Here is a 57,671-nt window from a genome sequence, read left to right as displayed (position 1 = left end):
CCTGTATCCGCAACTTGTCCACCACTGACTGCATAAAATGGTGTTTCCGTTAACATGAAGTATACTGTTTCACCCGCTTCAACTTGTGAAACTTCTTCACCATTATATATCAAGTGTGTTAGTGTTGTTTGAGCTGTCGCAGTATCATAACCAACAAAAGTACTTGCAGATGTAATATTTTTCAATACTTCACTTTGAACTTGCATTGATTGAGAATTTTGACGTGCTTGACGTGCACGATCACGTTGTTGTTGCATTTCTGACTCGAATGTTGTCATATCAACTTTCAATCCTGCTTGCACTGCTATTTCTTCAGTTAATTCAATTGGGAACCCGTACGTATCATACAATTTAAATGCATCTTTCCCATTAATTTCATTTGTTGTCGCTTTAGCTTTTTTAATTAATTCATTTAAAATCGCTAAACCATCTTCTAATGTTTCATGGAATCGTTCTTCTTCAGACTTTATAACACGCTTAATGAAATCTGCTTTTTCCTTAACATTTGGATAATATGGTTCCATAATGTCTGCAACAATATCAACAAGTTTGTACATAAATGGCTCATTGATTCCTAACGTTTGACTAAAACGAACGGCACGACGTAACAATCGACGTAATACATATCCTCTACCTTCATTGGCAGGTAATGCACCATCAGAAATTGCAAATGCAATCGTACGAATGTGGTCAGCAATTACTTTAAATGCCACATCTTGTTCGTTGTTTACTAAATATTGTTTACCTGATACTTTTTCGATTTCATTCATTATAGGCATAAATAAATCTGTTTCATAGTTAGTACGTACATTTTGAGAAACTGAGGCCATACGCTCAAGCCCCATGCCAGTATCAATGTTTTTATTAGGTAATGGTGTGTAACTATGATCTTTATTATGATTGAATTCACTAAATACTAAGTTCCATACTTCAAGATAGCGTTCATTTTCTCCACCTGGATACATTTCTTCTGCCGGATCGTCTTGTCCATATGCTTCTCCGCGATCATAGAAAATCTCAGTGTTTGGTCCTGAAGGCCCTTCACCAATATCCCAGAAGTTACCTTCAATGCGAATAATACGACTTTCTTCAAGCCCAATATCTTTATGCCAAATGTTGTATGCTTCCATATCTTCCGGATGAATCGTAACGTACAATTTATCTGGCTCCATCCCCATCCATTTATCACTCGTTAAAAATTCCCAAGCAAATTCAATCGCTTCTTGTTTAAAATAATCACCAATTGAGAAGTTACCTAACATTTCAAAGAATGTATGGTGACGCGCTGTGAAACCAACATTTTCAATATCATTTGTACGAATAGCTTTTTGAGAGTTTACAATTCTTGGCTTTTTAGGTGTTTCACGTCCATCAAAATATTTCTTTAATGTTGCTACACCTGAATTAATCCATAATAATGTATCATCATCAATTGGCACTAATGGTGCAGAAGGTTCAACCATATGTCCTTTTTCAACAAAGAAATCTAGATATTTTTGTCTAATTTCACTCGCTTTTAACTTTTTCATCTTTTACACATCCTATTTACTGTTTTTAAATTACCATTCCATAAAAATTGATGACACAGATAGTCGATTTGAAAAACTAGTATAAATCAATATCATTTTTTATTATTAAAAAATAAAAAACGCCCATCCTCAAAAGGGACGAACGTTATCGCGGTACCACCCTAGTTATAAATGCAATTCAACACATTTATCACTTTAAATCGACTATACAGTTGTGCATAAAGTAGCGTTCACTAATGTTTGTTGTACTTTTCACCAACCAGTACATCTCTGATAAACAAATCATTAACTACTCATCTTTATACGAATTTAATTCTATTTTAGTTACATTTACTCTTGTTGTCAACGTTCTATAAAGTCATACGGCGTGATTTCTCCCATATTAATCATTGGGTCAATTTTAAACATTGTAGCTTCCGTTAATACATTTATATCTGTTTTTGTTGAATCAGACGTAACTTCTCCACTATCATTCGATGACATTGGCGCTTCTACTTGATCATCTATTGTCGTTTGTGAAGCTCCTGTATCATTAGTTGCTGTGTTTTCCAGCATTTCTTCATCTTCTGAATTAAAATAATTTTTCAACAATGTACATAATTGTGTTAAACGCGCTTGACCATTTGTTTTTAATCCAATATCAAATGCTTCTGGATCACCAAGTAGAACTAAACTCGTTTTCGCTCTAGTTAAACCAGTATATAATATCGGTCTTTGTAACATTCTAAAATACTGTTTAACAATAGGCATGATAACAATAGGAAATTCTGAACCTTGTGATTTATGGATTGATGTACAATAAGCATGTGTTAATTCCATCATATCTTGTTTCGTAAATGTAATTTCATTACCTTCAAAATCCACAACAAGTACATCTTTATTAAGGGCATTTTCTTTCGCCCAAAAAATACCAACAATAACTCCTATGTCACCATTGAATATGTTATCATTTGGCCTATTAACAAGTTGTAATACTTTGTCACCTTTTCTAAAGACTACATCACCAAACTCAATTTCTCGTGTGTCTTTCTTTTTAGGGTTTAAAATATCTTGTAAAACTTGATTTAAACGTTTAATACCGGCATTTCCTTTATACATTGGTGCAAGCACTTGAATATCAGCCATAGTATACCCTTTATTAACAGCACTAGTAACTACCTTCTCTACAACTGTTGGTATTTGGTTTGCCTGACAGTTAATAAAACTTCTATCATGAAAACGCTGTGTAATATCAATTTTCTGACCCAACTTCATTCGATGTGCTAATTCTATAATGCTTGAACCATCTTGTTGACGATATACTTCAGTCAGATTAACTCGTGGTATAGCTTTCGATTCAATTAAATCTTTAAATACTTGACCAGGACCTACAGAAGGCAATTGGTCCTCATCACCTACAAATATCAATTGTGCATCTAAAGGAACTGCACTTAAAAATTGGTGGAACAACCAAGTATCTACCATAGACATCTCATCAATGATTATGAGTCGTGCGTTTATTTCATTTTCTAATATATCCTCTGGCTTTGTGTCTTGATTCCAACCTATTAAACGATGAATCGTCATAGCTTCTAATCCAGTTGACTCTTGTAGTCTCTTGGACGCTCTTCCTGTTGGCGCTGCTAATACAACTGGATAATCATCATTGACATAATCATCATAATCTAATGATAAGCCATGAATCTCAGCATATAATTCAACAATACCTTTAATTACTGTCGTTTTTCCTGTTCCCGGTCCACCGGTTAATAGCATCACCTTAGAATTGATAGCCGTTTGCAAAGCTTCTTTTTGTGAAGCTGCATAGTTCACTTGATTCGCATCTTCTATTTCACCAATATGCATTTGTAAATCTGACTGTTCAATTTCTGTAAGTTTATTTGTATGCGTCTTTATTCTGAATAAGTTTTGAACACTTTTGATTTCAGAATAATACAAACTTGGAATTGCAACTTGTTCATTGTCAATAATTAGTCGTTTTTCCTCATTTAAGTATTGCAACATTTCGTCTAATTTTTCAGGTTCGATGACCTCTTCATCTTGATAATTTAATACATCAACCGTTAAATCTATAACAACATTGATAGGCAAATATGTATGTCCCTGTTTAATACATTCTTCTTCTAACGTATAGAGCAACGCAGCTTTTAATCGTTCATTATCGTTATAAGCGATACCAATATTTCTAGCAAGTTGATCTGCTTTATTAAAACCAATACCTTTAATATCATAAATCAATTGATATGGATTTCGATCTAAAATAGTCAGTGTATCGCCGAGATAAAACTGATAAATTGCCATTGAAAGTTTAGGACCAAACCCTAAATCATGTAAACGAATCATTATTTTTTCAGATTCTTGATTTGCTGAAATTTGTTCTGCAATTTGTTTCTGTTTCTTTTTAGATAATCCCGAAACTTTTTCTAGCACTGAATGGTCATCTAATATATCATTTATCGCATTGTCACCTAATGTATTAACAATATTTTGAGCTGTCTTTTTACCTACACCTTTAAACAAATCACTAGATAAATAACTTATAATTGCTTCTTTCGTTTGTGGCATTTCTTTTTCAAAAGTCTCTGCTTTTAATTGTTTACCATAACGTGGATGATCAACAACTTGCCCTTTAAATGTGTAGACATCGCCTTCAACAATATTCGGAAGAAACCCTACAACAGTTGGCATTGTATCAAAGTCTTCATTTGTTTCAATAGTATCTACTTTAAGCACTGTATAAAAATTATCACTGTTTTGAAACAATATCGCTTCAACAGTACCTTTGATCATTGAATAATCAAATAGTGTAGGGTCTGACATGTTACTCCTCCTCTTTCATTTTAGTGAATGTTTTCAGCGCATGCTGACTTAATAAGTGTTTAGAGTCGATAGTCACAGCTTCTTTAAAATGAGTTATTGCTTCATCAATATCTTCATTTTTCATAAATAACGCTAAGCCCAAATTGTATCTTGCATCAACATGATTTTTATCAATCGTTAATACATGTTTAAGTTGAGTTATGGCTTCATTAAACATTTCTAATTGACATAATACAAGACCATATTGAAATTGAACTTCTGCATCTTTGTCTTTATCTAGTTCCGCAGCAGTCATTAAATACGGCAATGCCAGCTTAAATGATTCTAACTGATTAAACGCCATACCGATCATATAATTACAATCAACTTGTTCAATCTCTGTTTGTAATGCTTGTTGATATAATTTAATAGCTTCTTGATAACGTTGCTGATTATAATATACATTTGCTAGATTATAAAATACGACGCCATTCTTCGGATCTATTGTTAAAGCTTTTTGGAAAAAGCGCTCTGCCTTTTCAATCTCATTCGCATCAGCAAGTACGATACCAGCATTAATATAATTTTCAATAATTGTAGGATTTTCTTCGATATTTCCGAACAATGCTTGTAACGCTTCTTCTATTTTTCCATTTTGTATGTATTGATAAATTGTTTGTTGATCTATCATTTACGAACCTCATTTCTCATCAATTATAACATCTTGATAAATTGTATGTCTCGAATCACTTAACAACGAATAAAATATAATCTAATATCATCTTCATTCATGAAAAAGCGGGAATGGAATAGAAATGATTAAGAACCATTAACGGTTTATTATGTAATGGTTCTTCCACATTAGCCACTACTATTATGTACTTAAAAATAGGAATACATAATTAGACTCATGCATAGGGAGTGGGACAGAAATGATATTTTAACAAAATTAAATTCGTTTATCCCCAACTCGCATTGCCTGTAGAATTTCTTTACGAAATTCTCTGTGTTGGGGCCCCATCCCCAACTTGCACATTATTGAAATCTGACTTTTGGTCAGCTTCTGTGTTGGGGCCCCGTCCCCAACTTCCATTGCCTGTTGAAATTGGGGTCCCAATTTCTCTGTGTTGGGGCCCCGCCAATATAACATTGTAGAGCCTAGGACATTGTGATGTCCCAGACTCTATCATCATGAATTATTCTCATCAAAAACTGTCTTTCGTCATTTTCGACGTTGAAACTTCAAATAAGTAATTTATTGTTGCCATTGTTTATACAACATAATTTAATTGACCTTCATTTTTGAACACATCGTCAATTGTTGCTCCACCAAGACACACATCACCTTGATAAAAAACAACTGCTTGTCCAGGTGTGATTGCTCTTACTGGCTCAGCAAAAGTAACACGTAGTGCATGGTCGTTTTCACGTTTCACAAAAACTTTCGTATCTTTTTGGCGATATCTAAATTTAGCTGTACATTCAAAACCTTGATCTAAGTCATTATCTTCTGGATTTACAAATGAATAGTCTGAAGCAATTAAGTAATCACTGTATAATGCATCGTGATGGAATCCTTGTTCTACATATAAAACATTATCTTTTAGATTTTTACCGACAACAAACCAAGGATCGCCATCTCCACCTATACCTAAACCATGTCTTTGTCCTATTGTGTAATACATCAACCCACTATGTTTACCCATTTTCTTACCATCAAGTGTTATCATATCACCCGGTTGCGCAGGTAGATATTGAGATAAAAATGTTTTAAAGTTTTTTTCGCCGATAAAACAAATACCTGTAGAATCTTTTTTCTTAGCAGTAACTAGTCCTTGTTCTTCAGCAATTCGACGCACTTCAATCTTTTCGATGTCGCCAATTGGGAACATCACTTTTGAAAGTTGTTGTTGGGATAATTGATTCAAGAAGTATGTTTGATCTTTATTATTATCTACACCACGTAACATTTCAACATGACCATCTTCATGACGATGTATGCGTGCGTAATGCCCTGTTGCTACATAATCTGCACCTAAATTCATCGCATGATCTAAAAAGGCTTTAAACTTAATTTCTTTATTACACATAACGTCTGGGTTTGGAGTACGACCTTTTTTATATTCATCTAAGAAATACGTAAAGACTTTATCCCAATATTCTTTTTCAAAATTAACAGCGTAATATGGAATGCCAATTTGATTACACACTTCAATAACATCGTTGTAATCTTCAGTTGCAGTACATACGCCATTTTCGTCAGTGTCATCCCAGTTTTTCATAAATATGCCAATGACATCATAACCTTGTTCTTTTAAGACGTGGGCTGTTACAGAACTATCTACACCGCCTGACATACCAACGACAACACGTATATCTTTATTTGACAATTATGACTCCTCCTTAAATTTAAAATATATTTTATGAATTTCAGCTACAATTGCATTAATTTCATTTTCAGTAGTCAATTCGTTAAAACTAAATCGAATCGAATGATTTGATCGCTCTTCATCTTCGAACATTGCATCTAAAACATGCGACGGTTGTGTAGAGCCTGCTGTACATGCAGATCCAGACGACACATAGATTTGTGCCATATCCAACAATGTTAACATCGTTTCAACTTCAACAAACGGAAAATATAGATTTACAATATGGCCTGTAGCATCCGTCATTGAACCATTTAATTCAAATGGAATCGCTCTTTCTTGTAATTTAACTAAAAATTGTTCTTTTAAATTCATTAAATGAATATTGTTATCGTCTCGATTCTTTTCTGCTAATTGTAATGCTTTAGCCATCCCGACAATTTGTGCAAGATTTTCAGTACCTGCACGGCGTTTCAATTCTTGTTCACCGCCAAGTTGAGGATAATCTAATGTGACATGGTCTTTAACTAATAATGCACCGACACCTTTTGGTCCTCCAAACTTATGAGCAGTAATACTCATTGCGTCGATCTCAAATTCGTCAAACTTAACATCAAGATGTCCAATTGCTTGAACCGCATCAACATGGAAATATGCATTTGTCTCAGCAATAATATCTTGAATATCATAAATTTGTTGCACTGTGCCAACTTCATTATTTACAAACATAATAGATACTAAAATCGTCTTATCTGTAATTGTTTCTTCAAGTTGGTCTAAATCAATAGCACCTGTATCATCAACATCTAGATATGTTACATCAAAACCTTCTCGCTCTAATTGTTCAAAAACATGTAACACAGAATGATGTTCAATCTTCGATGTGATAATGTGATTACCCAATTGTTCATTTGCTTTTACTATGCCTTTAATTGCCGTATTATTCGATTCTGTTGCACCACTCGTAAATATAATTTCATGTGTATCTGCACCAAGTAATTGTGCAATTTGACGTCTTGACTCATCTAAATATTTACGCGCATCTCTTCCCTTAGCATGTATTGATGATGGATTACCATAATGCGAATTGTAAATCATCATCATCGCATCTACTACTTCAGGTTTTACTGGTGTGGTCGCAGCATAATCTGCATAAATTTCCATGTTTGGACACTCCTCACAATTTTATCAATGTTCCAATAATAGCACCTTACATACTATTTTTCTACTTTTCTGTTTAACTTTATTTATAATGTTTTTAATTATATTTTACCATTTTCTACACATGCTTTTCGATAGGCTTTTTTAAGTTTATCGCTTTATTCTTGTCTTTTTTATAAATTTTAGTATTTGCAGATATTTTTTCATTCGTAAAATGTAACGTACTATTATTTTGGTTATGAGCAATTTAATATTTATCTGGTTATTCGATTGGTATACTTCTTATATCATACAAAAGGAAGGACGATACAAAAATGGCGATTAAATATTCAGCATTAAACCTTGTCCCTATTCGAGAAGGTGAAGATGAACGAACAGCAATTAATGATATGGTTAAGCTCGCACAACATTTAGACGAATTATCATATGAAAGATATTGGATTGCTGAACACCATAACGCTCCCAACCTAGTAAGTTCAGCGACTGCTTTATTGATTCAACATACGTTAGAACATACGAAACACATACGTGTAGGTTCTGGAGGAATCATGTTACCTAACCATGCTCCATTAATCGTTGCGGAACAATTTGGCACGATGGCAACATTATTTCCAAATCGTGTCGATTTAGGATTAGGACGTGCACCTGGAACAGATATGATGACCGCAAGTGCATTAAGACGAGATCAACATGATGGTGTTTATAAATTTCCGGAAGAAGTTTCATTATTACAACAATATTTCGGTCCCGCTCACCAACAAGCATATGTTCGTGCTTATCCAGCAGTAGGTAAAAATGTGCCTTTATATATTCTTGGTTCTTCAACAGATTCTGCACATTTAGCTGCTCGTAAAGGGCTTCCATATGTGTTCGCTGGACATTTTGCACCTCAACAAATGAAAGAAGCTATCGAAATTTACAAAACGTTATTTGAACCTTCTGATGTATTAGACGAACCTTATGTTATTGTATGTTTAAATACAATCGTTGCTGAAAATGATGACGAAGCACAATATTTAGCTTCATCTATGGCACAAGTAATGGTTAGTATCACTCGTGGCAGAATGCAGCCCGTTCAACCGCCAACACATGAACTACAAAATATATTAACGCCGAGAGAATATGCGATGGCTATGGAAAGACAGAAAATATCATTAATAGGTTCAGAAAATACTGTTCAACAAAAAATTCAAGATTTTATGGAAACTTATGGTGAAGTCAACGAAATTATGGCAATAAGTTATATTTATGATAAAGATATGCAATTAGACTCTTATCGTCGGTTCAAGAATGTTATAAATCAGATAAATGAAAAAAACACTTTATAATGTGATAAATAAACTAAGTGAAAGTATGTATCCATAATATTAATAAAAATAAACAGTAACAGCATTTTGAATAAAAGATGTCTTTATTGTTCAATCATTTATTTTAGTAATGATTCAAATTCACTTAAAATTCTAAAGCAAATATGAAAGCGCCCCTTCAACTTTACACTGTGTTAGTGTTTATTTGATGGGGCGCTTTCAAAATATTGAAAAGCATATCCAAAATTTAAAGAAATTTATTTCTCTTTATCTTCATTTTCTTTTTTCTCTTCGTTATTCGATCCTGTATATTCATTTATCTTATCTTTTACATTTTTAACTTGTTCATTATCGCTATTTTTAAATTTTTCTACTGCGTCTTTAGCTTTATCCATAAAACTCATATTAATCGCTCCTCTTATATTTAATTAGTTTAATTGAACTTATTTTTTAAGTTTATCAATTGCATCAGTTATTTTGTTTTTAGCATTTTCAACAACTTCTTTTGCTTTACCAGTCGCTTTATCTTGCTGACCTTCTTTTTCTAATTCTTTGTTATCAGTAACGTTACCTACTGTTTCTTTAACATTTCCTTTAAATTGATCGAACTTACTTTCGTCTGCCATAGTGAAACCTCCTTGGATGTATATATTTATATACCACTAAGGAGGTTCGCTAAACATTATAATATGAAGTTTTTATGTTATAGTATAGTATTTATACGATTAAATATAAAACATGTATCCGTCTAAATCTTCGCTTGTATCTACATATTCCGCTAAATATTTCAATGTTGTATTATCTAAAACATCTCTCACTGCATCTCTCATGCGAATCCATAGTTGTTTTTGCGCAGGTGGTTCTGATTCAATACTTTCAACAAATGTAATTGGACCTTCCAACAGTCTTATAATATCCCCTGCTGAGATTTCTTCCGCTGGCACTCTTAATTGGTATCCACCTTTAGCACCGCGTACACTTCGAATTAACCCCGCATTTCTTAAAGGACCTACAAGCTGTTCTAAATATAAATCACTCAAATTATTTTCTTCAGCAATTGACTTTAATGATATACATCCTTGCCCCTCTTTTTTAGCAAGAGAAATCATCAATGTAAGTCCATATCTCCCTTTAGTAGAAATTTTCATTGTATAACCTCACTTAATTCGAATATTGATATTCCCATTTTAGCATTTTTTGAGTTAAGATAGTATAAGAAAGGTGTGACAAATGTGAGTACAGAACCATTAGCATCGAGAATGCGCCCAAAAAATATAGATGAAATCATTTCCCAACAACATTTAGTTGGACCAAGAGGCATTATCAGAAGAATGGTTGATACAAAAAAATTAACTTCAATGATTTTTTATGGTCCACCTGGTATAGGCAAAACAAGTATTGCCAAAGCAATTTCGGGCAGTACGCAATATAAATTCAGACAATTGAATGCTGTAACTAACACTAAAAAAGATATGCAACTTGTTGTTGAAGAAGCTAAAATGTCTGGTCAAGTTATCTTGTTATTAGATGAAATACATCGACTAGATAAAGCTAAACAAGACTTTTTATTACCTCATTTAGAAAATGGCAAAATCGTCTTGATCGGTGCTACAACTTCAAATCCTTATCATGCTATCAATCCAGCGATTCGTTCAAGAGCGCAAATTTTTGAGTTATATCCTTTAAATGATGAAGATGTGCGCCAAGCGTTAACTCGTGCAATAGAAGATGAAGAGAATGGTTTGAAAACATATCAACCCAAAATTGATGAAGATGCCATGACCTACTTTTCTACACAAAGTCAAGGTGATGTTCGTAGTGCGTTAAATGCATTGGAATTAGCTGTATTAAGCGCAGATAATGACAAAGACGGTTATCGACATGTTACATTGCAAGATGCTAAAGACTGTTTACAAAAAGGTGCATTTGTAAGTGATAAGGATGGGGACATGCATTACGATGTTATGAGCGCTTTCCAAAAATCTATCCGTGGTAGCGACGTCAATGCCGCTTTACATTATTTAGCACGATTAATTGAAGCTGGAGATTTACCTACAATAGTTCGACGATTACTTGTAATTAGCTATGAGGATATAGGCTTAGCCTCACCTAATGCTGGTCAGAGAACACTTGCTGCTATTGAATCAGCAGAACGTCTAGGTTTACCAGAAGCTAGAATTCCACTAAGCCAAGCAGTAATCGAACTATGCTTATCACCTAAGTCAAATTCAGCAATGAGTGCCATTGATAGTGCATTGTCCGATATTAGAAACGGTCATGTGGGCCAAATTCCAAACCATTTAAAAGATGGACATTATCAAGGTGCTAAAGATCTAGGCCGATCTATTGGTTACAAATATCCACACCAATATGTTAATGGCTATGTTTCACAGCAATATTTACCTGATAAACTTAAAAACAAAATTTATTATGAACCAAAAACGACATCTAAAAGTGAACAACAACTCAAAGAAATATATAACAACTTACTTAAACAAAGGCCGTAAAAATAAGATTAAATCGATTACCTTTGATATTTTAGCTATAATCAAATCAAAACTGACTAGTATACGAGGCATATTCTACTATGCTTGCGAACTAGTCAGTTTTAGTTTTATGGTGTGGTTACACTTGCCTTACGTTGAAAATTATGACTTTCAAAATGAATTATTGCCCTTTGTCTTTAATGCGACGAACTGGAATATCTTTTAATACGTCATTCACCACATAACTAGCACAAATTAATCCAACAACACTTGGCACAAAGGCATTTGAAGAAGGTGGCATTTGTCCTTTTCGATTGATAGCATTTTTATCTCCAACTATATCTTTTACATCTTCTCTTATGACAATTGGACTTTCATCTGAAAATACAACTGGAATCCCTTTACGAATTCCTAGTTTTTTCAATTTTTGACGAATAATTTTGGCCATTGGATCGGTATGTGTTTTAGAGATATCTGAAATTGTAAAACGTGTTGGATCTGTTTTATTTGCAGCACCCATACTGGAAATCACTTTAATCCCTCGGTCAAGACACTCTTTCATTAAGTGTACTTTGTACATTATTGTATCACTTGCATCTACAAAATAATCTATATCGTAGTTATCGAAAATTTCTTCATATGTCTCTTCTGTATAAAACATATGTAAGGGCGTGACTTTACAATCTGGATTAATTAATTTAATACGTTCTTCCATCAAAGAAACTTTACTTTGTCCTACCGTTGTAGTTAAAGCGTGTAATTGTCTGTTTACATTTGTAATATCAACATCATCTTTGTCTATTAATATAATATGACCAATATTCGTTCTTGCTAATGCTTCAGCAGCAAATGAACCAACACCTCCAACGCCAAGTATGACAACAGTTTGTTGCTTCAATAAATCTAAACCTTGTTGTCCAATCGCTAGTTCATTTCTTGAAAATTGATGTTTCATTATTTTACCTCTTTCACTGATTTATACATAAGTACATAGTAACTTAAAATTTTATATTTAGCATTATCGCTTTGATTATTTTCCCAAAATTCAACGAGGAAACATTTATTAAACGCTATAAAACCCAACTAATTCTTTATTAAAAACTTAAAGAAACGCATAAAAATACGCAAGACAAAGTCTTGCGTATCGATAGAGTCCGTATTGCCGTAGTTATAATAGCTTGATCATTCGGCCTGTTATATACAGGTGGGTGCCCTGTTTCTTGTTTTGTACGTCCTTCATATAAGGCGTGTACGCTGCAAGAAAACCCATTGGGCTCCCTTGATCAAAGAGTGTTAGGCCCAAATTAAAAAGCAAACTTACGAACAACTCAGATGACTATCTTATGATGTTATATTACCACATAATTAAAATTAATGAAATTATAACAAACCAAAGTTTATTGATTTTTTAAAATTTAGTGACGAATTCGCAAAGAAAGTTCTTCTAATTGTTTATCAGAAACTTCACCAGGCGCATTCGTTAATAAACATGTAGCAGATGCTGTTTTAGGGAATGCGATTGTATCTCTCAAGTTTGTTCTATTAGTCAATAACATGACTAATCGGTCTAATCCTAATGCAATACCGCCATGTGGTGGTGCACCATATTTAAATGCATCTAGTAAGAAGCCGAACTGTTCTTGTGCTTGTTCTTTAGTAAATCCAAGAACTTCGAACATTTTTTCTTGTAACTCACCATCATGAATTCTGATTGAACCGCCACCTAATTCATAACCATTTAATACTATGTCATAAGCATTTGCCTCAGCTTCTTCTGGCGCAGTGCCAAGCTTAGCAATATCAGCTTCTTTTGGAGATGTAAATGGATGATGTGCTGCAACGTAACGTTTCGCATCTTCATCATATTCCAATAATGGCCAATCTGTCACCCATAAGAAGTTTAATTTTGTTTCATCGATTAAACCTAATTCTTTAGCTAATTTGACACGTAATGCACCTAAACTTTGTGCAACGACATTTGGTTTGTCTGCAACAAACATTACTAAGTCACCAGCTTCAGCACCAGTTAATGTAAGTAATGTTTCAACATTTTCTGTTTCAAAGAAACGTCCAATTGGACCTGTCAAACCATCTTCCACAACTTTAACCCACGCTAATCCTTTAGCACCATAGATGTTTACAAATTCTGTTAAAGCATCCATATCTTTACGAGTATATTGTTCAGCTGCACCTTTAGCGACAATTGCTTTAATTTCACCATCATTTTCAACAGTATCTTTAAATACTTTAAAGTCCATATCACGTCCTAATTGAGAAACGTCAATTAATTCCATTTCAAAACGCGTATCTGGTTTATCAGAACCATAGCGACGCATCGCTTCTTTATATGTCATGCGTGGGAAAGCGCCATTAATTTCAACGCCTTTAACTTCTTTAACAACTTTTTTAAGCATTTCTTCACCCATTTGCATCACATCTTCTTGGTCTACAAAACTCATTTCAATATCGACTTGTGTAAATTCAGGTTGACGATCTGCACGTAAATCTTCGTCACGGAAGCATTTTACGATTTGGTAGTATTTGTCAAATCCACTAATCATCAATAATTGCTTAAATAATTGTGGTGATTGTGGTAATGCATAAAATTCACCATCATGAACACGAGATGGTACTAAATAGTCACGTGCACCCTCAGGTGTTGACTTCGTTAGTACTGGTGTTTCGATGTCAAAGAACCCTTCATCATCCAAATATTGACGAATAGAACGTGTAATTTGATGTCTCATTTTAAATGTTTGCGCTAACTCTTGACGACGTAAATCTAAATAACGGTATTTTAATCGAATATTTTCATCAACGTTAACATTTTCTTCATTTATAGAAAATGGTGGTGTCTCAGATTTATTAATCACTTTAATATTTGTAACTTGTACTTCAACTTGGCCAGTTTTAATTTTAGGATTAACTGTTTCAGGGTCACGCTTCGTAACTGTACCTTGAACTTCTACAACATATTCAGAACGTACTGTTTCAGCAATTTTCAATGCCTCTTCTGAAAATGCAGGATTAAACACGACTTGTACAATTCCTTCTCTATCTCTTAAATCAACGAAAATCAATCCACCTAGGTCACGACGATTGTTAACCCATCCTTTTAATGTAATTTCTTGTCCTAAAAATGCTTCAGTAACTAATCCACAATAAGTTGTTCTCTTACTCATATTTTAACGCCCTCTCTACTTCTTAAAATATTCGACTAATGCGTCTAATTCAATTGTTTCAGATTCACCAGTTGTCATATTTTTAACATCGATTTTATTATTTTCTAATTCTTGATCACCAATAACGATTGTAAACTTGGCACCTAAACGGTCTGCTTGTTTCATTTGTCCTTTAATTTTACGCTGTAAGTAGTCTTTATCTGCTTTAATACCATTATGTCTCAAATGATTTAATAACTTCACAGCATATCGATCTGCTTGATCACCCATTGTAACAATGAATAAATCTAAGTTTTCTTCAATATCTAATTCGATACCTTCTTCTTCAAGTGCAAGCAATAATCGTTCTATACTTAGCGCAAAACCAATACCTGTTTCACTTGGACCATCTAGCAATTCTAATAAACCATTATAACGGCCACCACCACAAAGCGTTGTAATGGCACCATCATAGTTAGGGTTATCCATCATTAATTCAAATGCTGTATGTGTATAATAATCCAATCCACGAACTAAGTTAGGATCTTCAATATATGGAATACCTAAATCATCTAAATAAGCTTTTACTTGTTCATAATATGCCTTAGATTCCTCATTTAAGAAATCAGTGATTCTAGGTGCAGTCTTAATCGCTTCTTTATCACGGTCAACTTTACAATCCAAAATTCGCATCGGATTTGTATGCAAACGTGATTGACAATCTGAACAAAATTCATGAATTACTGGTTCAAAGTGTTTCACTAACGCTTCGTTATATTCTTTTCGAGACGCCATATCCCCTACACTATTAATAACAAGCTTTAAATGTTTTAATCCAAATGATTGATAAATATGCATAACCATAGCTAATACTTCTGCATCTACGCTAGGATTTTCAGCACCAATAGCTTCTACACCAAATTGATTAAATTGACGATAGCGCCCTTTTTGCTTACGTTCATATCTAAACATCGGTCCATTGTAATAAAGTTTAATTGGTTGGTTTGGATTACCTTGCATTTTATGTTCAATATATGAACGCACAACTGCAGCTGTTCCCTCAGGTCTTAATGTAATACTTCTATCGCCTTTATCTTTAAATGTATACATTTCTTTTTGTACGACATCGGTTGAATCACCAACACCTCTTGCAAAAAGATCTGTACTTTCAAAAATTGGTGTTCTTATTTCTTTATAATTATAAAATGTCATTAATTCATCTAATTGATTTTCAATGTAACGCCATTTCTTTGAATCTTCAGGTAAAATATCCTGCGTCCCTCTAGGTATTTTAATCATTTTGACATCTCCCTCGGCAAACTATTTTATTTAATTACCTTTTTAAAACTAAAACTATATACGATCACTTAACTTTGCATGATAAATCATAATTTTAAAAGCAAAAGAAAAAGCCCTTGCACAGCCTGAAACTGCACAAGGGACGAATATCCGTGTTGCCACCCTCATTGGTTTAAAAAACATGCCTAATTGTAATCATCATTACTTTTTATAAGCGTGCATTAAATAAACCCACTCAAAACGTTTAACGTACGTTTAACGGCTTTACTTTTCATAAAGCACCTCTTCTTGTGTTCAATGTATATAAACTACTCAGCATAATCTTTCAGTCTATGGATTATATTCCTACACAATCTTAGTTAGATTGCTACCTATTTCATTTACCATTTCAAGAATACTAACGGTTTTAGTTATAAAATTCAATATCAATGATAACTACTTTCACATATTTTTGCAAGCCCTACGCAGAAAAATAAATTTTAAGGCCATCAACAATTGCTTGTTCTAAAATTTGTCTATGTAATTGATCTTTAATCATCGTTTCATCAGTTGGGTTACTAATATAACCTAATTCTAATAAAACAGCAGGAACTTTTGTTTGTCTTAACACTTGATAATTTTCTTGTCTTGAACCGCGATTAGAAAGTAGACCTTTCTTCTGAATCGTAGCGTCTAACGTATCTGCTAAAGCTCTTTGATTATCATGATACCAATAAACTGTCATTCCATTTGCATTAGATGATTCTAATGCATCATTATGTATACTCAAATAGGCATCGCCTTTGATATCACGATTTTCTAGTGAAACATATGTATCGTCTGTTCTTGTCATCTTAACAGTTGCGCCTTCTTTTTCTAAAGTACGCTGCAATTCTTTTGCTGTTTTCAACGTATAGTCTTTTTCTAAACTTTTATATTTAGTATTGCTTGAAGCACCCTGGTCACTACCTCCATGACCAGGATCAAGCACTATTGTTTTACCTTGCAAAGGATTTTTCTCCTTCGTATTATCCGCGACAATATCTAAATTTGTGTGCCATCCAGCTATCCAACCTTTTTCATTACTGGATGTATCTTCAACTTCAATCCATTTACCTACTTTACCAATCTTTTTAAAATGGTCACCTTTCTCAACTTTATATATGACTGGATACGCAGCGTTTGGACCTGTACGTAATTCAGCATTTTCAGTTATCGTGATGTTCCCACTATCTTCACTATTGCTATTCAGCAATAAAAATAAAAAGATGATAAATAAGACAAAGGCAATCACTACTATTAGAGTACGTTTATTTTTAAGACCCTTTTTAGATAACCATGCCTCTATTTTTTTCATTGAATTTTGCCGTCCTGACTTTCATAAATAATAGTGACTGGACCATCATTATTTATGCTAACATTCATGTGTGTTCCAAATTCACCTGTTTTCACAGTAAGACCATACGCTCGTAGCGCATCATTAAAATACTCATAAATTTTTACCGCTTGATCAGGATTTTTAGAATTTGAGAAACCTGGACGGTTACCTTTTTTTACATCTGCATAGAGAGTAAATTGTGAAACTGATAGTATTTCACCATTCATTTGTTGGATATTAAAGTTTAATTTATTATTGTCATCTTCAAATAATCTTGCATTAGCAATTTTCTTTGCAATTACATCTGCATCTTGCTCTGTAGAGTTCTGACCGATACCGACTAATAAACAATATCCTTTTTTGATTTGATTATTTAATGTATCATTCGTCACCGATGCTTCTTTAACTCTTTGTACAACTACTTTCATATTTTGCACCTCTAGTTCCAAACTCTTGTTACTGTATAAACATCACCAAGTTGTTTGATCTTTTCTACCACACGATAAACATCATTCACGTTTTTCACCATGACACTAATATTTATTATTGCATTTTTATCAATATCTGAACGTCCTGAAACTTTAATTAAATTGCCGGCTGTCGAGCTAACAGCTTGTAGTACTTCATTCAACAAGCCATTTCGGTCATACGCAGTTACCTCTAAATCAACCTGATATTTTTGAGTTGCGTCTTTTGATTTTACCCATTCAACATTAATTAGTCGTTCAGTTTCGTTCTTAATATTTGGGCAATCAGTGCGATGTACTTTAATACCGTGACCTTTGGTGATATAACCTACAATATCATCACCTGGTATAGGATTACAACATTTTGACAACTTGATAAGTACATTTTCTAAACCTTCTACATAGACACCACTATCAGTAATGATGTTGTCTTTAATAGGCAATGATTTCGTAACTTCTTGTGCTTCATTTAAAGCACGTTGTTTATCTAAAATACGTTGTCTTTCAGTTAATTTATTAACAATCTGTAAGGATGTCACGCCGCCAAATCCTACAGCTGCGAATAAATCATCTTCATTTGCAAAGTTATATTTTTCATTAACAACCTGAATATTTTTCTCTGTCAAAATATCTTCGACTCTAAATCCTTGCTCTTTTATTTCAACTTCAACCATCATTCGGCCTTTTTCAATATTAGATGAACGATCTTGTTTTTTGAAGAAACTTTTAATTTTACCTTTGGCACTAGACGATTTAACAATTTTCAACCAATCACGACTTGGTCCATATGAATGTTTACTAGTACGTATTTCAACAATATCGCCTGTTTGTAAAATATAGTCAATTGGTACAATTTTGCCATTCACCTTGGCACCAATCATCTTATTACCTACTTCACTGTGAATCGCATAAGCAAAATCAATCGGCACAGCACCATATGGCAACTCAATAACATCACTCGCTGGGGTAAATGCGTATACTTTGTCACTCTGTAAGTCATATTTTAAGGTTTCCATAAATTCTTGAGCGTCAGACGATGTATGATCCGCTTCAGCTAATTCTTTTAACCAATTTAACTTATTTTGATAAGTTTGATCTTTTTCACTTACTTTTTTACCTTCTTTGTAAGCCCAGTGTGCTGCAACACCATGCTCAGCAATTTCGTGCATATCAAACGTTCGTATTTGGATTTCGAGCGGGTCTCCATTTGGACCTACTACTGTAGTATGCAATGACTGATACAAATTTTGTTTAGGCATTGCAATATAATCTTTAAAACGTCCTGGCATCGGTTTCCATAACGTATGCACCAACCCAAGTATCGCATAACAATCATTAATAGAATTGACAATAACACGTATCGCCAACAAATCAAAAATTTGATCAAATTGTTTTTTCTGCTTCATCATTTTCCGATAAATACTGTAAATATGTTTAGGTCTACCATTTATATCGCCTTCGATATTCATTCGGTCCATTTCAGTACGTATTCTATCAATAGCCGTTTCGATATACGCTTCACGTTCACTACGTTTCTTCTTCATTAAATTGACTATTCTAAAATATTGCACATTATCAATATAACGAAGAGCCGTATCTTCTAGTTCCCATTTAATTGTATTAATACCAAGACGATGTGCTAAAGGTGCATAAATTTCTAATGTTTCTCGAGAAATTCTAATTTGTTTTTCACGCGGCATGGCTTTCAAGGTACGCATATTATGTAATCTGTCTGCTAATTTCACCAAAATTACGCGTACATCTTTGGCAATCGCAATAAATAACTTGCGATGATTTTCAGCTTGTTGTTCTTCTTTTGAGCGGTATTTTACTTTTTTAAGCTTCGTCACACCATCAACAATTCGAGCAACTTCTTCATTGAACATTTCTTTTACATCTTCAAATGTATACGGTGTATCTTCAATTACATCATGCAAAAAACCTGCGACAATCGTCGGTCCGTCTAATCGCATTTCTGTTAAAATACCTGCAACTTGTATAGGATGCATAATGTATGGTAATCCGTTTTTTCGGAACTGACCTTTATGTGCTTCATAAGCAATATGATAGCTTTTTAAAACATACTCATATTCATCTGCTGACAAATATGATTTTGCTTTGTGAAGAACTTCATCTGCACTATATGGATATTCGTTGTTCATTATATGATACACCCCATTCATATTTATTACTTCGCCTTAAACAATGATTTAGGTACTCTTGTTGAATAGTATTTGTCCCACACCAATCATACGTCCGTCGACGATAAATATTTATCCTGTCGTCATTAATCGTAATATTAATTTTACTTGAGCGAGTTTAATTTGTATACTATTCCTACTTTTAAAACTTTTACAAAAATTCGACCTAAATCTACTGTTTCATTTTTTAAATATTAGTTCTATGATACTACAATTTATGAAATAAATAAACGATGTTATTAAGGTATAATGCTCAATCATCTAACATTTTCAGTAAATAAAAAATCCTAACATCTCATGTTAAGAAAACTTAAACAACTTTTTTAATTAAGTCATTGGTTCTTATACATTTGATGAAGGATTTCATTTGATAAAATTATATTATTTATTATTCGTCGTATGAGATTAAACTCATAACATCGTAATCTTTAATTTTTTCAATACCATTTAAATATTTCAATTCAATTATAAATGCAATACCTACTACGATACCGCCTAATTTTTCAACTAATTTTATTGCTGCTTCAATCGTACCACCAGTAGCTAATAAATCATCTGTAATTAACACACGTTGACCTGGTTTAATTGCATCTTTGTGCATTGTTAAAACATTTGTACCATATTCTAGGTCATACTCATAACGAATGACTTCACGAGGTAATTTCCCTTCTTTTCTAACAGGTGCAAAGCCAATCCCCATTGAATAAGCTACAGGACAGCCAATGATAAAGCCACGCGCTTCAGGTCCTACAACGATATCAACATCTCTGTCTTTTGCGTATTCTACAATTTTATCTGTTGCATAGCCATATGCTTCACCATTATCCATAATTGTAGTAATATCCTTGAAACTAACACCTGGTTTCGGCCAATCTTGAACTTCTGATACGTATTGCTTTAAATCCATTAATATTTCCTCCTAAATTGCTCACGACAATTGTGACTTTATCCAATTTTTTATTTCTGAAAAATCTTGATATAATAATTGCTTTTCAACATCCATACGTTGTTGTCTTAATTGATATACTTTGCTGGAATCAATCGATCTTTTATCAGGTTGTTGATTGATTCGAATTAAACCATCTTCTTGTGTTACAAATTTTAAGTCTAAGAAAACTTTCAACATGAATTTAAGTGTATCTGGTTTCACACTTAAATGTTGACACAATAACATACCCTCTTTCTGGATATTTGTTTCTTGTTTAGTTATTAATGCTTTATAACACTTTTTAAAAATATCCATATTAGGTATACCATCGAAGTAAATCGAATGATTATGTTGCAAAACTATATAAAGTTGAGAAAATTGCAGTTGTTGCAAGGAATTAGACAAGTCTTCCATTGACGTTGGTAAATCTCTTAATACTACTTTATCAGTTTGTTGTTTAATTTCTTCACCATAATAATATTCATTCGCATTTACTTTATCACTTTTAGGATGAATAAGCACGACAATATTTTCATCATTTTCTGTAAAAGGTAAACTTTTTCGCTTACTTCTATAATCTAATATTTGCTGTTCATTCATCGCAATATCTTGAATAATTATTTGCGGTGATTGATTACCATTCCATTCGTTGATTTGAACAGATCCTAATATATTAATTGGCTGTTCATCTTGTAACTCAGGTTCTAAGTGTCCATTTTGCCAAAATAGCGCGGCGATATTACTTTCACCAAGTGTCAATTTTAGATGATTTTTTTGTTGACCTATCGCCTTAACTGAAGAAACTGATAAATCATCCATTTCAAAAATAGGTCTAGAAAAATCTGTTCCGAAGGGTCTTAAACGATTCATATCACGAATATTTTTAATCGTTATATCATTTTCTGTTAATAATACATCTACTTGCTTTACGGGATCTAACGAAGTTGTTTTAGATAATTCTTTCATCCATTTATTTAAACCTTCAGCTAACGATTCTATATTTTCAATATCCATCGTCATACCTGCAGCCATATGATGGCCGCCAAATTTAGCGATTAACTCTTGATGTGCTGATAGTATTTCAAACATCGACACTTGATCAATTGATCTGGCGGAACCTTTTGCATGATTTTGCTCCCTATCAATATTTAAAATTAATGTTGGCAAAGCAAATGTTTCGACAATTTTCGAAGCAACAATACCTAAGACACCTTCATGCCAATTTTCTTTTGCTAAAAGTAAAAATAAATCTCCCTTTTTAACTTTCGTTTCTGCCATAGCCATTGCTTCTTCTGTGATAGTTGCTACAATATCTTTTCTTTCACGGTTAAAATGTTCAACTTGTTCTGCTAAAAATGCAGCTTCTTCTTCGTCGTCAGTCATCAACAATTCGCAAGCTAATGATGCGTCATCTAAACGACCTACAGCATTAAGTCTAGGTCCAATAATAAAACCAATTGTTTCTTCATCAATATTGTCATTGTATCCCGCTTCTTTTAGCAATGCTTTAACAGAGGTCGGACATTGATCATTTAAGACTTTTAATCCTTGTTTCACTAATGATCGATTTTCATCAGTTAAGGATACTAAATCCGCAATGGTACCTATCGCAACTATTGCTTTAAAATAATCAGGTACATTTTCAATCAATGCTTGTGCTAATTTGTATGCAACACCTGCACCACACAATTGTTGGAACGGATAATTAAACGATGGATGCATTGGATGTACGATTGCATATGCTTCTGGTAATGTACTACCAATTTCATGATGATCAGTTACAATGACATCAACTCCTAAATCTTGAACCATTTTAATTTCATTATGACCTTGTATGCCATTATCAACAGTTATGATTAATGTTATGCCTTCATCATGAGCATTTCTAAATGCTAGTTCGTTTGGTCCATATCCTTCGGTAAAGCGGTTAGGAATATGCCATCCTACTTGTGCACCTAAAAGTTGTAATGTTGTCACTAAAATTGTAGTTGAGGTAACACCGTCAGCATCGTAATCACCATAAACTAGGATTTTCTCATCATTCGCTATCGCTCTTTTAATTCTTTCAATAGTCTTAGTCATATCGCTCAATTGCAATGCATCATGATTGATATCTGTATCTGAAATGATGGATTCTATTGCTTGTTCATCAATAATCGATTTACTTTCTAATATTTTTTTTACGATTGGCGTTAACTTTAATTTTGATGTTAATTCATCACTTATGTATTCAGCTGGTTTAGTTAATTTCCACTTATACTTCGGTTTAATCATATATATTTACGCCTCATTTCCAAAAGACATTATATCTAAAATTACTTTAAATAAAAAGCACTTATCTAAATAATCAAGACTTTAATTATACCATTTTTTAAAAATGAATGCGGGAACTTATTTATATATATTTTGTTAAATTTAAATAAAGTAAAAAGCGGTATGTGAACTCTTTATTGTTTCACATACCGCTTAATTCATTTTAAACTAAAATCTTTTCATCGTTCGATTTCTTTTCTTTATATACAACTAATTTGTGTTTCGGCGATTTTTTCAGCTGACGTTTTTTCATTATTCCCCATAGCGGAACGGCAATGAAGATTGAAGAGAATACACCAGAAATCAATCCGATAAATAATGCTAAAGTAAAGTTGAATATCGTAGGAGCACCGAAGAATAGTATAGCAACTACTACTACAATAACTGTTAATACTGTATTAATTGAACGTGTCATTGTCTGTCTAATTGATCTATTAACGATATCATCAATTTGTTCTGTTGTCGTAATCACTTTAACCTTTTGTAAGTTTTCACGTACACGGTCAAACGTTACGATTGTATCATTAATTGAATAACCGACAATTGTTAATACAGCGGCGATAAATGTTAAATCTACTTCAATTCTAAATAAACTGAAAATCGCTACTATAATGAATACATCATGTAATAATGCCAATACAGATGAAAGACCCATTCGCCATTCAAATCGTAATGATACATAGATGATGATACCTATCGATGCATAGATTAATGCAAGCATTGCATTTTTTGCTAATTCCTGTCCAATAATTGGTGATACAGTATTAATTTGAGGTGTGTCACCGAATTTCGATTTAATATTATCACTCAATTTATTATCTTGAGCACGCGTTAAATCGTCTTTAAATTGAACAGTTGCTACTTTATTGTCTTTACCATTGATCTGAATTTGATCCGCTTTAAGTCCACTATCTTTTACAACTTGCTCTACCTTTTGTTGAGTAATTGCTTGTTTAGATTGGAAATCTACGCGTGTACCACTTGAGAAATCAATTCCTAAGTTTAACTTGAAGATATAAAGAATAACTAAACCGACAACTACAATTAAAATACTTACTCCAATTAATGGCTTAGCTAATTTAACAAAATTCCATTTCTCGAATGAAGTTTTAAGGTCATGAACATCTACACCTTCATTAATATCATGTCGTTTATTCTTTTTAACACCAAATAACCAAAATTGATTTTTGAATATATTTGATGAAACAAGTAATGATAATAAGAATCTTGATAAGAACACGGCTGTAACAAAGATCATTAGAATACCTAATAATAACATTGTCGCGAAACCTTTAACTGAACTTTCACCGAAGAAGAATAATACTGCTGCGGCGATAACTGTTGTTAAGTTAGAATCAAAAATTGTTAGGAATGAACTTTTGTTTGCTTTAGAAAAGGCTTGCTTTATCGTTCTACCTATTCGAAGTTCATCCTTAATACGCTCATACATGATAATATTGGCATCTACAGCCATACCTACACCTAATACCAACGCCGCTAATCCTGGTAAAGTTAGAACCCCGGAAATGAAATTAAATGCTACTAACGTTAGATAGATATAAGTTGTCAATGCAATAATCGCTACTAAACCAGGTAATCGGTAGAATCCAAGCATGAATAAATAAATTAATGCTACACCAATAAACGATGCAAACACAGTTTTATCTAATGCATCTTGACCAAATTGGGCACCTACTGAGTTTGAATAAATTTCTTTCAAGTCAACTGGTAAAGAACCTGCATTTAACAATTCGGCGATTTGTTTTGCTTTTTTAACGCCTTCTTGTCCTTTAAATCCACCCGAGATTTCTACGCTATCAGAATTGATTGGTTGATCAACACTTGCTGCAGAAATAAATTTAGGGTTTTTCTTTTGTGCTTCTTTTTTATAGCTGTCACCTTTTTTGAAATCTAACCAAACAACCATGACATTATCACGTTTCTTAGAGATTTCTTCCGTTACTTTTTTAAATTTGTTTTTGTCTTTTACTTTAAAAGTAACTGTAGGCTGGTTTGTTTCCTGTTTAAATTCTTGTTTGGCAGATCCCTGTTTAATATCAGAACCGCTTAATTTTACTTTATCTTCTGCATCGCGAATTGTTAAATTAGCTTGAGAAGATAAAATTTTACGTGCTTCATTCTGGTCTGTTACACCAGCAAGTTGTACTCTAATTCTATTAGGTTCTTCAACTTGAATTTTAGGTTCCGAAACACCTAAAACGTTAACACGATTTTCTAATGTTTGCGCTGTTGATTGTAAGGCTTTTTTATCTATTTTGTCGCCTTTATTTAAAGGATCGACTTGATAAAGCACCTCAAATCCACCTTGCAAATCAAGTCCTAAATTGACATTCTTTATAACACTTTTATAAGTTGCAGCCATTCCGGCAAACAACAATACGACTAAAAGCAAGAACGCAATTATTCTACTACTTTTCTTCACATGAACACCTCATTATTTACGTATGTATTTAGAATACTTGAATACTATTTTATAACGCAAGTTAAATCTTTCTTACAAAATTTATTAGCCTTATACATATTAACATACTAGAGCAGGGAGTAAAAATAGTCATAGATATATTTAATTTAAATTTAACAATTATTATGTATCACAATTTCTTTTTTTGGAATAAAAACAAGCTATTCTACATACTACTTATAACTTAAAAAGGATGAAACGCTATTCGTTTCATCCTTTTTAATACCACTTCTCATTATGAAGGGTCAACTTGTTTAATAGCAGGTTTTTCGAAAGTTAATTCAGTACCATGACCATTAACTGTAATAACAACAGTTGTTTCATCTACTGCTTTAACAGTACCTTTAATACCACCAATAGTTGTAATTCTTTGACCAAATTGAATGTTATTAATCAACTCACGATGCTGTTTCGCACGTTTTTGTTGTGGTCTGATCATCAAGAAATACATAACCGCAAAAATTACGACTATATATATTAGTAATGAAAATTGCATTTTATACGCTCCTCTTGCTTAAAAGTTTTTTGGGTTCTCAACATTTAATCCATATTGCTCGAAGAATTCTTCTTTGAAATCTAAAAGACGATCTTCTCGAATGGCTTGTCTTATATCTTCCATTAATTTTAGCAGAAAATGTAAATTATGAATAGTAGTAAGACGAATACCAAAAGTTTCCTCTGCCTTGATTAAATGACGTATATACGCTCTTGAATAGTTTTGACATGTATAACAGTCACAATTCTCATCTAACGGTCTTAAATCATCTGCAAATTTTGCATTTTTAATAACTAAACGACCTTGCGATGTCATACAAGTACCATTTCTGGCAATACGTGTCGGTAAGACACAATCAAACATATCCATGCCGCGAATACTACATTCGATTAACGCATCTGGAGATCCTACACCCATTAAATATCTTGGTTTATCTTTAGGCATAAACTGCTCTGTATGTTCAACCATTTTATACATAACCGGTTTAGGTTCACCAACTGACAAACCGCCGATTGCATAACCAGGAAAATCTAATTCTACTAAATCCTTTGCACTTTGTTCTCTTAAATCTTCATATTCGCCACCTTGTATAATGCCGAACAATGCTTGATCTTCAGGTCTTTGGTGTGCATCTAGACATCTTTTCGCCCAACGTGTTGTACGTTCAATAGATTTTTTTACATAATCATATTCAGCAGGCATCGGTGGACATTCATCAAATGCCATCATAATATCAGATCCTAAATCATTTTGAATTTGCATTGATTTCTCAGGACTCAAAAATAATTTAGACCCATTAGTATGATGTCTAAATTCCACGCCTTCTTCTGTAATTTTACGTAAATTACTTAAACTAAACACTTGGAAACCGCCTGAATCTGTAAGAATCGGACCATCCCAATTCATGAATTTATGTAATCCCCCAGCGTGTTTGATAATATCATTTCCGGGTTGTAACCACAAATGATATGTGTTGCCCAAAATGATTTTTGCTTCAATTTGTCTTAACTCTTCTGGACTCATTGTTTTAACGGTTGCTTTAGTACCAACTGGCATAAACATAGGTGTTTCAAATGAACCGTGTGGTGTGTGCACGATACCTAAACGCGCACCTGATTGTTTACAAGTTTTAATGTGTTCGTATGTTACTGCAGGCATATTCAAAATCCTCACATTCTTTTTATATAATTAACATTGCATCGCCAAAACTAAAGAATCTATATTCTAAATTTACTGCTGTTTTATAAGCATTCAGAACATTTTCACGAGTACTAAACGCTGATACTAGCATAACTAATGTTGATTTTGGTAAATGAAAATTAGTAATCTGGCCATCAATTGCTTTAAAATCAAATCCTGGATAAATAAATATATTAGTCCAGCCACTCGTTTCAACAAATTTATCATGATCGCGTCGAATTGTTTCAAGTGTACGTGTTGAAGTTGTACCAACTGATATAATGCGATGTCCTTTGGACTTAGTATCATTTAATAAATCAGCTGTTTCTTGTGTCATTTGATAATATTCACTATGCATTTCGTGGTCATTCACATCATCGACGCTCACCGGTCTAAACGTACCTAACCCAACATGTAATGTAACAAATGCGATATTAACGCCTTTATTTTTAATTTCAGTTAATAACTCATCAGTAAAATGTAATCCTGCTGTTGGTGCTGCCGCTGAACCACTTTCTTTAGCGTAAACTGTTTGATAACGATCTGGATCATCTAAACGTTCTTTGATGTATGGTGGCAGTGGCATTTCCCCTAATTCATCTAATCTTTCTTGTAAAATACCTTCATAATGTAAACGCATGATGCGTCCACCTTGATCCATTTCTTTTATGCACTCAGCTATAATTTTGCCATTACCAAAATTCAATTTATTACCAACTTTAATACGCTTAGCTGGTTTCAGTAAGACTTCCCAATCATTACCTTCAATTTGAGTTAACATTAACATTTCAACTTTTGCACCAGTTTCTTCTTTTAAACCAAAAAGTCTAGCTGGCATTACTCGCGTATCGTTAAGCACTAATGTATCACCAGGTCTAAAATACTCAATGATATCTTTGAAATGTAAATGTTTCATTTCACCAGTTTCTCTATCCATGACTAATAAACGACTATGATCACGATCTTTTAAAGGCGTTTGAGCAATTAATGATTCTGGTAAGTCATAGTCAAATTCTTCAATATTCACGTTATCCTCTCTCCTCATTCGACTTTGCAAAATGTTCATAAGCTAATGGTGTTGCTTTTCTGCCACGTGGCGTACGTTCTAAAAAGCCTTTCTGAATAAGAAATGGCTCATAAACGTCCTCAATTGTAATACGTTCTTCACCAATTGTTACGGCAATCGTATCTAAACCAACAGGTCCACCATTATACTGCTTAATAATACAGTTCATCATTTTATGATCAATGTAATCTAGTCCGTGTTGATCAACTTGAAGTAAACCTAATGCGTGCTTCGTTGTTTCAATGTATATTTGTTCATCTTCATTCACTTGCTGGAAGTCTCTTACCCGCTTCAATAGTCGATTTGCTACTCTTGGAGTCCCTCTAGAACGTTTAGCAAGTTCAATGGCACTTTCTTCATCAATACCTGTGCCTAAAACCTCAGCTGTTCTAATAATGATTTCTTTTAAATCTGATTCATTATAATATTCTAATCTTAAGTGCACACCAAATCGATCCCTTAGTGGACCTGTTAAGCTGCCAGCTCGCGTTGTTGCACCTACCAAAGTGAATGGAGGTAAGTCGATACGGATACTTCTAGCCTCATCGCCTTTACCAATGATAATTTCTAAAAAGAAATCTTCCATTGCAGGGTATAACACTTCTTCAACAACACTACTCAGTCTGTGTATTTCATCAATAAACAATACATCTCCAGGTTGAAGTCCTGATAAAATTGCAGCCAAATCACCAGGTCTTTCTAATGAAGGCCCTGATACTGTACGTATATTAACTTCCATTTCATTGGCAATGATATTAGATAATGTTGTCTTACCTAATCCAGGGGGGCCAAAAAGCAATACATGATCTAATGGTTCATGACGAAGTTTAGCCGCTTTAATAAATACTTCTAAATTACTTTTTATTGAATTTTGACCAATATATTGTCGTAATCTCGTAGGTCTAAGCGACAATTCGAAATCAGTTTCTTCACTATGCATTGATTGATCAACCATACGCTCATTCATGACAACACTTCCCCTATTAATCTATTTAAAATTAAGATACAACTAATTGAAGACCTGCCTTAACAGCTTCATCAACTGAGTCATATTTATTTTTATTTAACGTTTTCTCAACTTTTGCAAGCTCTCGTTTAGAATAACCTAATGCTTCTAACGCTAACATTGCTTCTTGCACGAATTGATCTTGCACCGTCGAAGTAGCGTCTACTTGTAATAATGAATCGCTATCTTCTTCAGTGATTTTCACTTTACCTTTTAAATCTAAGACAATCTGTCTTGCCGTTTTCTTACCAATTCCTGGGAATTTAGTTAAATACGTATCATTTTCATTTTCAATGGCACGTTTTACTTCATTAGGCGTACTTGTCGCTAAAATAGCTAAAGCTGATTTCGGACCAATACCAGTAACTTTAATTAAACTCAAGAACATATCTTTCTCTTCTTCACTACTAAATCCATACAATAATTGTGCATCTTCACGAACAATTAAAGATGTACGAATTAAAACTTCATGATCTAGATGCTTTTGAAAACGATAAGAATTTGGTGTTTGAATTTCATAACCAACACCAGCAGTTTCAACAACTACGTGTGTAGGATATAAATGTGTTAACTTACCTTTGACATACGCGTACATTATAGGCACATCCTTACATACTCATACTAATTAATTCTACTTTTGATACATAATCTAAATTTCTCAAAGCACCAATAACATCTTCTACTGAAGTTTCTTTAGATTTAGCATTCAGTGATAATGTTATTGTTGCTTTTTCTTCCATTGGAATACTTTGATGAATCGTTAATACAGATAGTTCTAACTTTGATATAACATCTAGTACACGTGCCAACATACCCACAATATCAGTTACATATAAAATTAATGTAAATTCTCGATGGTCAAGCATTTTATCGTCTACTGGAAATATCGTTTCTCTATATTTATAAAAAGCACTTCTAGATAGATCAAACTGTTTAACGGCATCATAAATGGACAATGTCGGATCACTTTTTAAGGCATCTTTAATCTTCAATGTTTTAACCACGGATTCAGGCAAGACATCTTCTCTAATTAAATAAAACTTTTTATAATCTTTATTGTCCATCATGTTACGCTCCTATTCAACGAATTCAAATTCTCCGCCAAGAATTCTAACGATATCACCATTTTTACAACCACGTTCTCTAAGTGCATCATCAATACCCATCGAACGCATTTGACGAGCAAATCGACGTACTGCTGGATCACTGTTAAAGTCAGTCATTTTAAACATTCTTTCAATAGCATTACCACTTACCACATAAGCACCATCATCATCTCTTGAAATTGTAAATTTATCTTGTGACGGTGTATGTTTATATAATACTCGGTTAATGCCAACTGACTCCTCTTCTTCAACTGTGAAGTCAACATCTTTATATTCTTCTAATTTATCTGCTATTGCATATAATAATTGATCAATATTATCACGCGTTATTGTTGAAACTGGAATAACTGGCACATCTTCGCCAATTTCTTCTTTAAACAAGTTTAAATTATCTTGTGATTCAGGTAAATCCATCTTGTTAGCTACTACGATTTGAGGTCTATCTTCTAAACGTTGCTCGTACGCAGCTAATTCTTGATTAATGACTTTATAATCTTCAATAGGTTCTCTACCTTCAGAACCGCTCATATCAATCATGTGAACAATAACTTTTGTTCTCTCTACATGTCTTAAAAATTGATGTCCTAATCCAACGCCATCAGATGCACCTTCAATTAAACCTGGTAAATCTGCCATAACAAAACTACGTTGATCAGGCGTTGAAACAACACCTAGATTTGGTTTAATCGTTGTAAAATGATATGCCCCAATTTTAGGCTTAGCTTTTGAAACGATAGATAATAAAGTCGATTTACCCACACTAGGGAAACCTACTAATCCTACATCAGCTAATAATTTCAATTCTAAAGATACATCTAATTCCTCACCTGGTTCACCTTTTTCACTGAAGTCAGGTGCAGGGTTTCTAGGTGTTGCAAAACGTGAATTACCTCGGCCACCTCGACCGCCCTTCGCTACTACAGCTCTTTGACCATCTTCAACAAGATCTGCTAACACTTCGTCTGTTTCAACATTTTTAATAATTGTACCAGGTGGAACTTTTAATACTAAATCTTCCGCATTTTTACCATGCATATTACTACTTTGGCCATTTTCACCTTTGCTTGCTTTAAAATGACGTTGATATCTAAAATCTAATAACGTTCTTAAACCTTCATCCACTTCAAATACGACTGAAGCACCTTTACCACCGTCACCGCCAGCTGGTCCACCAAATGGTACATATTTTTCTCTTCTATATGCGGTAATACCATTACCACCATCACCGGCTTTAAGAGATATTTTGACTTGATCGACAAACATATATCTCACCTCTTTTACATATAATTTTCATTTTCCCAATAATTATAGCATATTAGAGCCCCTTATATATTGTAAATAATTAGGGGCTCTTATGCAGTTGCTTTTAAATTTACTTTACTCAAATTGCTGATATTTCCGAGTACCAAATATGATACTTTTTTTGCTTTTTATACTGCAACTGTATTCTTTTGTCCCCTTATAGTTTAGCGATTAGGGGCTCTTATGCAGTTGCTTTTAAATTTACTTTACTCAAATTGCTGATATTTCCGAATACCAAATATGATACTTTTTTTGCTTTTTATACTGCAACTGTATTCTTTTGTCCCCTTATGGTTTAGCGATTAGGGGCTCTTATGCAGTTGTACATTTAGTATAACGTCTAAAATTCCCATTTTTTAATAACATAATTAAAATAATAATGAAAAACCTTTTATAAAAAGTAAAAAACACCAGAAGATTCACTTCTGGTGTTAACTAGACAAAATTATTCAGCTACTGCATATACAGAAACTTGTTTTTTGTCGCGACCTTTACGTTCGAATTTAACAACGCCGTCGATTTTAGCGAATAATGTATCATCGCCACCACGACCTACATTTTCACCAGGGTAAATTTTAGTACCACGTTGGCGATATAAAATTGAACCACCTGTTACGAATTGACCGTCAGCACGTTTAGCACCTAAGCGTTTTGATTCAGAGTCACGTCCGTTTTTTGTAGAACTTACCCCTTTTTTAGATGCGAAGAATTGTAAGTTTAATTTTAACATCGGAATGCACCTCACTTATAATTTAATCTAATATTCTCATTATATTCTTCTTCAATAGTTTGTAAAGACACAAGCATTGTTTGAAGAATTAGTTGCGCTTCATCGTTATTTGTATCAACGCTTCTTATATGAAAATGACCACCATTGTCGTCATAATTGATATCTGGTCTCTCAGATGTCAATCCTATAATCGCATTAACACTACCAAACAATACAGCTGAAGCTCCAGCACAAACGATATCATGACCATATTCACCATGGTCAGCATGGCCATCCATAATAACGTCTGTTACTTTGCCTTCATCATTAACTGTAATATCAACAGTAATCATAATAATTACGCGTTGATTTTATCGATTGTTAATTTAGTGTATGGTTGACGATGGCCTTTTTTACGTTTTGAATTTTTACGACGTTTGTATGTGAATACAGTGATTTTTTTACCGCGACCTTGTTTATTAACAGTAGCAGTAACTGTTGCACCTTCAACTGTTGGCGCTCCAACTTTAACTGAATCTCCACCTACAAATAATACTTTATCAAATGTAAAAGTATCTCCTTCGTTTACGTCTAATTTTTCAACGAAGATTTCTTGACCTTCTTCTACTTTGATTTGTTTTCCACCTGTTTCAATAATAGCAAACATACTTTGCACCTCCTGTATAATAAGTCACGCCATACATAGGTGACATTTCGTTATTGAGTCAAGCGTTTGCACTCTACGTTGTTTCGGTCGCAACTCGAGTCATTTATAAACATAAACTCTTCTCGTTTCTTCCTTCAACGCCTTGATTGACAATCGCTTTCTTTCAATAACTTCTGCAAATGAGTCAAGCGTTTGCACTCTACGTTGTTTCGGTCGCAACTCGAGTCATTTATAAACATAAACTCTTCTCATTTCTTCCTTCAACGCCTTGATTGACAATCGCTTTCTTCATTAAAAATGTTCTTGAACCTATATTTGAGCGGTTGTATGTAGCTACTTATAACTACTCAACTATTGCATCTTACCATTGACGACGTTTCATGTCAATGTCATTGTTTGTTTTTTTAAGGAACTTTATAATCAACGGATAAAGCATAATCAACAGTACAAAATTCATAATTAATGTTGGCAATAATCTAAAGACTACAAAATGAATAATATCAAATTGAATGAATCCTAACATACCGTATATTAATGCCACATAGACTTCTAATAATAAGGTGCTGGCTAATATAATAATGAATAACATCGAATGATCTTTGTAAAAAATTTTAAAGAATCGATCTATAAGTGCTAAAAACAATATATAGCCAAATAAGTACACTCCATAAATACTACCAAAGTATACATCAGTCATTACGCCTAAAAATATGCTGAGCAATAATGATACGCCAAAGCCACGATACACTACCATCATTAAAATATACATAAATGTAAGGTGTGGTACAAATACAAGTTCAAACTTACCTATATGCATTGGAATAAGAAGCCCAATTGCAGTATCTATATAAAATAGTAAAATACCTATCAAAAAATAATACAGTGTACGCATTATTTATCCCTGCTTTCATCATCAGGAATTGTTTTAGGATCTCTTTTTGCAACATAAACATGACTCAAATCTGTTAAGTCTGCACCAGTCTTAACCCTAACTTCTTTAGCTAAGCCGTATTGATCATTTTGAACCTTAGTCACTTCTCCTATATATAAATTACTTGGTAGTTGATCAGCTAATCCACTTGTAACGACTTTATCACCTTTTGAGATATTATCTCTATTATTAATGTCACTAATTACAAGTTCTGAGTTCTTTTCATCATAACGATCAATTAAACCAAATATATTTTTAGAACCGTGTTGTATATTTACAGATAATTTACCCGCACGTGTATTAGTTGAGATTAAATCAACTTGTGAAGAAAATTTATTAACTTTAGTAACTCTTCCAACAAAACCTTGTGATGTCATCACAGCCATATTTGAAGTTATACCTGATTTAGATCCCTTATCAATTACAATTGTATTCATCCACTGATCCGGATTTCTTGCTAAAACCGTAGTAGAAATAGGATCAAATTTTGAAATATCTTTTAAATCAAGCTCTTTTTTTAATTTTTCATTTTCCGCTTCTAATTGTTGGTTCTTAGATTCTAACTGGCTAATCTTATTTTTAGATTCTTTAGAATCTCCTTTTTTAAAAAAGTCCCCAATCGTACCAGCAACAAAATTAACTGGATAACTCACAACTCGTTGTCCAAAAGACACAGAATCACCTATATATTGTTCAGGAGGTGATTGAGATTGTGAACGTATGGACAGCCCAATTAATGCAATAAAAACGATAATTGCACATAAAACAACAATTAATTTGTTATTTTTAAAAAACTTAAGCACCCAGAACACCTCTATTATGTCAAAATATTGTATATCCTTTTCTATTTTATATTACTCCCATTATGAAATAAAGCACTAACTACGAATTACTTTGAAAATGAACAACTCCGTAAAAAATTTGTGGCATTTTAAAAACAAAAAACTACTAGCAAACATTCCAGTCACTAGTAGTTTAAATAATCGATTTAAATTTTAAAATTATTTGTTTGTATCGTTCGAGGATTCACTGTTCGAATTCTGAAGTTGTCTCCAACGTGCGAATAAGTTCTGGGCCTTTTGTTGTTCATTAGCTTGTTTCTGTTTTGATTGTTCTGCCATTTGAACTACACCAACCTTTTAAATTTATTCTAGTGACAGGATAACTAAAATATATTTCTTATGCAATAATTTCCTATTGATAAGCATTTTCGGGTTTTAGTTGTAAATTTTGCCCTAATTCATTTAAGTCTTGTTGCATTTCAAATTCAGTATTGTAAACACGCATTGACTCATCTCCAAATTTATAAAGAATAAATTCGTCTCCTCTTTGACCTATAATATATTGATCATTATAAGCCATGCGATTCATTCCAGACACAGCCATAAACTCTTGTTTATCTATCATTTTAAATACATTTTTAATTTGGCTTAATGGTACATTCTTTATTAAATCATTTTCTTTTAATGAATATTTCTCACCACTTACATAAACATGTTGGGCATCATTAGTGGGTTGCGTAACTTGATTCATTTGATCATTATCGTGATTTACAGGATTCCAATCTTGTTCTTTTAAAAAAGGTGCGTATTTCAAGGCGATATAAACAATTATCACAATTGCTATTACTGCTATAATGTTTTTAATCATACTAAATATCAATCTCATAGTTCGCCTCCAATGTCTTCATCTAATTATATATTTTATTATGTATATTTTCCTCAGTCTTCAGCCTTAATCATGATATATCTTAGGACTGATGCACGTTCATTTAAAATAGCTTATAATTTTGTTATGATTTAAAAGCGTATGAGGAGGTTTGTAGCATTGAGTATACTAACAATTATTTTAATAGCACTATTAGTCATCCTCCTTTTTAGAGTTGGACTTTCTATTTTGCGATTTTTAATTTATGTCGGACTTGTTTTATTATGTATTTACTTAGGATATCAAGGTTTAATTTGGTTGCTCGATTTTTTTCAAATAAATAGTGGGTTTTTACCGCACTTTCAATTTAACAATTAAATTTATTCTGCATAACAAAACTCCTAATGTACTAGTTTAGAATTTTTTAACTAGTTCCACATTAGGAGTTTTAATTTGGTTTCAAGCACGGATACTACTTGATGAACAGATTACTATTACTTACGCCCAAATGCGTTAGATAAAAATCGTATCAGCGCGTAGCTACCACTTAGTAAAAGGCCCCAAACGATTCCAGTAAAAATTGAGCCGATTGCTACACTTAATAAAGGAAAAGCTTGTTTCGTAACGATCACACCTGCTAACGCCGTTACTAAAATACCTAACGTAGATAAAGCTAATGTTATTAATAGATTGCGCTTTGTTACAGGTTCATTTTTAATATTTAACTGCATGGTATAAACCATTGGCACGAGAACCCCGATAATAATAAATAGAGTCACTATTTTTCCTCCAATGAAAGTACTTCGTAGGTATTATACACAAGATACGTCATTAATTCTATCAACTTCAATCATTTTCATCAAAGTAACCCGCTTCTACAAGACTGGTAAATCTATTATCACCGATTATAATATGATCCAATAAATCTATCCCTAAAATCAAACCACACTCCTTCAACCTCATTGTTGTTATGATATCTTCTTGTGAGGGCGTTACATCACCGGATGGATGATTATGAACTGCGATGATTGCATTGGCATTTTCTCTCACCGCAATACTAAAAATTTCACGTGGATGTACAATCGAACTATTTAATGTACCTTTAAAAACACAGGTTTCTTTAATCACTACATTTTTTGAATTTAACAATAAAATGACAAAATGTTCTTGTGTTAAATCTTTCATTGTTGGAATCATATAATCAGCAACATCACTTGGTTGCGTTATTTTTATACGATTATTTTCAGCTCTTCTCCCCATCCTTTCCCCTAACTCAAATGCTACTTTTAAAGTAATTGCTTTTTGTAATCCAATCCCTTTAACTTTTATCAAATCGTTAATTGAAGATTTTTTCAATTCATTCAGATTCGAAGCAGATTTAAGCAGTTCATTACTAATGTCTATGCTCGAGAATCCTTTTCTTCCGGTGTTAATTAATATAGCTAATAATTCTGTATTCGAAAGACTTTTTGCACCATGGCTTAACAAACGTTCTCTTGGCATTTCTGAAGTTACCATTTCTTTAATTTTCAAAAATATACGCCTCCTAAAAATTGATGGATATCATTATAAAAAAGTGAATTGATAAAAAAGGAAATAAATATAAATGGAACAAGGGGTAATAGTTTAATCGGCTTAAATATCATGGTAATTAAAGCAACTAAACCAGCAATGACAAATGTAAATAAAATGACATAAATAGTGAATTGGAGAGGGAAAAACAAAGAAAGTGCAGATATTAGTAAAACGTCACCATAACCAATATATGCCCGAAATAAAAAGTAGAATATATGCGTGGTCATACTAATAATGATAAAAGCTACTGGATAAATCATACTTAACGAGAGAGAAACGATACAATAAATTATAATTAAGCGACAATCTAACATTAAAGAAGTGATATCGGTCATAGTAAAAATAAGCAGAAAAACATATGTAGTTATAAATAGCGTAGCATTTACGTATGTGAAATCATACTTAATAAAGACGATAGGTATTAAAGCAAAGGTTTCCCCTAAGAAATGTGTTAGGGAAATACGCTTTCGACAGTTTCGACATCGCCCTTTTAATAATAAAAAACTAATAATCGGCATTAATTCATACCATTTGAGTGACGAATTACAATAATCACATTTCGATCTTCTATGTAAATAATCAAATGACGTTTCTTCTATAGATATAAATTGATATAGAAAACTAAAAATACAACTGCAACTATAAGATAACAATACTACCAAATGACAACCTCCTTATGTAAATTATAGTTAGTTATTACCAAAATGTAAATATACACTATTTTTCAAGAATTGAACCGCTTTTTCATTTAAATTTTTCAATATTGCTAAGCATAATTGATGGATACTTTAACAACCCATTACTGCTCGGCAAAATTAATAATGGCAAGAAATTGAACCTTATAAACACATACGATTTAGAGCATAAAAAATAACCATGAAGCTCTACCTATTGATTAAATAGATTCTTCATGGCTATTTTAGTTTTAGTTTTATAATGCTTCAAAGTCTAATTTTGATTTAACTTCACTTATGAAATACAGACTACCGGTAATTACTAATGTATCACCTTGATAATTTTTTATAAATTCAACGTAGTCATCTACTAATTGTATTTCATCATTTTCAATACTACCTACAATTTCTTCTTTGCGTAACGCTTTCGGAAAATCAAATTCAGTTGCATAAAACGTATGCGCAATTAAACTTAAATGTTTGACCATCTCGTTAATCGGTTTTCCGTTTATTGCTGAGAACAAAATATCTACTTTTTCTTTATCATGGTACTGTTTAATTGTATCAATTAGAGCATCTATACTCTCTGAATTATGTGCGCCATCCAAAATGATTAAAGGTTTGTCATGCACCTGCTCAATACGTCCAGTCCAACGAACTGATTCAATACCGTCTATCATCTTATTGAAATCTAATTCAATTAATCCTTGTTCATTTAATTCAATAAGAGCTGTTATGGCTAATGCAGCATTTTGTTTCTGATGTTCACCTAACATGCTTAAAATGATTGTTTCTAATTCATAATCTTTATAACGGTAAGTAAATTCATCATTTTGCGATACAACAACAATTTCTCTATCTAATTCAATTGGCTTTGCATGTTGTTCAATTGCGCGTTCACGAACATATTTTAATGCATCTTCATTTTTAACAGCATATATCACTGGAACGTTAGGCTTTATAATCGCGCCTTTATCCCTAGCAATATCTAGATAAGTACCACCTAAAATATCTGTATGGTCTAGACCGATACTAGTTAAGATTGATAAAACCGGTGTAAAGACATTTGTCGAATCGTTCTTTATACCCAATCCAGCCTCAACAATGACAAAATCAACAGGATGTATTTCACCAAAATATAAAAACATCATCGCTGTGATTATTTCGAATTCAGTTGCAACACCTAAATCTGTTTCACGTTCCATCATTTCACTTACTGGTTTAATACGTGATACTAATTCTACAATAGCGTCATTTGATATTGGCACACCATTTAGACTAATTCGTTCATTAAATGTTTCAATAAACGGCGACGTAAATGTACCTACTTCATAACCATTTTCAACTAAAGCTGTTCTAAGGTAAGCAACTGTAGAGCCTTTACCATTTGTGCCACCTACATGAATACCCTTAATGTTATTTTGAGGATTATTAAATTGTGCTAGCATCCATTCCATACGTTTAACACCTGGTTTGATGCCAAATTTAGTTCTTTCGTGTATCCAATACAAGCTCTCTAGGTAATTCATTGTTACTAACTCCTATGCTTTTAATTGTTCAATTCTTGCCTTCACACCATCATATTTTTCTTGATAATCTTGTTTTTTACGTTTTTCTTCATTTATAACCTTTTCAGGTGCTTTACTTACAAAGTTTTCATTAGAGAGCTTTTTATCTACTCTATCTAATTCGCTTTGAAGTTTAGCTAATTCTTTTTCCAAACGGCTGATTTCCTTATCCATATCAATTAGCCCTTCTAATGGTAATACCACTTTACCTGCAATTACAACTGATGTCATTGCTTTCTCAGGAATTTCCACGTCAGTGCTAATATTTAAGGTACTAGGATTACAGAATTTGATTAAATAATCTTTGTTTTGTGATAAAGTTGTTTCAATTTCTTTATCTTTAGCTTGAATTAAAATAGGTATTTCTTTAGACAATGGCGTATTTACTTCTACACGTGATTGTCTTACAGATTTAATGATTTCAACAAGTTGTTGCATTGTTTGTTTACTTTCTTCAAAAATCAATGATTCACGCACTTCTGGCCATGAAGCTTTAACAATTGTGTCACCTTCATGTGGTAAACTTTGCCATATTTTCTCTGTTACAAATGGCATGAATGGATGTAGCATTCTCATAATATTGTCTAAAGTATAACTCAATACTGAACGTGTAACTTGTTTTTGTTCTTCATCATTACTATTCATTGGAATTTTACTCATTTCAATGTACCAATCACAGAAATCATCCCAAATGAAATTATATAATGCACGTCCAACTTCGCCGAATTCATATTTGTCACTTAAATCAGTAACTGTTGCAATCGTTTCATTTAAACGTGTTAGAATCCATTTATCTGCTAATGATAAGTTACCACTTAAATCGATATCTTCAACTTTAAAGTCTTCACCGATATTCATTAAACTGAAACGTGCCCCATTCCAGATTTTATTGATAAAGTTCCACACTGACTCAACTTTTTCAGTTGAGTATCTTAAATCATGTCCTGGAGATGAACCTGTTGCTAAGAAGTAACGCAAGCTATCAGCACCGTATTCGTCAATAACATCCATTGGATCCACACCATTACCTAATGATTTACTCATCTTACGCCCGTCTTCAGCACGAACTAAACCGTGTAATAATACATCATTAAATGGACGACGATCTGTAAATTCTAAGCCTTGGAATATCATGCGTGCTACCCAGAAAAAGATAATATCGTAACCTGTAACTAAGGCATTTGTTGGGTAGTATCGTTTAAAGTCTTCACTTTCTAAATCAGGCCAACCTAACGTAGAGAAAGGCCATAAAGCACTTGAGAACCACGTATCTAATACATCTTCATCTTGTTGCCAATTTTCAATATCAGTTGGCGCTTCTTCTCCAACATATATTTCGCCTGTTTCTTTATGATACCAAGCCGGAATTTGATGACCCCACCATAATTGTCTTGAAATCGTCCAATCTCTAATATTTTCCATCCATTGGTTAAATGTATGTTCGAAACGTTGCGGATAAAAATCAATACGATCATCTGTTTTTTGGTTATCTAATGAACGTTTCGCTAAGTCTTCCATGCGCACAAACCATTGTGTTGATAAATATGGTTCAACAACAGCGCCAGATCGTTCTGAATGACCTACAGAATGAACATGATCTTCAATCTTGATAACTAAATCTTGTTCTTTTAAATCTTTAACTAGCTGTTTACGACAATCAAAACGGTCCATACCTTCATATTTACCCGCTTTGTCGTTCATTTTACCATTTTCATCCATAACGATAATATTTTCTAATTGATGTCTTTGACCAATTTCAAAATCATTAGGGTCATGTGCTGGTGTCACTTTCATAGCACCAGAACCGAAGTCTATATCAACATACTCATCTGCTAAAATAGGCAGTTCGCGTCCTACGATTGGTAATATAACAGTTTTACCGATTACATCTTTGTATCGTTCGTCATTAGGGTTAACAACAATCGCTGTATCACCTAACATCGTTTCTGGTCTTGTTGTTGCAATTTCAATAAAACCTTCACCATCAGCGTAAGGATATTTAAAATGATAAAACGCACCTTGAACATCTTCATGTATTACTTCAATATCAGATAAAGCTGTACGTGCTTTAGGATCCCAATTTATAATACGTTCGCCACGATAAATAATTCCTTTATTGTATAAATCAACAAAAACTTTTTTAACTGCTTTACTTAAACCTTCATCTAAAGTAAAACGTTCTCTACTATAATCTAAACCTAGACCTAATTTAGCCCATTGCGCACGAATAAATGACGCATACTCTTCTTTCCAATCCCATGCCTGTTCTAAAAACTTTTCACGACCAAGATCATATCTAGTTATTCCTTGTTCATTTAATTTAGCTTCTACCTTTGCCTGTGTCGCAATACCAGCATGATCCATACCTGGTAAGTATAACGTATCGTATCCTTGCATACGTTTCATACGTGTAATGATATCTTGTAAAGTCGTATCCCATGCATGTCCTAAATGTAATTTACCAGTTACATTTGGTGGCGGGATAACAATTGTATATGTTTCTTTTGATTTATCTTCTGACGGTTTAAAATAACCATTCTTTACCCATTCTTCATAACGTCCCGCTTCAACTTCACGAGGATCATATTTTGGTTTCATTTCCATTTGCTATACCTCCTAAAAAAATAAAAATATCCATCCTATATACAAATAGGACGGATATTCCGTGGTACCACCTATATTCAAGAAGGATGTTTAATATCAAATTCACTCTTTTAACATAATTGGAATAATCATACCAATACTATCATCGTGAAATTTGAAATGCTTCATCTCTTCAAGCACTCTAGATTATGATTAACGCTCAAACACGTCTTAGCCTACTATTAATCACGTTCAGCTAAGATACTCTGTGGGCTACCTTCAGTAAAAATCATTTACATACTCACACCAAATCATATGCTCTCTTTAAAATAATTTGAACTTACTCTTCCCAAATCCTATATTAAACTCTTAACTTATAGTATAATGATTGACAAAATAAGTCAATGTATAGGTGGGAATAAAATGAATGAATGCGCATTTGGTACTAAAGATCCAGTCTACTTAAACTATCATGATCATGTATGGGGACAACCGCTCTATGATAGCAAGGCATTGTTTAAACTTTTAGCATTAGAATCACAACATGCTGGGCTATCTTGGTTAACTATTTTAAAAAAGAAAGAAGCCTATGAAGAAGCATTTTATGATTTCGAACCAGAAAAGGTAGCACAAATGACCGCTCAAGATATCGACCGCTTAATGACTTTTCCAAATATCGTTCATCATCGTAAAAAATTAGAAGCAATTGTTAATCAAGCTCAAGGGTATTTAAAAATTGAACAAGCATATGGTAGTTTTAGTAAATTTTTATGGTCTTATGTAAATGGTAAGCCTAAAGATTTGCAGTATGAACATGCTTCTGATCGTATCACAGTTGATGATACTGCAACACAACTATCTAAAGATTTAAAACAATACGGGTTTAAATTTTTAGGTCCAGTAACAGTATTTTCGTTTTTAGAAGCAGCTGGTTTATATGATGCACATTTAAAAGATTGTCCATCAAAGCCTAAACACAATTAATTTGCTATAGCATCATAAAGTAAACGAGACATCATCTATTTTTAACTAATAGACTGTCTCGTTTTTTGATGTGAAAATTTATTCAAATCATAAGTTAAAGTTCCAAGTTAATGCACTGCTAATATTAGATATCTTAATCTAAAAATAGATGTACAACCTTTGCTTAAACCTTAATAATGAATTCTATCCTAAGCATAAATCAACTTAAATGGATGATAGTTTCTAATCTTCACGCTTATTCGAACGATATTTTAAAAAGTAATTAATTCCTGGTGCAATAATAAATAGGATGAAAAAGATTCGGAAAATATGATAACTCGTAATCATAGCAACATCGGCACCAGTAGCTAATGCAACTAAAACTATCTGATTAACCCCTCCTGGTGCTGCACCAAGAAACAATTCATTAATAGGATTATTATCAAAGAAATGTATGACATAAACCATGATTAGCGCACCAATTATCAACATAATATTTTGAATTGTAATTGCGATTGCTAGTCTACCTTTTAAATCTGACAATAAATGCGCAATTTGAACTCCAATTCTAATCATATATATTAGTTGTGCCATGTTCAACAACCAATGATCTAGTGTAAATGTTAAACCTGTAGAAAAATTCCAAACAATTAATACAATGAGTGGTGCTAATAATTGAAATGTTGGAAACTTTATTTTAGACATAATTAGATAAACTATAAAGATAGCTATCGCTAAAATAACTATTTGCCCTATGTTTAATACTTGTGATAAAGGCAAGACTTTTGTTAACTTTCCATTCGCATGCATGTTACCATCATGAAAAAAATATGAAATGAACGGTACTAAAACAACAACAAATATAATTCGTGATGTTTGCGTTAAGCTAACAACTAACAAATTAGCACGTTTGTCTTGTTCAGCCATGACCAGCATTTGTGTTAGTGCTCCTGGTATAACACTTAAAATAGCTGTTTCTGTATTAATACGTGCAATTTTTTTAAAAATAAATGCCATTACTATTGCAATTAATAATATCGAAATAGATACAACAATAATCGAAAGCCAATTGTCTTTAATATCCATAACGACATTTTTCGTAAACGTTGATCCGATTTGCACACCTAATAGTACAATACCTAATTCACTAAGTAAGAATGGCCATTTAATATCAAGTTTGAAAACTTTTACACAAATGATTGATGCGATAATAGGACCAAACATAAATGGGAGTAATACGTGCGATGAATACAGTAGAATACTAATAAAAAATGATAAAACGAACACAATGAAATTATTTCTATATATCATTGTCATGTTTTCCACTTCTTTCAATAAAAAATAAAATGACTAAATTGCTGCTTGAGCTTCACGTTTGTTAAGATAACAATATCCGCTAGCAGTTTTGACTACAAAGCATATATGGACTTTCACTATCAAGTCGCCGCCCATGCCTGATATACATTTAAAAAGAGCCTGAACAAAGTTCAGGCTCTCAATTTGTCCGTATATTTATTTTACAATACGACTTAAAGCCGTATCAAATGCTTGAATCGTTTTTTCAATATCTTCTTTCGTGTGTGCCGTAGATAGGAATGTACCTTCAAATTGAGATGGTGGTAAAAACACACCTTCTTTTGCCATTTCTCGATACATTTCTGCAAATAATTTCAAATCACTTTTATTCGCTTGTTCAAAATTAGTTACAGGTCCTTCATTTAAGAAATAACCAATCATTGAACCTGCTCTATTTACAGTTATTGGTACATTGTGTTTAGCAAATACACGCTTTAAACCGTCTTCAAGTATATCGCCTAACATATTAAAATACTCATATGTCTCTGGCGTTAATTGGCTTAACGTTTCATAACCACTTGTCATTGCAAGAGGATTTCCTGATAACGTACCCGCTTGATAAATATTTCCTAATGGTGCTATATGATCCATGATTTCTTTTTTACCACCAAAAGCACCTACAGGTAGTCCTCCACCGATAACTTTTCCTAAGCAAGTTAAATCTGGTGTCACACCAAAGTAACCTTGTGCACAATGATAACCGACTCTGAAACCAGTCATTACTTCATCGAAAATTAGCAATGCGCCGTATTCAGTCGTAATATTTCTTAATCCCTGTAAAAAACCTTCAATCGGCGGTACGACACCCATATTACCAGCAACAGGTTCTACGATTACACCAGCAATATCGTCTCCAAATTTTTCGAAAGCGATTTTAAGTGCATCTAAATCATTGTATGGAACTGTAATTGTATTTTTAGCAATACCTTCAGGCACACCAGGAGAATCCGGCAATCCTAATGTTGCCACCCCAGAACCAGCTTTGATTAATAACGAATCACTATGACCATGATAGCAACCTTCAAATTTCACAATTTTATTTCTTCCAGTATAACCACGTGCTAATCTTAAAGTATCCAATGTAGCTTCTGTACCAGATGACACCATACGCACTTTTTCTATTGAAGGTACTCGGTCAATAACGAGCTGCGCCAATTTATTTTCAAGTAATGTTGATGCACCAAAACTTGTACCTTTATCAATTGCTTCATGTAAATGACTAATAACTTGAGGGTCTCTATGTCCTAAAATAAGTGGCCCCCAACTTAGTACATAGTCGATATACTCGTTACCATCGATATCATAAATTTTTGAACCTTTACCGTGATCCATAAAAATTGCTGGTGTATCTACTGATTTAAATGCGCGTACTGGACTATTTACACCACCAGGCATTAAAGTTTCAGCAACCTTCATTGCTTCTTCTGATTTCGTATATCTCATAAAGTAAATTCCTCCTATAGTTTATGGAAAATCATACATATAAAACCTTATTTATCTAAATAGCGACAAATGTCCTTTGCAAAATACGTAATAATCATATCAGCACCTGCACGTTTCATTGAAACCATTTGTTCCATAACGACACGTTCTTCATCTATCCAACCATTTTGTGCCGCTGCTTTAGTCATACTATATTCTCCACTCACATTATATGCAACAACTGGAACATTCGTATGATTTTTAACATCTCGAACTATGTCTAAATAACTTAGAGCAGGTTTAACAATCATCATGTCGCACCCTTCTTTAAGATCACTTTCTAATTCACGAAGTGCTTCCAAACGGTTAGCAGGGTCCATCTGATACGTTTTTCTATCCCCAAATGATGGCGCTGAATCTGCTGCATCTCTAAAAGGTCCAAAGAAACTTGATGCATACTTGACACCATAACTCATTATAGGAATATTGTAATAGCCGGCTTCATCTAATCCACGACGAATTTCAGCAACAAAACCATCCATCATATTACTTGGCGCAATAATATCAGCACCAGCTTCCACTTGAGAAATTGCTGTTTTAACAAGCAGTGGCAATGATTTATCATTGTCAACGTCATGTGTATGGTCATCAATCACGCCACAATGACCATGATCAGTATATTCACATAAACAAGTGTCTGCAACAATTAATAAGTCATCATACATTTTTTTAGCAATACGTGTTGCCTGTTGAATAACACCATCGTGAATGTATGCACCAGTACCTATATCATCTTTTGAGTTTGGAACACCGAAAAACATAATGGCACGTATGCCTAAGTCATAAGCTTCTTTTAATTCACTTTCAAGTAAATTCAAACTGATTTGGTATACACCTGGCAATGACTTAATTTCTTTTTTCACATCGTCTTTTTCAACTACAAAAATTGGATATATTAAATCTTCTTTTCTTACATGATTCTCTCTAACCATATCTCTCATTGTCGCTGATGATCTCAATCTTCTATGTCTATCAAATTTCATTTTTAGCCCCTACTTTCTAAAATCTTTTCAATTAGTGATTCGAGTGTTTGAATTTCTGCAATTGTTACTGGTTGTTGATATGATTTAATGGTCCGTGCTGTTTGTTCTCCAATAGCAAAATACGACTTGAATTTTGGTACAAATCCTTCATTAAAATAATAACGTACTGCCGACGAACTTGAAAATGTTAATGCATCGATTTGTTGATGTTCTATCATTTCTTTAACATCTTGTATATTTTGTTTGTTAGGCACTGAAGTATATAAATCTATTTTAACAACTTCATTATCTTTAGATAACGCTGCTAATAACAATGGTCTCGCCAATTCACTCGAAGGCAAAAGTATTTTTTGGTTAGTTTGATTAAATGATTTTAAAAATCCTTCTTGAGAAAAGTCGTTTGGCATAAAATCAACTCGAATGCCAAGTGATTCACAATATTGCGCTGTCTTACTTCCTATCACAGCAATGTTATCAACATTAATTCCTTTTAGATATTTATAAAAGAATTTCACAGCATTTTTAGATGAAAAAATAAGCCAGTCATAGCGTTGATTTAACAAATGAATATCAAAATTTAGTGGCTTTATATCAATAAAGGGTTTGTGAATAATTGATACTAAATCACTTTGCATGTCATTTGTTTGTGTCATAACTACAACTGGCTTCATATTTAAACGTCACTCCATTATTTAATGTTGTTCATTTAAGCGTTTTATAATTTCATAAGCACCTTGCTCTTTTAATTTGTTACTCACTGTTTTGCCTAACTCAACCGGATCTGTTCCGTTCATTGTATATTCAAATCGTTCTTTACCATCTGGGGTCATAATTAAACCTGTAAATTCGATTTCTTTTTGATCTGAGATTGTAGCATATCCTGCGATTGGCACCTGACAACTACCATCCATTTCTGCTAAAAACGTTCGTTCAGCAGTCACACATTTTGCAACCTCATCATTATGTACTTTGCTTAATAATGTTAATAGTTCTTCATCGTCACTACGACATTCTATCCCTAAAGCACCTTGTCCGATTGCAGGTAACAATGTATCTCTATCAAGATAAGATGTTACAATATCATCTGACCAGCCCATTCTTCTTAAACCAGCTGCAGCTAAAATAATCGCATCATAATCTTCAGTTTGTAACTTTTCTAATCGTGTATCTATATTACCTCTAATCCATTTAATCTCTAAATTAGGATACTTAGATAATATTTGTGCACCACGACGTAATGAACTAGTACCAATAATACTGCCTTCTGGCAATTGGGATAGTGGTGTATGTGTTTTAGAAATATACGCATCAAAAGGTAATTCTCTATCAGGGATACAACCTAATGTTAAACCTTCCGGAATTACACTTGGTACATCTTTAAGCGAGTGTATTGCCATATCGATATTTTTTTCAAAAAGTTCATGTTGTATTTCTTTAACAAATAAGCCTTTGCCTCCGACTTTAGACAATTGCTTATCTACTATACGATCGCCTTTCGTGACAATTTCTTTAATTTCAATTTCTAGATTTGGCTCGACAGCTTTTAATTTATCAATAAATTGCTGGCTTTGTGTTAAAGCTAATTTACTTCTTCTGGAGCCAACGACTAATTTACGCATGTTCAATTCCTCCTAGGAACGGATTGCTCTAGATTATTTTCTCAATTCACAAAATGTGTTGCAAAAAATAAATTAATCATATTTAAGCAAAATAAAATAATGTTATAGTATATTAAATACCTTGAATTCAACCATTTGTTGATTCTAAGCAAAATATAACTTCCATATAATACTGTAATAATTGAAGAGAGTATTACCTTCGGGTCAATGAATATACGTTCACCAACTGAAATTACACCCCACTGTGTACCTAAAATAATACTAAATATGAGAATTATCCACCCACTTAACGTTGAGTAAAACACAATTGATTCAAGTGTAGCAACGCTACCTATTCTAAAGTATTTTTGATCAAAACGTTTTTCCTTCAAATTACGGTATTGCATGATATACAGTAATGCATTGACAAAAGCTAAGGCAAAGAAGACATAACTTAACACAGCTAGACCGATATGGACTAACAGTAACTCGTCTACAACAGCAATTTTCTGAACCTTATTAGTATAATGTGTCGGTTGAAATGTATTCATCCCTAAAAGTGTTAGCCCTATTAAATTCAAGAAAAACACAGAGAAATTCAAAACTTTGATAAGGTTAAGAATTAAAGAGATTGAAATAATCAGCCAACTTAAAGTATAGAATACATCTGAAATAGACCCTAATGGAATATGTCTAGTTTGTATAATAAAAATAGATAAAGAGATTGTTTGTAAAACCCAAACAATCCCCAATAAATATATGCCTAAACTTCTAATCTTATGACTTTTTTGGACAAAATCATAAAAATAGCAAATGATACTGATTAAGTATATTAATAATATAATTTCATTGAATCGAATAAACAGGTTTTCTTGCATATTATCACCATATTAATATGCTTATTCAAAACTAAAGATACGTCGCGCTGAAATTTCCTTGACCTTGCTTTCTTTTTGTTGCTTCGCTTGCTCATGAGGACATTCAGCTTCGATATCAAATATATTTTGAAATAGCTCTAATTTTTCATTACTTTTCTTATCACTACTTAATTCTTTGGCCTGTTTAATAGGATCTTTCAACATTTGATTGATGATACTTTTTGTATGTTTAGATATAATTTTACGCTCTCTTTCGCTTAACCCTGGCAATTTACGATCAATACTGTCCATCGTTTCTGCTTGAATTGCCATAGCTTTTTCACGTAAAGCTCTAATCACTGGAACAACACCCAACATACTAATCCACTCATTGTGTGCATGTATTTCTGCAGGAATTTGTTCCGAAATTGTTGCAGCCGCTAATTGTCGCTCACGTAAGTTTGCATCAACTAAACCTTTTAAGTCATCAACATCATAATTAAAGATGTTTGTGATGGCACTAATACCAGGTTCAATATCTCGAGGAACTGCAATATCAATCAATACTAGTGAATCTTGCTTTCTATTTTCTGCAATTCTTTCTATCATTTCATTTGTAATGATATAAGATTGTGCACTCGTTGAACTAATCACAATATCTGCACTTTCAAGTAAATTTGGTAATGATGATAGTTCATCATATTTCACTTGATGCTTTGCTGCTAATTTCATAGCATTTTCAATTGTTCTATTTACTACTGTAATATCAGTAATTCCAGAACCAAGAAGATTTAATAGTGATAATTCACTCATTTCCCCTGCACCAATAATGATAGCTTGCTTACTTTTCAATTTGCCAAATACTTTTTTCGCCAACTCGACCGCAGCATAAGACACACTTACAGCATTATCAGCTATATCTGTTTCATTATGTGCTCTTTTTGCAAAAGTAATTGCCTGTTTAAATAGATGATTAAAAATTGTTCCTGTCGTACCTGTGCTTTGCGCTAAGAAAAATGCATCTCTTATTTGACCTAAAATTTGAGTTTCTCCAAGTACGATTGAATCTAAACCAGAAGTGACACGCAATAAATGTTCTACTGCTTCGTCCCCCACTTTTACTTCTGACATTGCTTTAATATCATCTACTTCAAATCCAAATGCACGAGCTAGAAATCGTTGAATATAGTAACGACCTGTGTGAATTTGATCAACAACAGCATATACTTCAGTTCGATTACATGTTGATAATATGACATTTTCTAAAATAGATTTAGTTTCATATAAATCTTCATGGGCAATTCGTAAGGCATCATCTCTAAAAGCAACTTGCTCTCTTAGTGCAACATCAGCTGTGCGATGATTTATACTAATTGCAATAAAATGCATTTGAAACGCCCCCATATATACTAACAATACAAATATTATAACATAATTTAAAATCCAATTAAGTACGATGCTTAAATAAATTATAATCTTTCTAATTTACTTTTGAGTTTTTGACAAAATGATGAACGTTGAAAAATGTTATCAATTGTGTACTAATTAAAAGTTTCGTGCTTACATTATTTTTAAAATTTTTGTATAAGTTTTGTCGTACAAAAACTATGAAATATACGGTTCAATTAAATTCCATATTTGTTGTTGTTTATTATTTTGAATTGATGAATAACTTACAATTGTATCGTCTGGGTCCATATCTAATTGTGTCTTAATATTTTTAATATGCTTTTGAACTTTACCTTTTGGAATTTTGTCTTCTTTAGTGCATATAACTAAAGTAGGAATATCAAAATGTTTCAAATAATTGTACATTAAGATATCATCTTGTGTTGGATCATGTCTTAAATCAACTAATTGAATAACTAATTGCAAATTCTCTCTCTTAGTTATATATTCCTCAATCATTTTCCCAAATTTTTCACGTTGTGTTTTACTTACTTTAGCATATCCATACCCTGGAACATCCACAAAAATAAGTTGTTCATCTATATTATAAAAATTTAACGTTTGCGTTTTGCCGGGTTGCTGTGATGTACGTGCCATATTTTTTCTGCCAATCATACTATTGATAAATGTAGACTTACCTACATTAGATCGACCGCTCAGTGCAACTTCAGACAATTCTGTTTCTGGATATTGTTCTTCTTTTACTGCACTAATGATTAATTCTATATTATTAGGATTAACTTTCATTTTATATCCTCACTTTTTTATATTCTCTTTCAACTCTACCATTATATAATATTTGAACCTTTCGGTATACATTATAAAAAAGCTCCGATCAAAGTTAAACTATTTGAGCGTCAACTTTGATTGGAGCTTTTCACTTTTATAACACATCAATGATTAAGCTGATGTTTTACTATTATTAATTAAATTGCCTTCTGCGTCGTATAGTTCTGGTTCAGTTTCTTCATTAATTGTTTGTGCTGTAATAACTACCTTCGTTACATTTTCGTTAGAAGGCACATCAAACATAATATCGATTAACGATTCTTCTATGATTGAACGTAAACCACGCGCACCTGTTTTTCTTTCAATTGCTTTTTCACTAATTGCTGATAAAGCTTCTTCAGTGAACTCTAAATCCACATTATCTAATTCCAGCATTTTAGTATATTGTTTCACAAGTGCATTTTTAGGTTGCGTTAAGATGTTTTTCAACGCAGTTACATCTAATGTTTCTAAATTAGCTACAATTGGCACACGTCCGATAAATTCAGGAATCAAACCATAGGCTTGCAAATCTTCTGGGCGAATTTGTGCTAATAATGCTTGTTCGTCATATTTATCAGCTTCATTGCTTGAGAAACCAATAACTTTTTCACCAAGACGGCGCTTAATCACTTCTTCAATACCATCAAAGGCACCACCAAGAATAAATAAGATATTTGTTGTATCAATTTGAATCATTTCTTGGTTTGGATGTTTGCGTCCACCTTGTGGCGGAACACTTGCAGTCGTACCTTCTAAGATTTTAAGCAATGCTTGTTGAACACCTTCACCTGAAACGTCACGTGTTATAGATGTGTTTTCAGATTTACGTGCAATTTTATCAATTTCATCTACATAAATAATACCTTTTTCGGCTTTATCAATGTCAAAGTCAGCTGCTTGAATTAATCTCAACAAGATATTTTCAACATCATCGCCTACATAACCAGCTTCAGTTAAACTTGTCGCATCTGCAATTGCAAATGGTACATTCAACGTCTTGGCTAATGTTTGAGCTAATAATGTTTTACCACTACCTGTTGGCCCAATTAATGCAATGTTACTTTTTTGTAATTCAACATCATCTTCTTTTGGTCCTAATTGTTGAATACGCTTATAGTGGTTATAAACAGCTACAGCTAAAGATTTTTTAGCTTTTTCTTGACCAATAACATATTCGTTTAAATGATCCATAATTTCTTTAGGAGTAGGTAATTCTGTCATCGCTTCAGAAGTGTTTTGAGCTAATTCTTCTTCGACGATTTCTGAGCATAATTCAATACACTCATTACAAATATATACACCACTTCCTGCTACAAGTTTTTTTACTTGATCTTGGTCTTTTCCGCAGAAAGAGCATTTCAAATTTTCTTCATCTTCATTGAATTTAAACATTCTTTTTACACCCCTATTCGTTAAAGACTATACTAGATTGGATATTACAATGCAACATATTAACATACAAACTTTTTGCTTAAAGAATAGTAGCAGATACATAAGCTATGCATCTGCTACTCATTTTTGTAATTTAATATTTAATGAGGATTAATCTTCTTTAGTTCCTTCAACGAACTTTGCGTTATCTCTTAATAAATCGATAACTTTTTGGATACGAACATCATTTTTAATGATATCAGTATTACCTAAAGTATTTTTGATATCTTCAACTGAGATATTAAATTGTTTACTCATTTTTTCTAATTCTTTATCGATATCTTCATCAGTAGCTTCGATTTTTTCAGCTTCAGCGATCGCAGTTAAAGTTAAGTTAGTTTTAACACGTTGTTCTGCATCGTCTTTCATTTGCTCTCTTAATTGAGTTTCATCTTGACCTGAGATTTGGAAGTACGTTTGTAAATCTAAACCTTGTTGTTGAATTCTTTGTGCAAATTCAGACACCATACGATCTAATTCAGTATTAACCATTGCTTCAGGAATATCGATTGTTGTATTATCAGTAGCTTTTGTAATCGCTTCTTCTTTTTCAACATTTTCAGCATCTGTAGCTTTTTGTTCAGCTAAACGTTTACGTAAGTTTTCTTTGTACTCGTCTACTGTATTTGCTTCTGCATCTAATTCATTAGCAATTTCATCTGTTAATTCTGGAACTTCTTTAAATTTAATTTCGTTAACTTTTGTTTTGAAAGTTGCTTCTTTACCAGCTAATTCTTCAGCATGGTATTCTTCTGGGAATGTTACGACAACATCTTTTTCTTCGTCAACTTTCATACCTTCTAATTGCTCTTCGAAACCAGGTATGAATGAACCTGAACCGATTTCTAAATCGTAACCTTCAGCTTGTCCACCTTCGAATTCTTCTCCGTCAACTGAACCACTAAAGTCAATGTTAACTGTGTCGCCATTTTCAACAACACCATCTTCTTTAACTACCATTTCAGCTAAATGTCCTAAGCTGTGGTCAATCGCTTCTTGTAACTCATCATCAGATAATTCAGTTTCTTGTTTTTCAATTTCAAGACCTTTATAGTCTCCTAATTTAACTTCTGGCTCAACTGTAACTGTTGCTTCAAAAATGAAATCTTTACCTTTTTCAATTTGAGTAACACTTACTTCTGGTTGTGCAACTGGTTTAATATCAGTTTCGTCAATTGCTTCACCATAAGCATCTGGTAATAAAATGTCGATAGCATCTTGATATAATGCTTCTACACCAAAGCGTTGTTCAAAAATTGGACGTGGCACTTTACCTTTACGGAATCCAGGTACGTTAATTTGTTTAACCACTTTTTTGAATGCTTGATCTAACGCTTTGTTTACTTTTTCTGCAGGAACAGTAACAGTTAATAAACCTTCGTTACCTTCCTTTTTTTCCCAAGTTGCTGTCATGTATATATACCTCCATGATTAACTAATTTATTTTTTCAACTTCCCTATTATATCATAGGTCTATTCCCTATACAAACATTGAAATCACAACGTTTATATATTTGTAAATCAACTTTTTTCGTCAAAACTATATTAAAATGCTGAGTATTATTTTGCAACAATTTAACTATTATTATTCAAATCTAATTGCTGAATAAAATTAAATGCATCGATACTTTGTAATTCACATTTAAGTCCTAACATATTTTTGAAATAACATTCGTATGCATTAATCCATTTATTCGTTTCAAACAAAGTTTCAATATCAATTGGATAAATCATGATAGAGTGATTATTCATAATATGGTGTGCTTCTTCAGCGATATGTAATGCACCATCATTTAATGTTTCCATAACGTTAGGTATAACTTTTTCTTTCAGTGTTGTATGTTCTAGCCCATTTAAATTAGCTGGTACAAAAGTTACATCCATACCATACTTTTCAATTGTCAGTTCTTGTGTACAATTTGCAAACCTTAAATACTCAATCATTAAACTAATGAGGTTATAACTGTACGTATTAGATTTTAATATATATAATACCGTTTCTTGAAATTGAAAATGACCATTGTCTATTAACTTCAAAATCAAGTGCGTCTGTTCCCTCATTGATAACGTATCAAAATCAGTTAATGACTGAGTCAATCGTTTTTCATCTTCAATTAATTTTGACTTAGCAAATTCTTTAAGAGGATGTAATGCCATTCTTGTTTTGTGATCTTTGACTTCATCAATAATTTGATGAATTACTTCTACCGCTTCAAAATATTGTCCCAAACCAATCAAACTTTTCACGTAATAAATCATCAATGCATCATATTGTTGTATGCCAGTTTTCAATAAGACAATTGTTTCTTCTCTTAATTCAAGAAATGACCCCGTCTCATATAACATACGGCATTTCATCATTGCTATTTCTTCAGTGAGTTCAAATTGACGTTCATATTGCACAATATATTCATACATCAGGTCATAGTTTTGGTCTTGTTCAGCACGTTTTATATCTTTATATAACTTTTTCGAAGAGTTAGGAAACTGAATAATATCTGACATATATGTCACCTCGTTTGATTATAAATCTTGAAGGATTAATGCGCTCCACGTTTCGAAATCATCATATGACTCTATGTTGCCTTTTTCAACCCATTTTATTCGTAAAGTATCTGTTTCTTTAGCTTCTACATCATTCGTACTTACAGTGATTTTAAATACAACACCAATATGTACCTTGCCCACTTCATTATTATCGTCATTAATAAAACCGATATATTCCATATTTTGTGAATCTTGCTCACTTAAACCTACTTCTTCTTCTAATTCTCTCTGTGCATTAACTCTCAATACTTCGTTAATAGATTCTGCTCCTGGAACATCATTCATATGACCGCCTACACCTATTGAAGATTGTCCATGCAATCGAGCTTCTCCACCGCCAGATAATCGTTCATACACTAATATCTCGCCATGCTCATTTTCAAGTAAACAATAAGAAATGAGTTGTTTATATGATGGATCCTCTTCCATATCGCCGCGTCGCTTAACTTCATATTGACTTAGCGCATCAAAAATATTTTGACCTTCTGGTTTATTCTTATTTAAAAACCCATTGAAATTATTCTTTTCATTATTAAAAATAATTTCTCTAGGTACTACAATGATTTGTTCATCAAATTTAGACATCGTATAAAACTCCTCACTTTAATGTTTGTTCTCTTAAATGCATTTTAGCAAATATGTCATATTTTAGCGATTAAATGTGGCATTTTGCTTTTTAAAAAATAAAAAAGAGATGACAATGCCATCTCTTTTTTATAAGTGTTATTATTTTAAAGCATCTTTAGCTTTAGTTACTAATTGAGCAAATGCTTTTTCGTCAGAAATTGCGATTTCTGATAACATTTTACGGTTAATGTCGATACCAGCTTTTTTCAAACCGTTCATTAAACGTGAGTAGCTCATTTCATGTTGACGAGCTGCTGCGTTGATACGTGTAATCCATAATTTACGGAAGTCACGTTTACGTTGACGACGGTCACGGAAAGCATATTGACCTGATTTCATTACTTGTTGCTTAGCTACTTTGTATAATGTATGTTTTGAACCGAAGTAACCTTTAGCTAATTTAATCGTTTTTTTACGACGCGCTCTTGTTACTGTTCCACCTTTAACTCGTGGCATAAAAAATTCCTCCTTAGGTAATTCCTACCGATTTCTGTATTTGTTCTTATTTTTTGTATGCTAATAATTGTTTTACACGTTTCATATCGCTCTTAGACACTAATCTAGCTTTACGTAATTGACGTTTTTGTTTAGTGCTCTTGTTTGCGAATAAGTGAGATGTGAAAGCTCTTGAACGTTTTAATTGACCTGAAGCAGTTCTTTTAACACGTTTAGCTGCTCCGCGGTGAGTTTTCATTTTTGGCATAATATAAGTCCTCCTGTAATAGCTTTAATTATTTTTCAGCTGTTGGCGCTAACATGATAAACATTTGACGCCCGTCCATTTTAGGTTTTTGTTCAACTGTTGCTATATCTTTGCATTCATCTGCATATTTTTCTAGCACACGTTGACCAATTTCCTTATGCGTAATGGCACGCCCTCTGAAACGAATAGATACTTTACATTTATCGCCTTTAGTTAAGAATTTACGTCCGTTTTTCAACTTAGTTTGGAAATCATGTTCCTCAATTGTTGGACTTAAACGAATTTCTTTAACATTGATAATTTTTTGTTTCTTTTTCATTTCTTTTTCTTTTTTCTGTTGTTCGAATTTGAATTTACCGTAATCCATAATTCTTGCAACTGGTGGTTTCGCATTCGGTGCAACGACCACTAAGTCTAAATCTACACGTTCAGCCATTTCTAAAGCTTCACGCTTTGATTTAACACCAATTTGTTCACCATCTTGACCGATTAAACGTAATTCTTTTGCACGAATTTTGTCATTGATTTGAGTTTGA

Annotated in this window: 58 protein-coding genes, 1 other RNA gene and 2 other annotated features (2 of these 61 cut by a window edge); of the genes, 4 read left to right on the top strand and 55 right to left on the bottom strand. The window is 32.9% G+C overall.

The window, feature by feature from the left end:
* The 5 genes from alaS to IDG66_RS08980 all read right to left on the bottom strand — a co-directional run.
* Positions 1–1,529, bottom strand: partial view of an alanine--tRNA ligase gene (gene alaS / locus IDG66_RS09000; protein ID WP_000734072.1) — the 5' portion only. The gene continues 1,102 nt to the left of window position 1, outside the view; only the first 1,529 of its 2,631 coding nucleotides appear in the window; it begins with the start codon at positions 1,527–1,529; its stop codon lies off the left edge, out of view.
* A 131-nt stretch (positions 1,530–1,660) separates the two neighbouring features.
* Positions 1,661–1,838, bottom strand: a binding site (T-box leader).
* Positions 1,839–1,871: 33 nt separating this feature from the next.
* Positions 1,872–4,349 (bottom strand): SF1B family DNA helicase RecD2, encoded by a 2,478-nt coding sequence (gene recD2, locus IDG66_RS08995; protein WP_001283312.1) that lies wholly within the window; start codon positions 4,347–4,349, stop codon positions 1,872–1,874.
* Position 4,350: 1 nt separating this feature from the next.
* On the bottom strand, positions 4,351–5,019 hold the full coding sequence (locus IDG66_RS08990) for a tetratricopeptide repeat protein (protein ID WP_206172189.1): 669 nt from the start codon (positions 5,017–5,019) through the stop codon (positions 4,351–4,353).
* A 580-nt stretch (positions 5,020–5,599) separates the two neighbouring features.
* Complete coding sequence (gene mnmA, locus IDG66_RS08985; RefSeq protein WP_000066094.1) at positions 5,600–6,718, bottom strand: tRNA 2-thiouridine(34) synthase MnmA; 1,119 nt, start codon at positions 6,716–6,718, stop codon at positions 5,600–5,602.
* Complete coding sequence (locus IDG66_RS08980) at positions 6,719–7,861, bottom strand: cysteine desulfurase family protein (RefSeq protein WP_000409158.1); 1,143 nt, start codon at positions 7,859–7,861, stop codon at positions 6,719–6,721. It lies immediately after the preceding gene.
* Between the two features lie 311 nt (positions 7,862–8,172).
* On the opposite strand from IDG66_RS08980, the gene IDG66_RS08975 reads away from it, so the two are divergent.
* A complete protein-coding gene (locus IDG66_RS08975) occupies positions 8,173–9,186 on the top strand; it encodes an LLM class flavin-dependent oxidoreductase (protein ID WP_000985895.1) in 1,014 nt (337 codons plus the stop codon).
* Positions 9,187–9,422: 236 nt separating this feature from the next.
* Here IDG66_RS08975 and IDG66_RS08970 read toward each other — a convergent pair whose 3' ends face one another.
* The 3 genes from IDG66_RS08970 to cymR form a co-directional block, all read right to left on the bottom strand.
* Positions 9,423–9,569, bottom strand: a complete 147-nt coding sequence (locus IDG66_RS08970) for an SAS049 family protein (RefSeq protein ID WP_000009238.1) — start codon at positions 9,567–9,569, stop codon at positions 9,423–9,425.
* Between the two features lie 39 nt (positions 9,570–9,608).
* Positions 9,609–9,791, bottom strand: coding sequence for a CsbD family protein (locus IDG66_RS08965; protein WP_000752909.1), 183 nt, complete (start codon positions 9,789–9,791; stop codon positions 9,609–9,611).
* Positions 9,792–9,890: 99 nt separating this feature from the next.
* Entirely contained in the window at positions 9,891–10,313 is a 423-nt protein-coding gene (cymR, locus tag IDG66_RS08960) for a cysteine metabolism transcriptional regulator CymR (protein WP_000704122.1), read from the bottom strand.
* An 84-nt stretch (positions 10,314–10,397) separates the two neighbouring features.
* Here cymR and IDG66_RS08955 point away from each other — a divergent pair, with 84 nt between their 5' ends.
* Entirely contained in the window at positions 10,398–11,672 is a 1,275-nt protein-coding gene (locus IDG66_RS08955) for a replication-associated recombination protein A (protein WP_000102740.1), read from the top strand.
* Between the two features lie 160 nt (positions 11,673–11,832).
* Here IDG66_RS08955 and IDG66_RS08950 read toward each other — a convergent pair whose 3' ends face one another.
* The 25 genes from IDG66_RS08950 to IDG66_RS08830 all read right to left on the bottom strand — a co-directional run bounded on the left by IDG66_RS08950 (position 11,833) and on the right by IDG66_RS08830 (position 35,989).
* Positions 11,833–12,606 carry a tRNA threonylcarbamoyladenosine dehydratase gene (locus tag IDG66_RS08950; RefSeq protein WP_000682646.1) on the bottom strand — a complete coding sequence of 258 codons (774 nt, stop codon included), beginning with the start codon at positions 12,604–12,606 and terminating at the stop codon, positions 11,833–11,835.
* The gene (locus IDG66_RS08945; protein ID WP_001790559.1) at positions 12,606–12,734 is read right to left on the bottom strand and encodes a hypothetical protein; all 129 of its coding nucleotides are present in this window, start codon (positions 12,732–12,734) and stop codon (positions 12,606–12,608) included. Before IDG66_RS08945 ends, IDG66_RS08950 begins: the two co-directional genes overlap by 1 nt.
* Before the next feature lie 64 nt (positions 12,735–12,798).
* Positions 12,799–12,989, bottom strand: a non-coding RNA gene (ssrS, locus tag IDG66_RS08940) — 6S RNA.
* Positions 12,990–13,066: 77 nt separating this feature from the next.
* The gene (gene aspS, locus IDG66_RS08935; protein ID WP_000044799.1) at positions 13,067–14,833 is read right to left on the bottom strand and encodes an aspartate--tRNA ligase; all 1,767 of its coding nucleotides are present in this window, start codon (positions 14,831–14,833) and stop codon (positions 13,067–13,069) included.
* A gap of 15 nt (positions 14,834–14,848) precedes the next feature.
* Positions 14,849–16,111, bottom strand: coding sequence for a histidine--tRNA ligase (gene hisS / locus IDG66_RS08930; protein WP_000590826.1), 1,263 nt, complete (start codon positions 16,109–16,111; stop codon positions 14,849–14,851).
* A 460-nt stretch (positions 16,112–16,571) separates the two neighbouring features.
* The gene (locus tag IDG66_RS08925) at positions 16,572–17,447 is read right to left on the bottom strand and encodes an N-acetylmuramoyl-L-alanine amidase (RefSeq protein WP_000717800.1); all 876 of its coding nucleotides are present in this window, start codon (positions 17,445–17,447) and stop codon (positions 16,572–16,574) included.
* Entirely contained in the window at positions 17,444–17,896 is a 453-nt protein-coding gene (gene dtd, locus IDG66_RS08920; RefSeq protein WP_000869983.1) for a D-aminoacyl-tRNA deacylase, read from the bottom strand. The genes IDG66_RS08925 and dtd overlap by 4 nt, the downstream gene beginning before the upstream one ends.
* A gap of 11 nt (positions 17,897–17,907) precedes the next feature.
* On the bottom strand, positions 17,908–20,097 hold the full coding sequence (locus IDG66_RS08915) for a RelA/SpoT family protein (RefSeq protein ID WP_001058587.1): 2,190 nt from the start codon (positions 20,095–20,097) through the stop codon (positions 17,908–17,910).
* 427 nt (positions 20,098–20,524) lie between these two features.
* Entirely contained in the window at positions 20,525–21,043 is a 519-nt protein-coding gene (locus tag IDG66_RS08910) for an adenine phosphoribosyltransferase (protein WP_000364542.1), read from the bottom strand.
* A 21-nt stretch (positions 21,044–21,064) separates the two neighbouring features.
* Positions 21,065–23,338 (bottom strand): single-stranded-DNA-specific exonuclease RecJ, encoded by a 2,274-nt coding sequence (recJ, locus tag IDG66_RS08905; protein WP_000594997.1) that lies wholly within the window; start codon positions 23,336–23,338, stop codon positions 21,065–21,067.
* Positions 23,339–23,540: 202 nt separating this feature from the next.
* Positions 23,541–25,820, bottom strand: a complete 2,280-nt coding sequence (gene secDF / locus IDG66_RS08900; protein WP_000749795.1) for a protein translocase subunit SecDF — start codon at positions 25,818–25,820, stop codon at positions 23,541–23,543.
* Between the two features lie 274 nt (positions 25,821–26,094).
* Entirely contained in the window at positions 26,095–26,355 is a 261-nt protein-coding gene (gene yajC, locus IDG66_RS08895) for a preprotein translocase subunit YajC (RefSeq protein ID WP_206172188.1), read from the bottom strand.
* Positions 26,356–26,373: 18 nt separating this feature from the next.
* Complete coding sequence (gene tgt / locus IDG66_RS08890) at positions 26,374–27,513, bottom strand: tRNA guanosine(34) transglycosylase Tgt (protein WP_001112045.1); 1,140 nt, start codon at positions 27,511–27,513, stop codon at positions 26,374–26,376.
* A gap of 22 nt (positions 27,514–27,535) precedes the next feature.
* On the bottom strand, positions 27,536–28,561 hold the full coding sequence (gene queA, locus IDG66_RS08885) for a tRNA preQ1(34) S-adenosylmethionine ribosyltransferase-isomerase QueA (protein ID WP_001019178.1): 1,026 nt from the start codon (positions 28,559–28,561) through the stop codon (positions 27,536–27,538).
* Position 28,562: 1 nt separating this feature from the next.
* Entirely contained in the window at positions 28,563–29,567 is a 1,005-nt protein-coding gene (gene ruvB / locus IDG66_RS08880; protein ID WP_206172187.1) for a Holliday junction branch migration DNA helicase RuvB, read from the bottom strand.
* 31 nt (positions 29,568–29,598) lie between these two features.
* Complete coding sequence (gene ruvA, locus IDG66_RS08875) at positions 29,599–30,201, bottom strand: Holliday junction branch migration protein RuvA (protein WP_000271550.1); 603 nt, start codon at positions 30,199–30,201, stop codon at positions 29,599–29,601.
* 13 nt (positions 30,202–30,214) lie between these two features.
* Entirely contained in the window at positions 30,215–30,670 is a 456-nt protein-coding gene (locus IDG66_RS08870) for an ACT domain-containing protein (RefSeq protein WP_000368902.1), read from the bottom strand.
* 12 nt (positions 30,671–30,682) lie between these two features.
* A complete protein-coding gene (gene obgE / locus IDG66_RS08865; protein ID WP_000496100.1) occupies positions 30,683–31,975 on the bottom strand; it encodes a GTPase ObgE in 1,293 nt (430 codons plus the stop codon).
* 484 nt (positions 31,976–32,459) lie between these two features.
* Complete coding sequence (gene rpmA, locus IDG66_RS08860) at positions 32,460–32,744, bottom strand: 50S ribosomal protein L27 (RefSeq protein WP_000916187.1); 285 nt, start codon at positions 32,742–32,744, stop codon at positions 32,460–32,462.
* A gap of 11 nt (positions 32,745–32,755) precedes the next feature.
* On the bottom strand, positions 32,756–33,076 hold the full coding sequence (locus IDG66_RS08855) for a ribosomal-processing cysteine protease Prp (RefSeq protein ID WP_000633692.1): 321 nt from the start codon (positions 33,074–33,076) through the stop codon (positions 32,756–32,758).
* A 5-nt stretch (positions 33,077–33,081) separates the two neighbouring features.
* Positions 33,082–33,390, bottom strand: coding sequence for a 50S ribosomal protein L21 (gene rplU, locus IDG66_RS08850; protein ID WP_000457386.1), 309 nt, complete (start codon positions 33,388–33,390; stop codon positions 33,082–33,084).
* A gap of 361 nt (positions 33,391–33,751) precedes the next feature.
* Positions 33,752–34,282, bottom strand: a complete 531-nt coding sequence (gene mreD / locus IDG66_RS08845) for a rod shape-determining protein MreD (RefSeq protein WP_001259925.1) — start codon at positions 34,280–34,282, stop codon at positions 33,752–33,754.
* Positions 34,282–35,124, bottom strand: a complete 843-nt coding sequence (gene mreC, locus IDG66_RS08840; RefSeq protein WP_000911041.1) for a rod shape-determining protein MreC — start codon at positions 35,122–35,124, stop codon at positions 34,282–34,284. The genes mreD and mreC overlap by 1 nt, the downstream gene beginning before the upstream one ends.
* 198 nt (positions 35,125–35,322) lie before the next feature.
* On the bottom strand, positions 35,323–35,442 hold the full coding sequence (locus IDG66_RS08835; protein ID WP_000840602.1) for a hypothetical protein: 120 nt from the start codon (positions 35,440–35,442) through the stop codon (positions 35,323–35,325).
* 73 nt (positions 35,443–35,515) lie between these two features.
* The gene (locus IDG66_RS08830; protein WP_001236734.1) at positions 35,516–35,989 is read right to left on the bottom strand and encodes a DUF4930 family protein; all 474 of its coding nucleotides are present in this window, start codon (positions 35,987–35,989) and stop codon (positions 35,516–35,518) included.
* A gap of 159 nt (positions 35,990–36,148) precedes the next feature.
* On the opposite strand from IDG66_RS08830, the gene IDG66_RS08825 reads away from it, so the two are divergent.
* Positions 36,149–36,346, top strand: coding sequence for a hypothetical protein (locus IDG66_RS08825; protein ID WP_000025835.1), 198 nt, complete (start codon positions 36,149–36,151; stop codon positions 36,344–36,346).
* Between the two features lie 116 nt (positions 36,347–36,462).
* Here the strand turns inward: IDG66_RS08825 and IDG66_RS08820 are convergent, their stop codons facing one another.
* The 5 genes from IDG66_RS08820 to IDG66_RS08800 form a co-directional block, all read right to left on the bottom strand.
* Positions 36,463–36,747, bottom strand: coding sequence for a hypothetical protein (locus tag IDG66_RS08820; RefSeq protein WP_000171859.1), 285 nt, complete (start codon positions 36,745–36,747; stop codon positions 36,463–36,465).
* A 67-nt stretch (positions 36,748–36,814) separates the two neighbouring features.
* Complete coding sequence (radC, locus tag IDG66_RS08815) at positions 36,815–37,501, bottom strand: RadC family protein (protein WP_043859480.1); 687 nt, start codon at positions 37,499–37,501, stop codon at positions 36,815–36,817.
* A complete protein-coding gene (locus IDG66_RS08810; protein ID WP_000261115.1) occupies positions 37,498–38,205 on the bottom strand; it encodes a prepilin peptidase in 708 nt (235 codons plus the stop codon). The genes radC and IDG66_RS08810 overlap by 4 nt, the downstream gene beginning before the upstream one ends.
* Positions 38,206–38,474: 269 nt before the next feature.
* Positions 38,475–39,746 (bottom strand): bifunctional folylpolyglutamate synthase/dihydrofolate synthase, encoded by a 1,272-nt coding sequence (locus IDG66_RS08805; protein ID WP_001108346.1) that lies wholly within the window; start codon positions 39,744–39,746, stop codon positions 38,475–38,477.
* Between the two features lie 12 nt (positions 39,747–39,758).
* Positions 39,759–42,389 carry a valine--tRNA ligase gene (locus IDG66_RS08800; protein WP_000425353.1) on the bottom strand — a complete coding sequence of 877 codons (2,631 nt, stop codon included), beginning with the start codon at positions 42,387–42,389 and terminating at the stop codon, positions 39,759–39,761.
* Positions 42,390–42,432: 43 nt separating this feature from the next.
* Positions 42,433–42,734: a binding site (T-box leader), on the bottom strand.
* Positions 42,735–42,791: 57 nt separating this feature from the next.
* On the opposite strand from IDG66_RS08800, the gene IDG66_RS08795 reads away from it, so the two are divergent.
* Positions 42,792–43,352 (top strand): DNA-3-methyladenine glycosylase I, encoded by a 561-nt coding sequence (locus IDG66_RS08795; protein WP_001001237.1) that lies wholly within the window; start codon positions 42,792–42,794, stop codon positions 43,350–43,352.
* Between the two features lie 222 nt (positions 43,353–43,574).
* Here the strand turns inward: IDG66_RS08795 and IDG66_RS08790 are convergent, their stop codons facing one another.
* The 17 genes from IDG66_RS08790 to infC form a co-directional block, all read right to left on the bottom strand.
* Positions 43,575–44,648, bottom strand: coding sequence for an AbrB family transcriptional regulator (locus IDG66_RS08790; RefSeq protein WP_000178003.1), 1,074 nt, complete (start codon positions 44,646–44,648; stop codon positions 43,575–43,577).
* A gap of 33 nt (positions 44,649–44,681) precedes the next feature.
* The gene (locus IDG66_RS08785) at positions 44,682–44,783 is read right to left on the bottom strand and encodes a hypothetical protein (RefSeq protein WP_001788970.1); all 102 of its coding nucleotides are present in this window, start codon (positions 44,781–44,783) and stop codon (positions 44,682–44,684) included.
* A gap of 60 nt (positions 44,784–44,843) precedes the next feature.
* Positions 44,844–46,130: a glutamate-1-semialdehyde 2,1-aminomutase gene (gene hemL, locus IDG66_RS08780; protein WP_001270867.1), complete on the bottom strand. Its 1,287-nt coding sequence runs from the start codon at positions 46,128–46,130 to the stop codon at positions 44,844–44,846.
* A 47-nt stretch (positions 46,131–46,177) separates the two neighbouring features.
* Positions 46,178–47,152 (bottom strand): porphobilinogen synthase, encoded by a 975-nt coding sequence (gene hemB, locus IDG66_RS08775; RefSeq protein ID WP_000667126.1) that lies wholly within the window; start codon positions 47,150–47,152, stop codon positions 46,178–46,180.
* Positions 47,153–47,154: 2 nt separating this feature from the next.
* The gene (locus IDG66_RS08770) at positions 47,155–47,823 is read right to left on the bottom strand and encodes a uroporphyrinogen-III synthase (protein ID WP_000805950.1); all 669 of its coding nucleotides are present in this window, start codon (positions 47,821–47,823) and stop codon (positions 47,155–47,157) included.
* Positions 47,824–47,844: 21 nt separating this feature from the next.
* Positions 47,845–48,771: a hydroxymethylbilane synthase gene (hemC, locus tag IDG66_RS08765; protein WP_001230226.1), complete on the bottom strand. Its 927-nt coding sequence runs from the start codon at positions 48,769–48,771 to the stop codon at positions 47,845–47,847.
* Positions 48,772–48,812: 41 nt separating this feature from the next.
* Complete coding sequence (gene ccsA / locus IDG66_RS08760; RefSeq protein WP_001157329.1) at positions 48,813–49,628, bottom strand: cytochrome c biogenesis protein; 816 nt, start codon at positions 49,626–49,628, stop codon at positions 48,813–48,815.
* 21 nt (positions 49,629–49,649) lie between these two features.
* On the bottom strand, positions 49,650–50,996 hold the full coding sequence (gene hemA / locus IDG66_RS08755) for a glutamyl-tRNA reductase (RefSeq protein ID WP_000545451.1): 1,347 nt from the start codon (positions 50,994–50,996) through the stop codon (positions 49,650–49,652).
* 216 nt (positions 50,997–51,212) lie between these two features.
* Positions 51,213–51,803: a ribosome biogenesis GTP-binding protein YihA/YsxC gene (gene yihA, locus IDG66_RS08750; RefSeq protein WP_000867697.1), complete on the bottom strand. Its 591-nt coding sequence runs from the start codon at positions 51,801–51,803 to the stop codon at positions 51,213–51,215.
* 153 nt (positions 51,804–51,956) lie between these two features.
* Positions 51,957–53,219 carry an ATP-dependent Clp protease ATP-binding subunit ClpX gene (gene clpX, locus IDG66_RS08745; RefSeq protein ID WP_000472304.1) on the bottom strand — a complete coding sequence of 421 codons (1,263 nt, stop codon included), beginning with the start codon at positions 53,217–53,219 and terminating at the stop codon, positions 51,957–51,959.
* 150 nt (positions 53,220–53,369) lie between these two features.
* Positions 53,370–54,671, bottom strand: coding sequence for a trigger factor (gene tig / locus IDG66_RS08740; protein WP_000127573.1), 1,302 nt, complete (start codon positions 54,669–54,671; stop codon positions 53,370–53,372).
* Between the two features lie 47 nt (positions 54,672–54,718).
* Positions 54,719–54,829, bottom strand: a complete 111-nt coding sequence (locus IDG66_RS08735) for a hypothetical protein (protein ID WP_001790560.1) — start codon at positions 54,827–54,829, stop codon at positions 54,719–54,721.
* 4 nt (positions 54,830–54,833) lie between these two features.
* Entirely contained in the window at positions 54,834–55,763 is a 930-nt protein-coding gene (locus tag IDG66_RS08730; protein WP_001280022.1) for a hypothetical protein, read from the bottom strand.
* Between the two features lie 18 nt (positions 55,764–55,781).
* Positions 55,782–56,390 carry an NUDIX domain-containing protein gene (locus IDG66_RS08725; RefSeq protein WP_000032650.1) on the bottom strand — a complete coding sequence of 203 codons (609 nt, stop codon included), beginning with the start codon at positions 56,388–56,390 and terminating at the stop codon, positions 55,782–55,784.
* Positions 56,391–56,531: 141 nt separating this feature from the next.
* On the bottom strand, positions 56,532–56,888 hold the full coding sequence (rplT, locus tag IDG66_RS08720) for a 50S ribosomal protein L20 (protein ID WP_001138360.1): 357 nt from the start codon (positions 56,886–56,888) through the stop codon (positions 56,532–56,534).
* A gap of 46 nt (positions 56,889–56,934) precedes the next feature.
* Positions 56,935–57,135, bottom strand: coding sequence for a 50S ribosomal protein L35 (gene rpmI, locus IDG66_RS08715; protein WP_001125540.1), 201 nt, complete (start codon positions 57,133–57,135; stop codon positions 56,935–56,937).
* A gap of 28 nt (positions 57,136–57,163) precedes the next feature.
* Positions 57,164–57,671 carry the 3' portion of a translation initiation factor IF-3 gene (infC, locus tag IDG66_RS08710; protein WP_001791162.1) on the bottom strand. It continues 20 nt past the right edge of the window, so 508 of the gene's 528 nt are visible here — the last part of the coding sequence; the start codon falls outside the window, past its right edge — the gene reads right to left on this strand; the stop codon is at positions 57,164–57,166.

The organism is Staphylococcus sp. EG-SA-18, from assembly GCF_017151825.1.
Lineage (GTDB): Bacteria > Bacillota > Bacilli > Staphylococcales > Staphylococcaceae > Staphylococcus > Staphylococcus aureus.
The sequence above is the reverse complement of the archived record's forward strand: the minus strand, read 5'-3'. Positions and strand labels throughout refer to the sequence as shown.

Bases quoted from the DNA above. Each gene is read 5' to 3' on its own strand.
- recD2 (WP_001283312.1), bottom strand. From the start codon at position 4,349: ATGTCAGACCCTACACTATTTGATTATTCAATGATCAAAGGTACTGTT.
- IDG66_RS08990 (WP_206172189.1), bottom strand. From the start codon at position 5,019: ATGATAGATCAACAAACAATTTATCAATACATACAAAATGGAAAAATA.
- IDG66_RS08980 (WP_000409158.1), bottom strand. From the start codon at position 7,861: ATGGAAATTTATGCAGATTATGCTGCGACCACACCAGTAAAACCTGAA.
- IDG66_RS08975 (WP_000985895.1), top strand. From the start codon at position 8,173: ATGGCGATTAAATATTCAGCATTAAACCTTGTCCCTATTCGAGAAGGT.
- IDG66_RS08970 (WP_000009238.1), bottom strand. From the start codon at position 9,569: ATGAGTTTTATGGATAAAGCTAAAGACGCAGTAGAAAAATTTAAAAAT.
- IDG66_RS08965 (WP_000752909.1), bottom strand. From the start codon at position 9,791: ATGGCAGACGAAAGTAAGTTCGATCAATTTAAAGGAAATGTTAAAGAA.
- cymR (WP_000704122.1), bottom strand. From the start codon at position 10,313: ATGAAAATTTCTACTAAAGGGAGATATGGACTTACATTGATGATTTCT.
- IDG66_RS08950 (WP_000682646.1), bottom strand. From the start codon at position 12,606: ATGAAACATCAATTTTCAAGAAATGAACTAGCGATTGGACAACAAGGT.
- aspS (WP_000044799.1), bottom strand. From the start codon at position 14,833: ATGAGTAAGAGAACAACTTATTGTGGATTAGTTACTGAAGCATTTTTA.
- hisS (WP_000590826.1), bottom strand. From the start codon at position 16,111: ATGATTAAAATACCTAGAGGGACGCAGGATATTTTACCTGAAGATTCA.
- IDG66_RS08925 (WP_000717800.1), bottom strand. From the start codon at position 17,447: ATGAAAAAAATAGAGGCATGGTTATCTAAAAAGGGTCTTAAAAATAAA.
- dtd (WP_000869983.1), bottom strand. From the start codon at position 17,896: ATGAAAGTAGTTGTACAAAGAGTTAAAGAAGCATCGGTGACGAATGAT.
- IDG66_RS08915 (WP_001058587.1), bottom strand. From the start codon at position 20,097: ATGAACAACGAATATCCATATAGTGCAGATGAAGTTCTTCACAAAGCA.
- IDG66_RS08910 (WP_000364542.1), bottom strand. From the start codon at position 21,043: ATGGATTTAAAGCAATACGTATCAGAAGTTCAAGATTGGCCGAAACCA.
- recJ (WP_000594997.1), bottom strand. From the start codon at position 23,338: ATGATTAAACCGAAGTATAAGTGGAAATTAACTAAACCAGCTGAATAC.
- yajC (WP_206172188.1), bottom strand. From the start codon at position 26,355: ATGCAATTTTCATTACTAATATATATAGTCGTAATTTTTGCGGTTATG.
- tgt (WP_001112045.1), bottom strand. From the start codon at position 27,513: ATGCCTGCAGTAACATACGAACACATTAAAACTTGTAAACAATCAGGT.
- ruvB (WP_206172187.1), bottom strand. From the start codon at position 29,567: ATGAATGAGCGTATGGTTGATCAATCAATGCATAGTGAAGAAACTGAT.
- ruvA (WP_000271550.1), bottom strand. From the start codon at position 30,201: ATGTACGCGTATGTCAAAGGTAAGTTAACACATTTATATCCTACACAC.
- IDG66_RS08870 (WP_000368902.1), bottom strand. From the start codon at position 30,670: ATGGACAATAAAGATTATAAAAAGTTTTATTTAATTAGAGAAGATGTC.
- obgE (WP_000496100.1), bottom strand. From the start codon at position 31,975: ATGTTTGTCGATCAAGTCAAAATATCTCTTAAAGCCGGTGATGGTGGT.
- rpmA (WP_000916187.1), bottom strand. From the start codon at position 32,744: ATGTTAAAATTAAACTTACAATTCTTCGCATCTAAAAAAGGGGTAAGT.
- IDG66_RS08855 (WP_000633692.1), bottom strand. From the start codon at position 33,076: ATGATTACTGTTGATATTACAGTTAATGATGAAGGCAAAGTAACAGAC.
- rplU (WP_000457386.1), bottom strand. From the start codon at position 33,390: ATGTTTGCTATTATTGAAACAGGTGGAAAACAAATCAAAGTAGAAGAA.
- mreD (WP_001259925.1), bottom strand. From the start codon at position 34,282: ATGCGTACACTGTATTATTTTTTGATAGGTATTTTACTATTTTATATA.
- IDG66_RS08835 (WP_000840602.1), bottom strand. From the start codon at position 35,442: ATGGCAGAACAATCAAAACAGAAACAAGCTAATGAACAACAAAAGGCC.
- IDG66_RS08830 (WP_001236734.1), bottom strand. From the start codon at position 35,989: ATGAGATTGATATTTAGTATGATTAAAAACATTATAGCAGTAATAGCA.
- IDG66_RS08805 (WP_001108346.1), bottom strand. From the start codon at position 39,746: ATGAATTACCTAGAGAGCTTGTATTGGATACACGAAAGAACTAAATTT.
- IDG66_RS08800 (WP_000425353.1), bottom strand. From the start codon at position 42,389: ATGGAAATGAAACCAAAATATGATCCTCGTGAAGTTGAAGCGGGACGT.
- IDG66_RS08795 (WP_001001237.1), top strand. From the start codon at position 42,792: ATGAATGAATGCGCATTTGGTACTAAAGATCCAGTCTACTTAAACTAT.
- IDG66_RS08790 (WP_000178003.1), bottom strand. From the start codon at position 44,648: ATGACAATGATATATAGAAATAATTTCATTGTGTTCGTTTTATCATTT.
- IDG66_RS08785 (WP_001788970.1), bottom strand. From the start codon at position 44,783: ATGGGCGGCGACTTGATAGTGAAAGTCCATATATGCTTTGTAGTCAAA.
- hemL (WP_001270867.1), bottom strand. From the start codon at position 46,130: ATGAGATATACGAAATCAGAAGAAGCAATGAAGGTTGCTGAAACTTTA.
- hemB (WP_000667126.1), bottom strand. From the start codon at position 47,152: ATGAAATTTGATAGACATAGAAGATTGAGATCATCAGCGACAATGAGA.
- IDG66_RS08770 (WP_000805950.1), bottom strand. From the start codon at position 47,823: ATGAAGCCAGTTGTAGTTATGACACAAACAAATGACATGCAAAGTGAT.
- hemC (WP_001230226.1), bottom strand. From the start codon at position 48,771: ATGCGTAAATTAGTCGTTGGCTCCAGAAGAAGTAAATTAGCTTTAACA.
- ccsA (WP_001157329.1), bottom strand. From the start codon at position 49,628: ATGCAAGAAAACCTGTTTATTCGATTCAATGAAATTATATTATTAATA.
- hemA (WP_000545451.1), bottom strand. From the start codon at position 50,996: ATGCATTTTATTGCAATTAGTATAAATCATCGCACAGCTGATGTTGCA.
- yihA (WP_000867697.1), bottom strand. From the start codon at position 51,803: ATGAAAGTTAATCCTAATAATATAGAATTAATCATTAGTGCAGTAAAA.
- clpX (WP_000472304.1), bottom strand. From the start codon at position 53,219: ATGTTTAAATTCAATGAAGATGAAGAAAATTTGAAATGCTCTTTCTGC.
- tig (WP_000127573.1), bottom strand. From the start codon at position 54,671: ATGACAGCAACTTGGGAAAAAAAGGAAGGTAACGAAGGTTTATTAACT.
- IDG66_RS08730 (WP_001280022.1), bottom strand. From the start codon at position 55,763: ATGTCAGATATTATTCAGTTTCCTAACTCTTCGAAAAAGTTATATAAA.
- IDG66_RS08725 (WP_000032650.1), bottom strand. From the start codon at position 56,390: ATGTCTAAATTTGATGAACAAATCATTGTAGTACCTAGAGAAATTATT.
- rplT (WP_001138360.1), bottom strand. From the start codon at position 56,888: ATGCCACGAGTTAAAGGTGGAACAGTAACAAGAGCGCGTCGTAAAAAA.
- rpmI (WP_001125540.1), bottom strand. From the start codon at position 57,135: ATGCCAAAAATGAAAACTCACCGCGGAGCAGCTAAACGTGTTAAAAGA.